Origin of the sequence: Brevundimonas vesicularis (genome assembly GCF_027105095.1) — a bacterium.
Classification (GTDB): Bacteria; Pseudomonadota; Alphaproteobacteria; order Caulobacterales; family Caulobacteraceae; genus Brevundimonas; species Brevundimonas vesicularis_E.
Genome location: NZ_CP114278.1, coordinates 2,874,208 through 2,929,040, shown reverse-complemented (window position 1 = coordinate 2,929,040; position 54,833 = coordinate 2,874,208). Strand labels below are relative to the sequence as shown.

The following is a 54,833-nucleotide window of genomic DNA, read 5'->3' as shown; positions in this document are numbered from 1 at the left end:
GCATGGCATTTCCGCGACGGGGTGCTGACGCGGCTGACGGAAGATCACACGCGGGCCCAGCAGGGGCTGAGCCATGTGCTGTACCGCGCCGTCGGCATCGAGGCGGATGTGAAGCTGGACGTCCGGCAAGTGCGGCTGGAGCCGCACGACCGTCTGCTGCTGACCACAGACGGGGTGCATGGGGTGCTGGCCGATGCGGCGATCGCGAGCCTGTTGGGCCGACGCAGTTCGCCCGACGCGGACGCCAAGGCGATCCTGGCCGAGGTCGAGGCGGTGGGTCCGCGCGACAACGCCACCGCCATCGTCATCGACGTGGTCCGCACCGGCGCGCCTGACTGGGAGGCGATCACGGCCGAGGCGGAAGGCCTCGCCATCCTGCCGCCGCCGGCCGTCGGCGACAACGTCGACGGGTTCGCGCTTCAGCGGGTCGTGGCGGACGGGCGCTATACGACTCTGTTCCTGGCGAAAGATACGCTCGGGGACGCGGGCATGGTGGTGCTGAAGTTTCCCAAGCCCGCCGTGGTGTCCGAACGCGGCGCCCGCACCGCCTTTCTCCGCGAAGCCTTCATCGGGCGGCGCATCGACAGCCCCTTCGTCGGCAAGGTGCTGAGCCTGGACACCGGTCGCCAGAGCCGCCTCTATATCGCCCAGCCCTTCCATGCCGGACAGACCCTGCATGCGCGGTTGGCGCAGGAGGGGCCGTTCGAGATCGCCGAAGGGATCGGCGTCGCGCTGCGGCTGTCGCGCGCGGTTTCGGCCTTGCACCGGGCGGGGGTGACGCACCGCGACATCAAGCCGGACAATGTGATCCTGGAGCCACAGGGCGGGCTGAAACTGGTCGATCTGGGCGTCGCACGTCTGCGGCTGGCCGAGGAGTTCGCCGAGGCCGAGGCACCCGGCACCGCAGGCTATAAGGCGCCGGAAATGTATGCGGGCGAGAGCGGCGACGCCGCCACGGATCAGTTCGCCCTGGGGGTGACCCTGTATCGCCTGTTCACCCGAACCTATCCGTGGGGAGAGGTGGATCCGGCCGATGCGCCGCGCTTCGACCGGGCGCCCGCACCGCCGACGCGACACAGGCCGGATATGCCCGCCTGGCTGGAGGCGGCCATCATGCGCGCCGTCGCCGTCGATCCGAACGAGCGGTTCGAGGATGTGGAGGAACTGATCCATGTGCTGGAGACCGGCAGCGCCGTCGCCGCGCCGCCGCCGCGTCAGCTGTCCTTGATCGAGCGCGATCCGGTGCGGTTCTGGCAGGGGGTCAGCCTGATTTTGTTGATCGCGTTTCTGGTGTCCATGGCGACGCGTTAGCTCCCCCTACGCACAACCTAAGCTATTGGATGTGCGACATTTAGCGATGGGTCGGCCAAGGAACCTGTGGCCGCTCTCGGCTTTTGTGACGGCGAGCGGGGATGTCGCGCCCGCATTTTCGGCACGAAAGCCTCCCCAAATGATCAAGACCCTCGCCTCCAGCGCCCTGGCCCTGGCCATGGTTTCCACCCCCGCCCTGGCCCAGTCCGTCGCTCCCGACTGGTCCGGCCCCTACGTCGGCATCTTCGGCGGCTATAACCAGGCGAACGACGACGAGAACGAGAACCTCGGCTTCGACCGCAATCTGGACGGCCGTTACGGCGATCAGGTCTCGACGGGAACCGGCGCCAACGCCTTCAGCCCCGGCTTCTGCGGCGGCATGGCGACCAGCACCGCCCCCGGCACAGGCTGCCGTGACGATAACGACGGCGTCGAAGCCGGCGTCCGCGCCGGTTACGACATGCAGTTCGGCAACTTCGTCGTCGGCGCCCTGGCGGAATACAGCGTCAACAATGTCCAGGATTCGGTGACCGGCTTTTCGACCACCCCTGCCTTTTACACCTTCACGCGCGAGCTGGAGAGTACGGCGGCGGCTCGTCTGAAGTTGGGCTATGCCTATGGCCCGGCGCTGATCTACGGCACCGGCGGTTACGCCTATGGCAAGTTCGAGAACAAGTTCCGCACGTCGAACCAAGCCAACAGCTTCACCGAAACCAGCGAAGGCGATGACGGCGACGGCTGGCAGGCCGGCGGTGGCGTGGAATACGCCCTGGGTCGCGGCCTGACGGTCAGCGGCGAATATCTCTACACCTCGCTGGACGTCGACAGCCCGGTGATCCGCGTTGGCAACACCGGCACGACCCCGGCGACGAACCCCTTCATCTCGGCCCCGAACACCACCGGCACCGACATGATCCGCAGCAACGGTCGCTTCGGAACCCACATGGTCCGCATCGGTATGAACTACCGCTTCTAAGCCTCAAGATGGGCGGTCTGGGCCTCAGGCCCGGCCGCCCTGGCTCGACAGCATGGCCGCGTCCACGCCCAACTGGGCGAGGGCGCGCGTCCATTTCGACGTGTGTTCGCCGTCGAAAATCAGGTCCAGATCGGCGTCGGCGGTCAGCCAGACGTTGTCGGCCAGCTCCTCCTCCAACTGCCCCTCGCCCCAGCCGGCGTAGCCCAGCAGAAGGGCCGAGCGGCTCGGACCGGCGACTTCGTCGGTCATGGCGGCCAGCGCCTCGCGCGTGCCGGTCATCGCCAGACCGTCGCCGAAGGCCAGGGTGTCGTCGCCGACCGTCCAGTCGTCGGTGTGCAGCACAAAGCCGCGTTCGCGCTCGACCGGCCCGCCCATCAGGACCGCGCGGCCGATGGATTGATCGGGCGCCGGCGCGTCCAGCTTGTCCAGAACCGTCTTGAGATCCACCCCCGGCGCCGGTCGATCCAGCCGCAGGCCCATGGCGTGATCCGGCCCGTGGGCGCAGATCAGGATGACGGCGTGTTCGAACCGGGCGTCGTCGATCCCGGGCATGGCGACCAGCAGTCGGCCGGTCAGGGTGGAGGCTTGGCTCATGATCCTGGCATCATCCGTCCGGAAAGCGGCGCAAGCAAGCCGAACCGGCGCTTGCGGTGTCGCCCGTGGTGTCTATGTGTCGCACACGGCCGTTCAAACGCGCCGGCCTTAAACCTCAGCGAGACAGACATGACCATTCAGATCGGCGATCGCATCCCGAACGCAACCCTCGCCCAAGCGACCGCCGAGGGCCCCAAGCCCGTCAGCACCGACGACATCTTCGCCGGCAAGACCGTGGCCCTGTTCGCCGTGCCCGGCGCCTTCACCCCCACCTGCTCGGCGCGCCACTTGCCGGGCTTCAAGGATCACCTGGCCGACATCCAGGGCAAGGGCGTCGATACGGTTGCCTGCATCTCGGTCAACGACGCCTTCGTCATGAAGGCCTGGGCTGAAAGCCAGGGCATCACCGACGACAGCATCGTCATGCTGGCCGACGGCAACGGCGAACTGACCCGCGCCTTGGGTCTGGTGCTGGACGGTTCGGGCTTCGGTCTGGGAGAGCGTTCGCAGCGCTATTCGATGCTGGTCAAGGACGGCGTGGTCGAGCAGCTGAACATCGAGCAGGGCGGCGAGTTCAAAGTGTCGTCCGCCGAGCATCTGCTGGCGCAGCTTTAATCTGGTTTGAAGTCCGTCGATCCAGGCTCAAGTAGCGAAGCGATAGCCTGGGTCGACAAATGATGACGGATGTGTTCAGCCCCGAGAAGCGCAGCGCCGTGATGCGTCGCGTGAAGGGGCGGGATACGTCGCCGGAACTGGCCGTGCGCAGGATCCTGCGTGCGGCCGGGATCGGCTATCGGCTGGGCGGCATGGGTCTGTCGGGCCGCCCGGATGTGGTGATGAAGGGCCGCAAGGTCGCCCTGTTCGTCCACGGCTGCTTCTGGCACGGCCATGATTGCCCGCGCGGCGCGCGTCAGCCCAAGACCAACGCCGATTACTGGATCGCCAAGATCGAGCGAAACCGCGCGCGCGACGCCGCAGCCGTGCAGGCGCTGGAGGCGTCAGCCTGGCGCGTGGTCGTGGTCTGGGAATGCGAGATGCGACAGGCCGATTTCGCCGCGGGCCTGATCGCGACGGTCCTGGGTCAGGCGGCCTCGGTCGCGGCCTGAGCGGCGGTGTCGTCCAGCACGTGCTGCAGGGCGCCGATCAGGGCGGGCGGCGTCAGGGGCTTGGAGACGAAATAAGCCATGCCGGCCGCCTGGCAGGCCGCGACGTCTTCGGGCGCGGTGTCGGCGGTGACGGCGACGACCGGGGTGGCGGCGTTGGGTCCGCCGCCGGCGCGCAGGCGACGCGTCGTCTCGCGCCCGTCCAGCTCGGGCATCCGCACATCCATGAAGATGACGTCGAACACCGCCTCCTGACAGCGTTCCAGCGCGATCATGCCGTCGGCGGCGGTCGTGATCTCGCAGCCCAGCGGCTGAAGGATCAGCTGCACCGCGCGGCGGTTGATGTCGTGATCGTCCACGACCAGCAGGCGCAGCGGCTGGTCTTCAGCATCCTCGGCGACCGCAGGCGTCGCGACGACCGGTTCGGCCTCAGGCGCTGCGGCGACGGGCGAGGGCTGGGGCGTGGGCGCGACGGAGGGCGCCAGCGAGCGGGCGATGTCCAGACGGCTTTCATCCACAGCATCGACGATCTGAACCGCCTCGTCTCCGCGTGGCAGGATCAGGGAGACGGTGAAGCGCGAGCCCTGTCCCGGCGTGCTGCGGACCGTCAGCCGGCCCCCCATCAGGTCGATCAGATTGCGGCTGATCGCTAGGCCCAGGCCCGAGCCGCCATAGCGGGCCGTGACGCCTTCGGCGGTCTGGTCGAAGGGCGTGAACAAGCGCGCCAACTGATCCGCGGTCATGCCCGAACCGGTGTCGGCGATCTCGAACAGCAGGGCGTAGCCTGACGGCTCTTCGGGCCACGCCTGGACGCGCAGGGTGATCTGGCCTTCTTCCGTGAATTTCATCGCGTTGGACATCAGGTTGTTCAGCACCTGACGGATGCGCATCACGTCGCCCTTGACGTGGCGCGGCATGGCCGACGCGCCTTCGACACGCAGCTTCAGCCCCTTGGCGTCGGCGACGCCGCGCCACAGCATCAGCGTCTGTGCCAACATTTGCCGCAGGTCGAAATCCTTGGCCTCGACCGTCATCCGTCCGGCGCCGATCCGGGTGTGGTCCAGCAGGTCGTCCAGCAGAGCCTTCATCATCAGGCCGGCGTCAGTGATCAGATTGGCGCTGGCGCGCGACTGGGCGTCGGGCGCGCGCAGTTCGGCGGCGCCGGCCAGGATCGCGCCGATGGGCGTGCGCAGGTCATGGCCGATGGCGGCCAGGAAGGTCGTGTGGTCGGCCAGGTTGCGCTCGGCCCGGAGGCGGGAGTCCTCGGCCAAAGCATGGGCGCGAACCACGGTGACGCTGGTCTCGATCATGCGCTGGCCGGTGATGGCGACGTAGAAGGTGAACAGCACCACGGCCGCGGCGGCGGACATGACCAGCGGACCCGATGCCCCGAGGGCATAGACGAAGAACGGGGTCGCCAGAAGGAAGCCGACCTGGGGCACAAGGCCGGCAATCATCACGGACTGGCACCGGGTGGCGTTCACGATCGCCGTCAGCATGACCGAAGTCAGCAACAGGACTGCACAGACGCCGCCGAATGCGCCGCCGATCCACCACAGGAGCAAGGAAAGGGAGGAGAAGACGGCCGAATTGACGGCGACGACGGCAAGTGTCGCAAGCTTGCGACCGGCTGAAAGCTCATAGGGGCCTTTCAGGATCGGACGATAGACGACCATCTCCATGGCCTGAACCGCCAGATACAGCACGATCCAGCCGACGGTCAGGCGCACCCCGATCATCGGAATCACGATCAAGGCGACAGCCGCCGACGCCACGAGCCGTTGCACCGCCGCGCTCGAGCGTTGGCGAACGGCGGCGGTCCAGCTGCTTTCAGCGGTATCGACGGCGGTCGATTTCATTCAGGCCCTCGAATGACGAACGCAGGTCGCTCGTATCGTTCATCCTAGGCCGATCGACACTAACGCTCCGTCAACGGCCGGTCCCGATCGCCTCCGCCACTGTGGAAAAGCCGTCAGCGCGCAGGCGGGCGGCCAGGTCACGCTTGATGCGGGCGACCAGGCCGGGCCCTTCATAGATCAGGGCGGAATAGATTTGGACCGCCGATGAGCCCAGGCGGATGCGGGCATAGGCCTCGGCGCCGCTGTCGATGCCGCCGACAGCGATCAGGGGCAGGCGGCCGGCCGCCGCCTCGGCCGCCGCGCGCAGGGCCTTTTCCGCGAAGGGACGGATGGGTGCGCCGGAGAGGCCGCCGGTCTCGTGGGCGTCCGGCGAGCGCAGGGTCTCGGGACGTTCCAGCGTGGTGTTGGACACGATCAGCCCGTCGATCCGGTGGGCCAGAGACGCCTCGACGATCATGCCGATCTCGTCGTCGATCAGATCGGGTGCGATCTTCAAAAAGACCGGCACGCGGTCAGGCGCGACAGCCGGACGGGCGGCGTCGATACGGCCCAAAAGGTCATCCAACTGCTCGCGGCCCTGAAGCGCGCGCAGGCCCGGGGTATTGGGCGAAGAGATGTTGACCGTGAAATAAGAGGCGCGGCCGGCAAGGCGTTGCAGGCCGGCGACATAGTCCGCCGCCTTGTCCTCGGTGTCCTTATTGGCCCCCAGATTGGCGCCGACGACGACGCCCGTCGGGCGCTGGTTCAGCCGCTCGGCGAAGGCGTCGAGCCCGGCGTTGTTGAACCCCATCCGGTTGATGATGGCCCGGTCCTCGCTGAGACGGAACAGGCGGGGCATGGGATTGCCGGGCTGGGGCCGGGGTGTGACCGAGCCGCATTCGACGAAGCCGAAGCCGAGGCGCGACAGGCCGCGCAGGGCCTCGCCGTTCTTGTCCAGACCCGCCGCCAGACCGACCGGATTGGACAGGTCCAGCCCGGCCAGCTGTGTTCTCAGGATCGGATCGTCCGCAGGCGGCGTCGGCAACGGGGCTAGCGCCAGACCCTTGATCGCCAGCTGGTGCGCCTGCTCCGGATCGAGCCGACGCAGCAGGGCGGCGCCCACATCAGCCAGGCTCATCGGCTGTCCTCGAACGCCATCTCGCCATCGGCCGTGACGGAAAAGGCGCGCGAGGCCGTGATAGCAGCGACGGACAGGGGGGCGTAGAGATGCGGGAACAGATCGCCGCCGCGCGACGGCTCCCAGATCAGGTCGTCGCCAAACCCGCTGAGATCGACGGTCAGCAGCAACAGATCACTGCGCCCGGCGAAGTGCCGTCGCGCGGTCTCGGCCAGTTGCGCCTGGGTGGACATGTGGATGTAGCCGTCGGCCAGATCGACCGGCGCGCCATCATAGTGACCCTCGGCGATGGCGGCTCGCCATTCGGCGGCGTCGACGATCTTGTAGGCGACGTCTGTCATGCCGAGGGTGCGTCCAGCGACCGCGGCGTCAGGAAGCCTTCGTAGGTGCAGCGCCCCGCGACATCGACGCTGAACAGGGCGGCGGCGCCGGTCGGGAAGCCGGCCGACAGCTTGTCCACCACCGCCGGCGAGGCGGCGCTTTCGATCAGATATTCGGCGGCCAGCACGTGAACGCCCGGATTGTGGGCCAGGATCAGCAGGCAGCCCGCCTCGTCCTCGCTGGCCTCGACGAAGCGGCGGATCGTGTCGGCGGGGGCGTTGTAGAGGGCGTCCTCGTCGCGGACTTCCACATCGCCGAAGGCATCGTGCATCTGGTCCCAGGTCTGGCGGGTGCGCACGGCGGTGGACACCAGGGCCAGGTCCGGCTTAAGGCCCCGCTCGGCCAGGGCGCGCCCCATTAGCAGGGCCTCGGCGCGGCCGGCGACGGACAGGGGTCGGGCTTCGTCGCCGCTGGAGGGGGCGGAGGCTTCGGCCTGGGCGTGCCGCATCAGGATCAGTCGGTGCATGGCCTTCGCCATAAGGCGGTTTCGCCCGCCCCGCCAGATGGGGCGACGGTCAACTCGCCGTCAGTCGCGATGTTCGCCTCGCGAAGAGACCGAGGCGGCGGGTTGCGGCGCCAGGACGGGGGCGGCGACGCGCTGCGCATGGCCGCTGGGGCGGATGCGGGCGTAGCTGTGGCGCGAGGCCTCCAGCAGGATCAGCCCGGCGGTTCCGGGAAAGACCCGCCGCCCGACCTGTTCGAACCCTTCGGCCAACGGCAGCATCGGCCCCCAGGGCGGGACATACAGGGTCTGGGACCAGGCCATCGGCTCCAGCCCGACGTCGCGCACCAGCCGTTCCAACTGGCGCCGGGTGAAGGGTCGGCCGTGACCAAAGGGGGTGTTGTCCGCCCGCGCCCACAGGCCGCCGCGCGCCGCCGCCGCCAGGATGATCCGCCCTGTGGGCGACAGCGCGCGCACCGCTTCCAGCAGCAGGGCGGCGGGGTCGTCGGCCTCTTCCAGAGCATGGACCAGCAGGATGCGATCGAACGATCCGGCGGGGAAGGGCAGGCGGCGATCATCCACCAGCAGGGTGCGGTTGCGCCCGACGGTCGGCCAATGCTCGACGCCTTGCCCGTCCGGCATGGCCGCGACGACGCGCCGGGCGCCGACGAAGGCGTCCAACCACGGCGTGGCGTAACCGACGCCCAGCACGTCGCAATCGGCCGCCTCGCCCCAGGCGTCGTCCAGCCGTCGCGCCACCAGCCGTCGCGCCAGCGCCCCGGTCGGCTCGCCGTAGAAGGTTCGAAGCTCGTCGATGCTGCGCCGCATGGCCCCACTATAGGCCTGTCGGCGGCCCTGCTGCTAGGATGGGCGCATGACCCTGGATGTGCATCTGTTTCCCTGCCGCAGCGACAACTACGGCTTTCTGATCCGCGATGCGGCGACGGGCGTGGTCGCGGCGGTCGATACCCCGGATGCGGCGCGCATTCTGGAGGAGCTGGAAGGCTTGGGCTGGGGCCGGCTGGACCTAATCCTGAACACCCACTGGCACCCGGATCACACCGAGGGCAATGCGAGACTGAAGGCCGAGTGGGCTTGCGAGATCATCGGGCCGGAAGAGGTGCGCAAGGTCGCGCCGCTGGACCGCGTGGTCGCTGACGGCGATGTGGTGATGGTGGGCGAGACGCGGTTCGAGGTTACTGAAACGCCCGGCCATACGCTGGGCCATGTGGTGTTTCATGCGCCGGCGGACGGTCTGGCCTTTACCGGCGACACCCTGTTCGCCCTGGGCTGCGGCCGGTCGTTCGAGGGCGCGCCGGAGCAGATGTTCGAGAGCCTGCAGCGGCTGAAGGCCTGGCCCGACCAGACCGTGATCTGGTGCGCGCACGAATATACGGCCTCGAACGCGCGCTTCGCCCTGAGCCTGGATAACCGGCCCGAGACCGCCGCCCATGCCGAGGCGATCTTCGCGGCGCGCGCGCGGGGCGAACCGACCGTGCCGACGACGCTGGGGGTGGAGAGGCGGTTCAATCCGTTCCTGACCGCGACGGATGCGGATCAGTTCGCCGCGCGCCGGGCGGCCAAGGACAGTTTCTAAGGGACGCGCAGTCTGCTTGAGCATGGTCAGGCGACGGAGATTGCCACCTAGGTTCCGGGTTCCTCGCTGCGCTCGGCCCCGGAATGACGATCAGGCGTACCGCCCTAGCGGTTCAGGGCGTCCCCGCCCACGACCCGCACGATCCGGGCCGACGACGGGCGGCCGGCGATGCCGGCGTCGGCGTCAATGACGATCCGCAGCGTGCCCTGGACCAGGCTGACGCCCGGACGCCCCTGATCGGACACGACGACGCGGCGCACCCGCTCGACCTGAGCGCGCAGGTTGGAGGACCGCGCCATGCGCACGATGGCGTCGCTGGCGGCCGAGACGGTGTCGGCGGCGACCTGTTCAGAGCCGGGCTGAATGTCCACGTCGATGACGATGAGCCGGCCCATCGCCTGGCTGGCGCGGTAGCTCTGGCGCATGAAATAGTCGACCAGCTGCGCGCCGGTCATGGCTGCGCTGGCCAGGCCCTGCGCCTCACCGACGCGCGAAGCCGGCGAGCCTTGGGGGGTCGCGGTGGTATAGAGGGTCACGGCGCCGTCGGGCGTGACGCGCAGCACCTGATCGCCATTGTCGTTGCGATAGATGATGTCGCCGCGCGGCGCCGGCGTCGGCCGCAAGACCCAGACCTCGGTCGACCGCTCCAGCCGCATCAGCGGCCGCGATCCGGACGTGTCCAGGATGAAGCCCTGGCCGCTGCTGCTGACATAGCGGGCGGTCGGCGGCACAGTGCGGCGGGACTGGGCCTGACTTTCGGACGGGAGGACCACAGGCGCGACGACGCCCACGCCGATGACCGCGATGGCGGCGACCGCCATCGCGGTCACGCGTGGCGACTTTTTCGCCCTGACCGATCCCAACAACTTCATGACAGACTTGATGAAACCCGCGCGCGGCGGATTTTGGGCGAAGCCCGCGTCAACCCACCAGGTACTGACCGCCGTTCAGCGACAGTGTGCAGCCTGTGACATATCCGGCACGCTCGCCCACCAGCCAGGACACCATGTCGGCGATCTCCTCGCCCTTGCCCAAGCGGCCGACGGGGATGTGGCTGATGATGCCTTCCAGCACCTTGGGGTCCATGGCGCCGACCATTTCGGTGTCGATATAGCCGGGCGCGATGCAGTTCACGGTCACGCCCTTGCGCGCATTTTCCAGCGCCAGCGCCTTGGTGAAGCCGATCATCCCGGCCTTGGCGGCGGAATAGTTGGTCTGGCCGATCTGACCCTTCTGACCATTGATAGAGGAAATATTGACGATGCGCCCGTGGCCCCGGTCGCGCATGCCGTTGATGACCTGGCGCGTCATGTTGAAGACGCTGTCCATATTGACACGGATCACGTCAGACCACTGGTCGTGGCTCATCTTGTGGAAGAAGCCGTCGCGGGTGATGCCGGCGTTGTTGACCAAGATGTCGATGGGGCCGAGCTGATCCTCGACCTCCTTCACCGCGCGGGCGCAGTCGTCGAAGCTGCCGACATTGCCCTTGACCACCATAACGTCCAAGGCGTCGGCGATGGCCCGGGCCGCCTCGTCGTTGCCGGAATAGCCGGCGGCGACCTTGAAGCCGTCCTCATGCAGCCGCTGAACGATCGCCTTGCCGATGCCCCGGGTCCCGCCCGTCACGAAAGCTACGCGCGCCATATCGTCTCCTGTCCCTGTGCAGACCCTTCAGAAGGCCTTGTCGCGGTTCAGGATTAACGTGCGAGCGCTAGCGCGCAAGGCGAGAATCTGACGCGACGGAAGTTTCATGCTTCCGTCGCGTTTGGATGATGTTTGCTCCGGCGATCAGGCGGCCAGCTTTTCCATATCGATGACGAAGCGATAGCGGACGTCGGATTTCAGCATCCGCTCGTAGGCGTCGTTGATCTGATCCGGAGCGATCGTCTCGATATCGCAGGCGATGCCGTGCTCGGCGCAGAAGTCCAGCATCTCCTGGGTTTCGCGAATGCCGCCGATCAGCGAGCCGGCGATGCGGCGACGACGCCACAGCAGGGGCAGGGCGAAGACCGGCAGGCCCTCAGTCGTCAGGCCCAGCATGATCATGGTGCCGTCGCGGGCGAGCAACTGGATATGGCTGGCGATCTCGTGCGTGGCCGAGACGGTATTGATAATCAGGTCGAACTTCTCGGCCGCCGCCTTCATCGCGTCCTTGTCGGAGTTGATCAGGAAATGTTTGGCGCCCATCCGCTCGGCGTCGGCCTTCTTGCGGTCCGAGGTGGACAGGACGGTGACTTCCGCCCCCATGGCCGCCGCCAGTTTGACGGCCATGTGGCCAAGGCCGCCCAGGCCGATGACCGCGACCTTGGAGCCGGGTCCCACGCCCCATTCCTTCAGCGGCGAATAGGTGGTGATGCCGGCGCACAGCAGGGGGGCGGCGACGTCCAGCGCCAGGCTGTCGGGGATGGACAGGACGAAATGCTGATCGACGGTGATGAGGTCGGAATAGCCGCCTTGGGTGATGGTTTCCGACGCGCCGCCCTTCTTGTCCTTGCCGCCATAGGTGCCGGTGAATCCGGGGATGCAATATTGTTCGACGCCTTCCTGGCAGGAGGCGCATTCGCGGCAGCTGTCGACCATGCAGCCGACGCCGACGCGGTCGCCTTCCTTGAAGCGGGTGACATTCGATCCAACTGCCTTGACCACGCCCGCGATCTCATGACCCGGCACCAGCGGATAGGTCGAACGGCCGCTTTCGCTGCGCGCGGCGTGTAGGTCCGAGTGGCAGACGCCGCAGTATTTAATGTCGATCAGCACGTCGTCGGGGCCGGGATCGCGGCGGTCGAAGCTGTAGGGCGTCAGCGGCTTGTCGGCGGCGGTCGCGGCGAAAGCGCGTGTGGCGATCGGCATGGGGTAGTCCTTCAGGCTTTGCGATGAGCCGGCTTTAGATAAGGCGGCGGCACGGGTCCGCGAGACGGCGGACCGCTATTTCAGCTTTGCGATCAGCGCCTGAGCCGCCGCCGGGTTCCGAACCTTCGCGCCCGAGATGAAATAGGCGAAGACCTCGCCGCGTTTGGCCCAGGTTTTCGCTTGATCCGCCACGGCATCCAGCTCGGTCGCCGTCATGCCGGTCGCCTCATCCTCGCGGCTGGACATCAGCCGGGCGTAGCCGAAGTCGGCGGTCGCCTCGTCGATCTGGGGCCAGGTCGGCTCCTCGTCATCGACCGCATAGACGATGGCCGCGCCGTATTTGCGGGCCAGGTCATAGAACTGGTCGGTGGCGAAGGTCGGGTTGCGAACCTCTAGCGCGTGCCGCAGCCGCATCCCGTCCTTCTCCTTGGGCAACAGCTTCAGGAAGCCCTCGAAGTCCTCGGCATCGAACTTCTTCGTACCCATGAACTGCCAGTTGATCGGGCCCAGCTTTTCGCCCAGTTCGGTCAGCCCCTGGCTCAGGAACTTGTCGAAGCTTTCGGCGCCTTCGGACAACACCTTGCGATTGGTGCAATAGCGGCTGGCCTTGACCGAAAAGACGAACCCGTCCGGCGTCTCGTCGCGCCATTTCTTCCAGCTGTCGGGCTTGAAGGTCGAATAATAGGTGCCGTTGATCTCGATCGAGGTCAGTTTCGACGCCGCATATTCAAGCTCGCGCTTCTGAACCCATCCTTCCGGATAGAAGACGCCGCGCCACGGTTCGAACGTCCAGCCGCCGATGCCGACATAGATGGGGTGGGTCATGGTTTATCCTTGTCCAAGTCACCACCGAGTGGATCTGACTGCCAATCTTCGTGCCCGTGACGAAACCGAAGCACCAACACCCCACCTTCTTCTATCACGTAGATAATGACGTGAGCTTTGTAGGTTCGCACGCGGACCGGCAGATCGAGCTCGGTCCTGAGGCGAGACGAAAGAGGGTAGTCGCTGATCATTCGGACGGTGGCGCCGAGACCTGTTGTGTAGGCTGCAGCTTGCCGCGATCCAAACTTCGCCGCACCATCAAGATAGATGGCAATCAGATCGCGTTTCGCAGCATTGGAATATCTGGCGCTCACGTAGCCACTACGCTGCGCGAGAAGCCCGAGCCTGCGCTTCCGCGCGGGCCTCACCGATAATCTCCTCGAACGTCATTTCGCTGATCCCGGAGGCGTAGGCCTCTTCGATCAGAGTGTTCCAGTGGGCGATCTTCTCGGCCTTGACCTGCTCGCGGCGGATCAGATCGCGCACCACGTCGGACGTGTTGGCGTAGCGCCCGGATTTCGCCTGTTCCTCGACCCAGGCCTTCATCGGATCGGGCAGGGAGATGTTCATCGTCGCCATGGTCGGCCTCCTTTCAACGAGAATGGTCGCTTGGCAAACTTTGTCAACGTCGGATCAGGACGCGGTCGCCGCCTGGATGCCGGCCAGCAGGCTGGCGGCGGTGATGGGTTTGGGGACGTGCAGGTCGGCGCCGGCGTCGCGCGCCTGGTCGCGGTGCTCGCTCATGGCGTTGGCGCTGAGCATGATGATCGGCGTGCGGGCCTGAGCGGCGCGCGCGGCCTCGACATGGCGAATGGCGCGGGTGGCGGTCAGGCCGTCCATGCCCGGCATCTGCATGTCCATCAGGATCAGGTCGAAGGTTTCGGACTGGAAGGCGGCCAGGGCCTGTTCGCCGTCGGCGACGGTGACGACCTGCATGGCGTGGGCCGCCAGGATCAACTGAACGACGCGCTGATTGACCGGGTGATCCTCGGCCAGCAGCACGCGCAGGGGCGCCAGGGCGCGGTCGGCCTCGGCCGCGCGCGCGCGCCGTTGGGCATCGTGTTCGGTCAGGGATGCGGCGCGCGTCAGGGGGATCTCGACGGTGAACCGGCTGCCGACGCCCGGCGTGGAGGCGGCGGAAATCCGCCCGCCCATCAGCTCGACCAGCGAACGACAGATCGACAGGCCCAGGCCCGTGCCGCCGAAACGGCGCGTGATGGTGCTGTCCGCTTGGCTGAACCGGTCGAACAGACGGGCCGCGTGGTCGGAAGAGAAGCCGACGCCGGTGTCTTCGATCCGCAGCGTCAGCTGGGTCAGGCCGTCGGAGTCCTCGTCCACCGCAATGGCGACGGCGACCGCGCCCTGATGGGTGAACTTGATGGCGTTGGATAGGAGGTTGTCGAGCACCTGACGGATGCGGGTGCTGTCGCCGACGAACATGCCGCGCGCATCGGCGTCGCGGCGGATGTCGAAAGTCAGTCCCTTGGCCTCGGCCTTCAAACGCATGACGTCCAGCGGGGCGGAGACGGCCTCGTCGAGATCGAAGGGTCGGCTTTCCAGATTGAGATGCCCCGCCTCGATCTTGGATACGTCCAGAATGTCGGACACCAGTCGCTCCAGTGTCACGCCGGAGCTTGCGATCAGGGCGACCATCTCGGCCTGCTCGGGCGTCGGGTCGGTGCGCGACAGGGCGTCGACGATCCCGATCACGCCGTTCAAGGGCGTGCGGATCTCGTGGCTCATATTGGCCAGGAATTCGGACTTCGCGGCATTGGCGGCCTCGGCGGCGGCGGTGGCCTCACGCAGCGCCCGTTCGGCCGCAACCTTTTCAGTCACGTCGCGCGCAATGCCATAGATGCGGTTGCCCTGGCGATGGGCGCGCCATTCGACGGCGACGTAATGACCGGCCTTGTGGCGATAGCGATTGATCTGGCCCAGAACCGGATCGCCGGGCCGTCGGTTTTCGACCTCGACGATGCTCCGGCGGGTGGCGGCGTGGTCGTCCGGGTGGATCAGGCGCAGCAGGCCCTGACCCTCGATCTCGTCGGGCCGATAGCCCAGCATGGTGAACCAGGACGCGCTGGCCTTGACCACGCGTCCATCCAGTTCGCGCACCACCAGCAGATCCAGCGACACATCGAAGAAGGTGTCCAGATCGACATCGGCTGTTGGGAAGGCGAGGGTCGCAACGGACGAACAGGTCATGGGCACTCTCTCGAACTGAGACCCATGTTACGGCGCATCCGTTAAGCTCGCCTTTGCAAAGGATCGAAAAGAGCCGATGGCGTCGTGCGCCGTGTCGGTTAGGAACAACTCATGATCTTGCTTCTCGCCGCGATCGCCATGCTCCAGTCCCCGCTATCAGGGGACGGAATCGAACCCCTGACCCTGGCCAAGGATCGGGCCTGCACGGACGATGGGACTCAGTGCGTCGGTCTGACGCAGCAGACGCGTGACGGCGAGCCGGTCTTCACCCCGGTTGTTCGTGCGCCCGACGCCCTGCCGGCCGCGCCGCAAGGGGCGTCGGGCGAGGTGGAAATTTACAAGCCATGGAATGGCCTGATCAGGCTGTCGGACGGTGGGTTTCTGGCCGGGGTCGAGATGGAGAGCCGCAGCATGTATTCCGGCGGCGGCGGACAGGCGACGGAGTTGCGGCTCTATCGGCTGGATGCGGACGGCGACACCGGCGCCGCACCGGTGCTGACCGTGCCGATCCAGGGTTCGCTGATGATCCGCGCCTGTTTCAGCGAGGAGGACATGACCCAGCGCGCCGGCGCATGCCACGACGAATACAGTTTCGCTGCGACCCTGACCGCGAGCGACGCGGCGGATGCAATGCCGGTCCTGACCTATGAGACGACGGCGACGGCCTATCCGCGCGGCGCCTCGCGATCCGAAGACTCGCTGGAGAAGCCGCCGCTGAAGCCCGTCGACCTGATCGCCGCGCGCGATCCGAAATGCAGCTTCAGCCGCCGGTTCGCCTTCGACGCCAAGACGGGTGAATACCAGCCGGACAGCCCTCTGCCGGACTGCTCGGACTACACCGTCCCCTAGTAGGCGAAGTCGGCGTAGATGCGCTTCACGTCGCCCTGCCAGGCGCCGTGATACAGGTCCAACAGGCGCTCAGCCGGCGTGATCCCGCTGTCGGCGATGTCTTCCAGTTCCGACAGATAGCCGCGCTCGTCCACCATGCCGCCCGAGAATTTGGCGCGGTTCTTCAGCCCCTGTTTGGCGATGTTCACCAGATCGACGGCGATGTCGCGCACCGATCGGCCCGCCACCTCGGCCTTGAGGCCCAGGCGCGTCACGTCGCGGCGCAGGCGTTCGTGGTCGGCGATGTCCCAGTCCTTGACCAGGTCCCAGGCGGCGGCCAGCGACGGCGCGTCGTACAGAACCCCGGCCCACAGGGCGGGCAGGGCGCAGATCCGGCTCCACGGCCCGCCGTCGGCGCCGCGCATTTCCAGATAGGCCTTCAGCCGAACCTCGGGGAAGAGGGTGGTCAGGTGGTCGTTCCAGTCCTTCAGGGTCGGATATTGGCCGGGCAGGGCGGGCATTTTGCCGGCCTGGAAATCCCGGAACGACTGGCCCGAGGCGTCGACATAACGGCCGTCGCGCTTGGCGAAATACATCGGCGTGTCCAGCGCATAGTCGGCGTACCGCTCGAAGCCGAAACCCTCCTCGAACACGAAACCCAGCATGCCGGTGCGGTCGGCGTCGGTGTCGGTCCAGACGTTGGCCCGCGCCGACAGGAAGCCGTTCGGCCGGCCCTCGGTGAAGGGTGAGCAAGCGAACAGGGCGGTGGCGATGGGTTGCAGCGCCAGCGAGGTGCGGAACTTCATCACCATGTCGGCTTCTGAATCGAAGTCCAGGTTCGCCTGAATGGTGCAGGTGCGCAGCATCATGTCCAGGCCCAGGGTGCCGACCTTGGGCATATAGGCGCGCATGATGTCATAGCGGCCCTTGGGCATGACCGGCACCTGTTCGCGCGTCCACAGCGGGTCGAAGCCGGCGCCCAGGAAGCCGACGCCGATCTGGTCGGCGACCTGCTTGACCTCCATCAGATGCTGGCCGGTCTCGTTGCAGATGTCGTGGATGGTCAGAAGCGGCGCGCCCGACAGTTCGAACTGACCGCCCGGCTCCAGGCTGACGGAGGCGACGAAGCCTTCGCTGTTCCTGCGCTCCAGTCCGATCAGAAAGCCGTTTTCCTCGACGGGCGACCAGCCGAAGCGTTGCAGCCCCTCCAGCATGGCCTTGATGCTGTTCGGACCGTCATAGGCGGGGCGCGCCAGTGTGGTCTTGTCGAAGCCGAACTTCTCGTGCTCGGCGCCGATGCGCCACTGGTCCTTGGGCTTGATCCCCTTGGACATGGCCTCAATGAGGTCGGTCCGGGTCAGCGGCGCGTTGTCGGTCATGCGTCAGTCCCCTGCGGGCGCATCGTAAGCGACCGTGTGTCGCGGCTAGATGGGCAAGATTGCGGCAAGGCTCAAGAGGGCTTTCGTGTTTCCCTGACGCTCGTCGCGCGTCGGCTCGCTGCCTGAGGGGCGGACTTATCGTTCCCAATCACCGACGGCCGCCTGCCACAGGGTCATGGCGGCGATGGCGGCGGTGTCGGCGCGCAGGATGCGCGGGCCCAGCGACACGGCGGTGGTGAAGGGCAGGGACCGCAGCCGCTCGCCCTCTTCCGGCGAGAATCCGCCCTCCGGCCCGATCAGGATGGACCAGGGGCCTTCGCCTGCGTCACGCAGGGCCGAGACGGCGGGCGCCCCGCCCGTCTCGTCGCAGAACATCAGCCGGCGCCCGGTCTCCCAGCTGTCCAGCAGGGCGTCCAGCTTGATCGGATCATCGACGGCGGGCACGTCCATCCGCCCGGTCTGTTCGGCGGCTTCCTCGGCGATCGCGTCCAGCCGGTCCAGGCGGATGCGGTCGGCGTTGGTGCGTTTCGTCAGGACCAGCCGGACCCGGCGCGCGCCCAGCTCGGCGGCCTTCTCCACAATGGTCTCGACCCGCGCCTTCTTCACCACCGCCACGATCAGTTCCAGGTCGGGACCGAAGGTCTGGGGTCGCACCTGTTCCTCGGCGCGCAGGATCACGCCCTTCTTCAGGACTTCCGCGACCGTACAGCGCCACTCCCCATCGCGCCCGTTGAACACCAGCAGATCGTCCCCGGCCTTCAGCCGCATGACCTGGGTCAGATAGCGGGACTGGTCCAGCGTGGGCGCGACGGGCGCGGCGGCGGCGAGCGGCGATGTAACGTGAAGGCGGATCATCGGTCGTAGTGATAGCGGCATTGGGCGATCAAAAGCGCATCGTCGGTCACGCGATAGACGAGCCGATGTTCCTGGTCGATGCGCCGCGACCACCATCCCGAAAAATCGCCCTTCAACGGTTCAGGTTTTCCAGTCCCGGAAAAAGGCGTCCGCTGGCATTCCATGATCAGCCGATTGAGCTTTCGCAGCATCTTTCGATCATGGTCTTGCCAGTGAAGGTAATCCTCCCACCCGTAGGTCTGGAAGGTCAGCTTCATTCTTCGATCAGTTCGCGAACCTGGCCGCCGCCCGCATCGAGTTCGGAGATCGCCTCACGCAACCTCGCAGCGTTCGCCGGGCTGCGCAGTAGATACTCCGTCTCCTGCCAGGAGGCGAAGTCCTCCAACGACATCAGCACCGCCGCCGGCTTACCGCCCTCGCGCGTGATGATCGTGTAGTCATGATCCGCCGTCACCCGGTCGATGGCCGCGGCGAGGTTCTTGCGGAGTTCGGTGACGGACATCGCGTTCATGGTGTAAACGTACGACATTGCGTACACTTCAACAATGGACCTCCATGCGTGACGCATCGCAATCGCTTGTCATCCCGGCCGTAGCGAAGCGAAGAGCCGGGACGGGACGAAGCCAAACCTTCACGCCAGCCCGGTCGGCGCAGCCGAACCGGGCTCAGCGCTGGCCCGCACTTCACCATAAAGATCCAGCCATCGCGGATTGTCCTTCTCGACCAAAGCGAACTTCCATTCCCTAAGCCAACGCTTGATCCGCTTTTCGCGCAGGATCGCCTGGTCGATGTATTGATGGGTTTCGAACCAGACCAGTTGATCGATGCCGCGTTCCGCGGTGTAGCCCGGAACCATCCCAGACTTATGCTCGGCGACGCGGCGCACGATGTCGTTTGTCACGCCGACATAAAGATAGCCGCAGGGGCCGCTGGCGAGCAGATAGACATAGAAGGTCTTGGCCATGACGTCGTCTCCCGGCGCAACCCTTGCGGGTTGTCCGGGAGCGGTCAAGGCGAATGGCTTACCGTCCCCGATCTTCGCTGCGCTTCGTCGGGGATGACAAGAAGAAGGCTTACAGCGTCCGCGCGATCAGCAGCTTCATAATCTCGTTGGTGCCGCCGTAGATGCGCTGGACGCGGGCGTCCTTGTACAGCTGGGCGATCGGATATTCGTTCATATAGCCATAGCCGCCGTGGAGCTGGAGCATCTCGTCGATGGTCTCGCCCTGGATGTCGGTGACCCAGTATTTGGCCATGGAGGCGGTGGCGGCGTCGAGCTTGCCTTGCAGATGCAGGCCGATGCAGTGGTCGGTGAAGACCTTGGCGACGGTCAGCTTGGTCTTGACCTCGGCGAGCTTGAACTGGGTATTCTGGAAGTCGATGACGCGTTTGCCGAACGCCTTACGCTCCTTGACGTAGGCCAGAGTGGCTTCAAGGCCGCGCTCGGCTGCGGCGACGCCCTGGACGGCGATGTTCAGCCGCTCCTGGGGCAGTTGCTGCATCAGTTGGACGAAGCCCTGGCCTTCGGTCCCGCCGATGATGTTGTCGCCCGGCACCTTCACGTCGTTGAAGAACAGTTCGGAGGTGTCGTTGGCCTCCATGCCGATCTTGTGCAGGTTGCGACCACGTTCGAATCCTTCCGCGCCATCGGTCTCGACCACGATCAGCGAGGTGCCCTTGGCGCCCTCGGCCGGATCGGTCTTGGCGACCACGATCAGGAAGTTGGCCAGCTGGCCGTTGGTGATGAAGGTCTTGGAGCCGTTGACGACATAGCCGTTGCCCGACTTGACCGCCGTGGTCTTGACGCCTTGCAGGTCCGAGCCCGCGCCCGGTTCGGTCATGGCGATGGCGCCGACCAGTTCGCCCGATTGCAGGCGCGGCAGCCAGCGCTGCTTCTGCTGCTCGGTGCCGTAATGCCAGATGTAGGGCATGACGATCGCATTGTGCAGCGAAATGCCGAAGTGGTCCGCGCCCTTCCAGCCCAGCTGACGCATCAAGACAACCTCGTGACGATAGTCGCCGCCGAAACCGCCGTCCTCTTCCGGCAGCGACAGGCCCAAGAGACCCGCCTCGCCCGCGTCGTTCCACAGCTGGCGCGGCACAGAGGAGTCGGCGATCCATTGCTGGACCTTCTCAAGCGGCGCGTGCTCGTCGATCCATTTGCCGACGCTGTCGGAGAAGAGGGTGATCTCTTCTTCACGCATGAAATCGGGATCGGGGCTGCCCAGCACGTTCATCGGTTTCGTCCCTGAGGTTCGCGGGCTTTTGCCCGTCTGGTCGGTAAGAAAAACGGGCCAGCGAGATCGCCGACCCGTTTCGTCGTCAGTCTGAGATCAGAACGCCTCGGCCGGCATGGCCATCAGCACGTCGGCGCCGGTCTTCATCTTCTTCAGATGGGCTTCCGCGTCGGGCAGGATGCGCTCGACGAAGTAGCGGCCGGTCTGAAGCTTGTTGGCGTAATAGGGGTCGGTCGAACCGGCCTCGACCTGCGCTTGAGCGACCTTGGCCATCTGGGCCCACATATAGGCCAGCGCCGTCAGGCCGAAGACGTTCAGATAGTCGGTCGATGCGGCGCCGGCGTTGTCCGGATTGGCCATGCCGTTCTGCATCAGCCACATGGTGCCGTCCTGCAGCTTGGCCTTCACGTCCGCCAGGCCGTCGACGAAGGGCTTGATCGCTTCATTGCCGCTGTTCTCGGCGACGAAGGCGTCGATCTCGCCGAACCAGGTCATGATGGCGCGACCGCCGTTGGCGGGCAGCTTGCGGCCCACCAGATCCAGCGCCTGGATGCCGTTGGTGCCCTCGTAGATCATGGTGATGCGGGCGTCGCGCAGATACTGCGAGGCGGTGAAGTGTTCGGTGTAGCCCGAACCGCCGTGCACCTGCATGCCCAGCGAGGCGACGTGGAAGCCCTTGTCGGTCAGATAGGCTTTCAGCACCGGCGTCAGCAGGCCCATGTAATCCTTGGCCTTCTGGGCCACGGCGGCGTCCTCGGACTTCTCCAGGTCGGCGTGAAGCGCGGTCCACAGGATGAAGGCCTGGCCGCCCTCGACGAAGGCCTTGGATTCCAGCAGCATGCGGCGCACGTCGGGGTGGACCATGATGCTGTCCGCCGGGCCGTCCGGGTTCTTCGGTCCGGTCAGCGAACGGCCTTGCAGGCGGTCCTTGGCGAACTCGACGGCGGCCTGATAGGCGGCGGTGCCGATGGCCAGACCTTGCAGGCCGGTGCCAAGGCGGGCTTCGTTCATCACGACGAACATATTGTTCATGCCGCGGCCTTCTTCGCCGATCAGCCAGCCCTTGGCGCCGTCGTACTGCATGACGGCGGTGGCGTTGCCGTGGATGCCCATCTTGTGCTCGAGCCCGGCGCATTCCAGGCTGTTGCGTTCGCCCAGCGAGCCGTCCTCATTGACCAGGAACTTGGGCACGACGAACAGCGACAGGCCCTTGATGCCCGGAACCGCGCCTTCGACGCGGGCCAGCACCGTGTGGATGATGTTGTCGGCGAAGTCGTGCTCGCCCGCCGAGATCCAGATCTTCTGGCCGGTGATCGAATAGGAGCCGTCGCCGTTCGGCACGGCCTTGGTGCGCACCATGCCCAGGTCCGTGCCGCACTGCGGCTCGGTCAGGTTCATCGTGCCCGACCATTCGCCGGTCGCCATCTTGGGCAGGTATTTCTGCTTCAGCTCTTCGGACGCGTTGGCGTGGATGCCGGCATAGGCGCCGGCCGTCAGGCCCGGATACATCGAAAAGGCGGCCGAGGCGCCGGCCGTCATCTGGCCGAAGGCCGAGGCCACCACGCTGGGCATGCCCTGACCGCCGTATGCCGGGTCGGCGGCCAGCGCCATCCAGCCGGCTTCCGACATGGCCTTGTAGGCTTCCTTCCAGCCCTTGGGTCCCGTCACCACGCCGCCTTCGGCCCAGTGGCAGCCCTCCTTGTCGCCCGGATTGTTGATCGGGGCGATGACCTCGTCGGCGAACTTGGCGCCTTCTTCCAGGATCTGGCTGACCAGATCCGAAGAGACGTCCTGGAAGCCCGGCTGGTTGGTGTAGCGGTCGATCTCCAGCACTTCATTCAGGATGAAGGTGAAGTCGCGGACAGGCGCCTTGTAGGCCATGGATTACGCTCTTGCTTTGAAGGGGTGGTGGTGGTCGTGGTTGAGACGCGCGCGCAGCAGCTTCTCGTAGTCTTCGGCGCCCGGCAGCAGGTCGGGGCGGTGTTCGGACAGCTTGGATTCCATCCAGGCGCAGGCGGTCTCCGCCGTCTCGATGGCGCCTTCGATGTCTTCCAGCTGCTGTTTCAGCGCCGCGATCTGGGCGCGGTGCCGCACCAGGGCCACAGCCATCTGATGGACGTTGTGATCCTTTTGATCATAGAGATCCATCATGTCCTGGATCTCCTGAAGGGTGAAGCCGATGCGGCGGCCCCTCAGGATCAGTTTCAGCCGGGCGCGGTCGCGCGCGTCATAGACGCGGGTCTGGCCCTTGCGCGCGGGCGTCAGCAGGCCCTTGTCCTCGTAGAATCGAAGGGCGCGCGCCGTGGCGCCGAACTCGCGGCACAGCTGGCGAATGGAATAGGTGCGGTGGTCGTCGGCGGTGGCCATACGCCTTCATAACTTGACGTGCGCGTAAAGGGAAGAGGCTTACGCGCACGTAAGGGTAAGCTTTTCCCCCTTACCGACGTTCAGGCATGAAAAAGCCCGGAGCCTGGGGGGAAGCTCCGGGCGCAAACGCCGGACTGGAGGGGGGAGAGGGGTCCGGCGTTCGATCTTTTTCAGCTTCAGACCTTGCGGCGGCCCAGCAGCACCGGGACGGTGATGGCCAGCAGGACGGCGTTGACCGCCGCCAGGCCGAAGTCCTGGCTCAGCGCGTGGATCATCATCATGGTCGCTTCCATGACGATCAGGCCGACCGCCGCCGTCAGCAGCAGGGGGCGACCCACCCGCCACGAAATCACCGGACTCAACACGCCCATGGCCAGAACGATCTCGACTACGCCCAGGCCGCGCACCATGTTCTCGGGCGCGACGGCGGGCCAGCCCATCAGATTGATCAGGTTGGTCATCGGCTCGGTCAGCTTGGCGTAGCCGGCGGCGATGAAGAACATCGCGATCCAGCCCTGCAGCGTCCAAAGGGCGATGTTGGCGTAGGCGGCGCGGTTGCGCGACGGCGCGGTGGTGAAGGTCGAGGTGGTCATCGGGGAGGACGCCTGAAGGTCATGAACGGCTGCGATCCGACCTCAGGAGCCGTTCGCTGAAGCTTATATAGCGGCGCTTCAGAGCGTTGTCATCATGCGATGACATCAACTGATGACATCAGTTGATGACTTTCTGTTACGAGCCGGGGGCATTGGGCCGATTCCCAATGCCCCACAAAGCTTTGCAGCGCGATTTCAGTCTTCGGGCTGCGGCCCCGGCGTCTGGACGATCAGGTCGCCGGGCTGGCAGTCCAGTTCGCGGCACAGGGCGTCCAGGGTGGAGAAGCGCACCGCGCGGGCCTTGCCGGTCTTCAGGATCGACAGATTGGCCAGGGTGACGCCGACGCGATCGGACAGTTCGGTCAGGGACATGCGGCGGTCGAGCAGCAGCCGGTCCAGTTGGATCATGATCATGGCGCGCGCTCCTCAGACCGTGGTCAGCTGTTCGTCGCGCATGGCCGACCCCTGCCGGAACACCTCCGCCAGGATGAAGACCACCAGAATGCCCAGCCAGGAGCCCAGGTCGAAGTCGTAGTCGGACGGCGACTGGCCGATGCTCTGCGGGGCGACGAAGACCAGCAGCAGCGCCGTCAGCTGAATGCCGATCAGGCCCAGACCCACGCCCTGCAGCCGTTTGACGTTGGCGAACTCGAAGGCGTCGCCCTGATTTACCGACAGCAGGATCCGCCGCAGTCGATTGATGATCCACCAGGTGAAGCCGCAGGCCATCGCCGCGCCGAGCAGGGTCAGACGTCCGGTCAATTGCAGGTTGCTGTGCGGCTCGACGCTGACGCCCTTCAGTCCGTCGATCAGGCCGGCGCCGAAGCTCGGCACGATCAGGGTGAACAGGAAGACCAGGATGGTGGCGATGGCGCCGATCATCACGAACACATTGACGAAGCCCAGCAGCCAGCGCAGGGCGCTGGCGACGGAATATTTGCCGATCATCTTCATCTCGAAAGCCCTTCCATTCAGGTCGCCCTCCGCGACCGCCTTGGTGACTATCGATATGGATTTATCGATAAACGGGCAAGAAAATTATCGATAAACGAGGTGAAGCTTTCGTAAGGTTCGGCCTCAGGCGGTGAACCCCCAGGCAACACGCGCCGCCTCCAGTCGATCCAGCTTGTCCTGGAAGGGCGCCCAGTCGTCGGCGTCCGCGATGGCGGCCCAGATCGCCTCGACCTCGCCGATCAACATCTCCTCCGGTTCGCGCGCGGCGAACATCGGATGTTCCAGCCGTTCGATCCGATCCGGTTCGTGTTCCATCAGCGCAAAGCGGAAAGCGTCGAAGGCCTCGCCCTGGTACCATTTCGCACGCGGTCCCGACAGGGCGCGGGCCGAGGAGGCGAAGCCGCCGAACCAGTCGAAGAACAGCGGCTCCCACCGCAGGGCCGCGCCGCCCTCTCTCAGCAGGGTCAGGGTCGTATCCACCAGCCGCTGATCCGCCGCCTCGCCCAGGCTGTGGACGCCCAACCGCATCAAGAACGCGGCCCTCAGTTCGCGAATATAGGCGGGACCGAAGCCGTTCAGCGCATCCGTCAGCGGCTCGACCTCGGCGACCAGTTTCAGGCACCCGGCCAGCTGCGTCAGGTTCCAGAACACCGCCTCCGGCTGACGTGCGAAGGCGTAGAGGCCTGTCTGATCGAAATAGGCGGCGGTGAAGGCCGGGTCGTATTCGGGCAGGAACCGCCAGGGGCCGTAGTCGAAGCTCTCGCCCGTGACGTTCAGATTGTCGGTGTTCAGCACCCCGTGCACGAAGCCGGCCGCGATCCACCGCGCCGTCAGTTTCGCCGAGGCCTCGACGACAGCCCGCAGCAGGCCGGGTGCATCGCCGGCGGCGACGCCCGGATGATACAGGGTGCGCACATGTTCGATCAGCGCCTCGATCTGGTCCTTGCGCCCCAGATAGGCCGCGCGTTGGAATGTGCCGAACCGCACATGGCTGTGCGACAGCCGCACCAGAATGGCCGACCGCGTCGGAGAAGGCTCGTCACCGCGCTCCAGCGCCTCGCCGGTCTCGATCAGCGAAAAGGCGCGGCTGGTCGGGACGCCTAGCGCCTCCAGCATCGTCGCCGCCAGCACCTCGCGCACCCCGCCCTTCAACGTCAGCCGCCCATCGCCCCCACGCGACCAGGGCGTCTGGCCGGAGCCTTTGGTGCCCAAATCCAATAGCCGGTCCGATGCGTCGCGCATCTGCGCCGCCAGGAACCCGCGCCCGTCGCCCAGATCGGGATTGTAGTGCCGGAATTGATGCCCGTGATAGCGCATGGCGACCGGACCGGGCTGCCCCGGCAGAGGCTCGAACCGTCCGAAGGCGGCGATCCATTCCGCCTCGCTCAGCCCCTCCAGCCCGACTTCGGCGGCCGCGCGGTCGTTGCGAAACCGCATGATCGTCTTCGGAAAGTCCGTGGCCAGAACCGCATCGGCATAGTCCGCGCCCAAGTCAAAGAAGCGCGGTTCGGGGCGGTAGGCGGGGGAGACGGGCATAGGGGTTAGGTGCAGCGGTCGCGCCGGTTTCGCAAGTCGCCTTACGGCCACGGTTGGGGTTGAACCTTCTTCCGGGTTCCGTATTCTTGTGCCCAGAGATCAGGTCGCGCCTCGCGGCCAGGCCGGCGTCGTCCTTTACGGGGCGCTACGAATCCGGTCCGACGCCCGTCGATAACCTGGCGTCACGACGAAACTTCCGTTCGCTAGGAGGCCGCCGTGGCGCGCAAATTGACACTCGATTTCCTCAAGACCGAGGCCGCATCCGGCTCGGCCCTGGCCCTGGCGGCCATCGCCGCCGTCTTGGTCGCCAACTCGCCCTGGTCGGCCGACTATTTCGCCTGGCTGAAGAGCTATCATGTGCTTCAGATCGGCCCGATCCGGCTGGAGGAGACCATCTCCGACTTGATCAAGGAAGGTCTGATGGCGATCTTCTTCCTCGTCGTGGGGCTGGAGATCAAATACGAGATCGTGCGCGGCGAACTGAGCGACCCGCGCAAACTGGCCACGCCGGTGCTGGCGGCGCTCGGAGGCATGGCGGGGCCGGCGGCGATCTATCTGCTGCTGTCCGGCGCCATCGGGGCGCCGCACGCCGGCTGGCCCATCCCGCTGGCGACCGACATCGCCTTTGCGCTGGCCATCTTCGGCTTCGTCGGCAAGGGCTTGCCGTCGTCGTTGCGGGTCTTTCTGCTGACGCTCGCCATCGTCGACGACCTGGGCGCCATCGCCCTGATCGCCGTGCTGTTCAGCGAGGGCGCGAACTGGACGCCGCTGTTCTGGGCGCTGGGCGCGCTGGCCGTCGGCGCGGTCGCGGCGCACCGCATCCGCATCCCTGCGCCCTTCTGGGTGCTGGGGTTCGCCCTGGTCTGGTATCTGACGGTGCTGTCGGGGCTCAGCACCTCGCTCACCGCCGTGGCCTTCGCCATGATCGTGCCGATCAAGGGCCGGGCCGAAGACGGTCAGAGCCCGCTGAAGGAGGCGATGCACGATCTGCACCCTTGGAACGCCTTTTTGGTCCTGCCGCTGTTCGCCTTCGCCAAGGCGGGCGTCTCCTTCGCCGGTCTGTCGATGGAGCAGGCGTTCGCGCCCCTGGTCATCGCCATCGCCCTGGGCCTGTTCGTCGGCAAGCAGATCGGCGTCCTGGGCGCCGCCTGGCTGGCTTCGGCGCTGAAGATCGGCGCGCGGCCGACGGGCGCCAGCTGGCTGCAAGTCTATGGCGTCTCCCTGCTGTGCGGGGTCGGCTTCACCATGAGCCTGTTCATCGGCGTTCTGGCCTTCCCCGGCGCGGTCGATTCGCCCGAACAGGTCGAGGTCAAGCTGGGCGTCATCGGCGGCTCGATCCTGTCGGCGATCGCGGCGGCCCTGGTGCTGGGTTTCGCCGGTCGGGCCCGCCAGGTGGATCCCGCCGCCCTGCACCCTGAGGTCGAGCCTCTGGGACCGAAAGACGGGCAAAAACTGACCTAGCGTCAGCGTTTTCTGTCGCTTCCTCGACACACAAAGGCGAATCCACGGCGAAAAATGGTCGCGGGTAACAACGCTCGCTTGTCGGTCGGCCCGAACCGCGCTTAGCCTGTCCCCAACGAATGATCCCCCACGTAGGGGACGTCGAGGGAACAGGAAACGCTGCGATCGCCAATGGCGTCGCAACTTCAGCCGGGAGGACGCCGATGCGCCGCAATCTTCAACTCAGGACAACCGTGTCCGCCGCCGTCATCGGCGCCGCCGTCATGGGCTTCGCCGGCGTCGCCGCCGCGCAGGAAGCGCCCGCCAGCGTCGACGACATCATCGTCACCGCCCAGAAGCGCGAACAGAGCCTGCAGGACGTGCCGATCGTGGTCACGACCCTGTCGCAGGAAATCCTGGACGGCGCGGGCGTGCAGGACATCAAGGATCTGCAGATCCTGACGCCAGGCATGACCGTCACCTCGACCCAGTCCGAAGCCTCGACTACCGTGCGGATCCGCGGCGCCGGCACCGTCGGCGACAACCCCGGCCTGGAAAGCTCGGTCGGCGTGGTGATCGACGGCGTCTATCGCTCGCGCAACTCGGTCGGCTTCGGCGACCTGGGCGAACTGAGCCGCATCGAGGTGCTGAAGGGCCCGCAGGGCACCCTGTTCGGCAAGAACACCTCGGCCGGCGTCATCAACATCATCACCGAGCGTCCGTCGTTCGATCCGTCGATCTCGGGCGAACTGACCGGGGGCAACTTCGGCGCCATCGGCGGTTCGGTTTCCGTCACCGGCGGCCTGACCGACCAGATCGCGGGTCGCCTGTTCGTCGCGCACCGCGAGCGTGACGGCTTCTACGACGTCAACAACGGCGACGGCCCCAACACCCGCAAGGACGACCAGACCCAGGACTACTGGACGACGCGCGGCCAGCTGCTGATCCTGCCCAGCGACGATGTCTCGGTGCGCCTGATCGCCGACTACACCAAGCGTGAGGAATACTGCTGCGTCGCCGTGCAGACGCGCGTCGGCCCGTCGCAGGCCTTCATCGCAGCCCTGACCGCGCCGAACGGTCCGGGCCAGCGTCCGCCGGTCGCCGGCTTCGGCACGGTGCCCTTCTCGCGTCTGGCCTATTCCAACCGCGAGACGCCGCAGGAAATCGAGGACATGGGTCTGTCGGCGGAAGCGACCATCGACTTCCCCAGCATTAACGCCACCCTGACGTCGCAGACCTCATGGCGCGACTGGTCTTTCCAGCAAGGGATGGACCTCGACTACACCGGCGCGGACATTCTGTACCGCGCCAACGACGGCTCCAACGGCTACGGCGTCGACAACCTGACCCAAGAGTTCCGCCTGGCCGGCGCGACGGACAAGTTCGACTGGCTGGTCGGCCTGTTCGCCACCAAAGAAGGCGTCTATCGCGACGACAGCTATGTCTATGGCTCGGACTACAACGCCTTTGCGTCCCTGCTGCTGACGGCCAGCGTGCCGGCGGCCTTCGGCGGCCCCAGCCCGGCGCGCACCGGCTGCTTCACCAACCCACAGGGCTTCGCCGTCGGGACCAGCGGCCCTCTGCTGGGGCAACCCCTGTGCGTGCTCGGCCTGGTTCCGCCCAGCCCGACCGCCCCGGTATTCAGCGCCGGCAAGGCGTATGAGGACCACTATTCCCAGCGTTCGGAATCGGTCGCCGTCTTCACCAACAACACCTACCGGGTGACCGAGGCCTTCGATATCAACCTGGGCCTGCGCTACACCTATGACAGCAAGCGTCTCTTGGGCGTTCAGGACAATCTGGGAACCAACGGCGCGGCTTGCGGCGGCGCCCTGGCGAACCAGAACCCGGCCAACCGTCTGCCCGGCACCGTCGGAACGCCGACCGCCGCGCTCGGCCTGCTGTGCCTGCCTTGGTCCAACCCTCAATATGACGGCCGTAGGATTCAAGAGAAGTTCAGCGACACCGACCTGTCGGGCACCATCAAGGCGTCCTACCGCTTCAATCCGTCGATCATGGTCTATGGCTCTTATGCGCGCGGCTACAAGGGCGCGGGCTACAATATGGACCGGGTGCAGACGGGCGTGACGCCGGACGCCTCGCTGTTCTTCGAGGCCGAGACCGTCGACAGCTATGAAGCGGGGATCAAGACGACCCTGTTCGACCGCACCATGCTGCTGAACGTCACCTACTTCGACCAGAAGTTTGAGAACTTCCAGCTGAACACCTTCCTGGGCACCGCCTTCGTGGTGGAATCCATCCCCGAGCTGAAATCGCGCGGCGTCGACGCCGACATGGTCTGGTTCACCCCGGTCGAGGGCCTGAGCTTCCAGGGCGGCGTGACCTACACCGACGCCAAATACGGCGTGTTCGGCCCCGGCGACCTGTCCAGCCCCGGCCGCTTCCCGCAGTTGTCGCTGCTGCCGGGCGCGCGTGCTTCGTTCGCTCCGGAATGGTCGCTGACCGGCGCACTGGCGTTCGATCGCGAACTGGGCGGCGGCCTGCGTGGCGGCTTCAACCTGTCGGCCAAATATTCGACCGAATACAACACCGGCTCGGACCTGCTGCCGTACAAGAACCAGGACGCCTTCACCGTCGTCAACGGCCGGGTCTCGATCGGTTCGGCCGACGAGCGCTGGACGCTGGAGGTCTGGGGCCAGAACCTGCTGGAAGAAGAATACACCCAGGTCGGCTTCGCCGCCCCGCTGCAGGGCACGGCCTTCGCCAACACCACGACGCCTCAGGCGGACGGCACCTACTACAATATGGCCACCGACACGGCGACCTATAACGCCTACCTCGGCGCCCCACGCACCTACGGCGTGACGCTGAAGGTCAAATACTGATCGCCAGCCTTCAAGGCTGAACGACCAAGGGCCGACCGGGAAACCGGCCGGCCCTTTCTCATAGGTGCTAAAGTCAAGGGTCGTGGCCGTCTGGTGTCGAAGGCGGCCCGACATGCGTCCTCAACTCGCCGCAGCTTGAGCAGGGAGTCTTCTCGCCTTCGTGATGATAGGACGCCAAACGCAAACAGGGGGCCCGGAGGGCCCCCTGTCGCGGTTTCTCAGGTCGTTCTGAAGATCAGAAGGCTTGGATATTGACGGACAGCTGGCCTTCATAGGCGCCGGCGAGCAGCGACTTGGACGGAACGGGGATGTTCACGTTCAGGGCCATGGCCGACTTCCAGGCGCCGTGGCTGGCGCTGGTGGAGTTGGCGTTGGCGGCCAGGTTGATGTAGTTGCCGTTGGTCGCGGCGGCCGTGGAGCCGACGGCGCCGGCGGTGTAGGTGCCGGTGACCGAGTAAGGCAGGTTGGCCTGGAAGACGTTGGAGTCGTAACCGGCGCCCGAGTTGTTCACCAGGCCGCGGATGTCGTTCTTGGACACGGTGACGGTGTTGGACGTGTTGCAGCCGGCCAGGTTGGTGTCGATGGTGACGTTGGCCGGAGCGGTCATGTCAAAGGCGTTGGCCGGGCCGGTGTCGTCCGAGGCGTAGATGCCGATGGTGCCGAAGTCGATCGTGGTCGAGGCGTTGCCGGTGTAATAGGCGCAGTCCGTCGACACAGCGCCCTTCAGGGTGAAGGTCGCGCCGTCATTGTTCGACGCCGTGCCGTTGTTGTTGGCCGAGCTGCCGGTCGCGGTGAAGACCGAGATGCCGCTGTCTTGACCGCCAAGGCCATTGGTCTTGACGAAGTCGATGAAGCCCATATCGGTCGTGCCGTTGGCCGACGTGTAAGCGCCGTACATGCCCTTCGAGAAGCCGCCGACAGCAGCGCCTTGGTTGACAGTTCCGGCCATGGCCGGAGCGGCGACGAGCGCCAGCGCCGCAGCGCCAGCCATAAGGGAAGCGAGTTTCATGAGTATTCTCTCCAAGCGATGATTTTCGCCGTTGTGTGTTCAGCGGTCGCTTGGCCTCCAAGCTCCCCCCAGCATTGACCAGAACGGTTTTTTCCACCCGTCCTGCCAACCTTCGCTGTCCAAGATGCGTGCCGTCCCAGAGCGGGACGAATCAACGATTTGGCTAACGCCGATTAACCATTCGGCTGTAGGCCGCGAACGGCATTCGTGCAACATCGGTCCGGACTCTTGGAAGCTTGGCGGGTGCCAAAATGGCACATAACGGATCGCTGCAGCCGGACCCGATTTCCGGGACGGCAACGAGAAACACCTCGTGTGAACGCGACCAGTTCTAAGCCGTCCAAAGAAAGGCCCGGTCGGATCGCACCGCCGGGCCTTGGTCGTTCAAGCGTCGTGGGCGGATCAGGCCGGGCGATCCTCCATCGCCGCCGGCTCCTCATGCCCGTGCTGGCCGTGGAACATCTTGTCCATTCGGCCTTCCAGGCGGCGCTTGACCCCGTCTATCAGGCTGAACACCACCGGCACGAACAGCAGCGACAGCGCGGTGGATGTGATCAGTCCCCCGATGACCGCGATGGCCATGGGCGAGCGGAAGGCGGTGCCTTCGCCGAACGCCGCCGCGATGGGCAGCATCCCCAGGCCCATCGCCATGGTCGTCATGATGATCGGCCGCGCCCGCTTGTGGGCGGCGTCCATCAGGGCGTCGTGGCGGTTCATCCCCTTGTCGATCGCCATGATGGCGTAGTCGACCAGTAGGATGGAGTTCTTCGCCGCGATCCCGGTCAGCATGATGATGCCGATCAGGGCCGGCATGGACAGCGACTTGCCCGTCACCAGCAGCAGGAAGAAGGCGCCGCCGAACGACACGGGAAGCGCCGCCAGGATGGTGATCGGGTGGAAGAAGCTTTTGAACAGCAGGACCAGCACGACATACATCAACAGAATGCCGGTGATGATGGCGAAGGCGAAGCCCATGCCCAGCTCCTGGAAGCTTTCGGCGTCGCCCGACGGCTTCTGGCTGACCCCCTGCGGCAGGGACTTGATCGCCGGCAGATCGTTCACCGCCTGCGTCCCCTGGCTCAGGGTCAGGCCGGTCAGTTCGGCGGTGATGTTGGCGACCCGCAGTCGGTCCAGACGATTGATCTGGTTGGGGCCGGCCCCGAAGCTTATGTCCGCCACCGCCGACAGGGGCACCGTCGCGCCCGACGCCGTCGGCACCTGAAGGTTCTCCAGCACGCCCAGATCCGAACGCGCCTGTTCCGTCAGCATGACCCGGATCGGCACCTGGCGGTCGCCCAGATTGAACTTGGGCAACAGCTGATCGGCGTCGCCCAGGGTGGCGACGCGCGCCACCTGGCTGATGTCCTGGGTCGACACCCCTTGCAAGGCGGCGACATCGGCGCGCGGTGTGACCAGGATTTCCGGCCGCACGAGCGAGGCCGAGGACACCACATTGGACAGGCCCGGAATGCTGCGCATCTCGCGTTCGACCTTGGCGGCCGCGGGCTCAAGCACATTGGGGTCGTCGCCGACCAGGGCGATGGTCAGAAGGCTGGACCCGCCGCCTCCGCCCGCGGCGCCGAACTGGATTCGCGCGCCGGGAATCTGGCGCAGCACCGGTCCCATGTCGCGCTCGAACTCCTGCTGGCTCAGCTTGCGATCCCAGCGCCCGACCAGATTGACGGTCAGGTTGGCGCTGCGCACCTCGCCGGCCGATCCGCCGCCGCCGGGGCCGAAGCTGGTCGTCGCCGAACCGACGGACGAATAGACCGACGCGACCTCGGGCCGTTTCATCAGTTCGCGGTTGATGCGCTGCACGGCGGAATCCGTCTCGGCCAAGGTCGCGCCCGGCGGCAACTGCACCGTCACGGTGGAGCGCGAGATGTCCTCGACCGGAATGAACTCGCCCGGCAGCTTGGTCGCCAGAATGATCGACAGGATGAAGAACAGCACGCCCATCCCCAGCACCCACAGCCGGTGATCGAACATCCGGTCCGCGACCTTGCGGCGGAACCAGCTTGCGCGCGGGTGGTGGTCGGCCCTGCGCTTGCGCCAGTCATCGCCCAGCGCCCAGTTCAGGGCCTTCAGATAGGGCCCCATCCAGAAGGGCTCCTTGTGCTCCTTGCCCTGGTCGCGCTTCAGCAGATAGGCGCCCATCAGGGGCGTCAGGGTTCGCGCCACGAGCAGGGAGAACAGAACGCTGACGCAGGTGGCGATGGCGAAGCTCTTGAAGAACTGGCCCACGACGCCGGGCATGAATCCGGTGGGGGCGAACACCGCAATCAGGGTCGCCGTCGTCGCCATGACCGCCAGGCCGATCTCGTCGGCCGCCTCGATGGCCGCGGGGTAGGGGGCCTTGCCGTCGCGGATGTGACGGACGATGTTCTCGATCTCCACGATGGCGTCATCCACCAGGATGCCGATGGTCAGCGACAGGGCCAGCAGCGTCACGACGTTCAGCGACTGGTTCGTCAGGTCCATCACCCAGAAGGTCGGGATCAGCGACAGCGGCATGGCCACCGCCGCGATCAGGGTCGCGCGCCAGTCCCGCAGGAAGATGAAGACCACCGCGATCGCCAGAAGGGCGCCCAGCACCAGGGTCTCGACCGAGGCGTGGAAGTTGTTGACGACGTCTTCGGTGGTGTTGGCCACCTCCTCGATGGTGACGTCGCCGCGCTCCTGGTCCAGCTTCTCGATCTCGGCCTTGACGCGGTCATAGACGTCCACCTCGGACGAGCCGATGGCGCGCGAGACGCCGAAGCCGACGACTTCCTGACCGTTGAAGCGGGCGCGGCCGCGCGGCTCGGACCATTCGTCGGTGATCTGGCCCAGGTCGCCCAGCCGCACGCTGCGGCTGCCGATGGGGATCAGGGTCTCGCGCAGCTGTTCGACCGACTTGGCCGAACCGACGGTGCGGATGGCCTGCTCCTCGCCCGCGATCTCGCCGCGGCCGCCCGGCAGGTTGATGTTGGAGGCGCGCAGCTGGTTCGACACCTGGGCCGCCGTCACGCCCGAGGCGGCGAGCCGCGCGGGGTCCAGCTTGATGCGGATTTCACGACTGACGCCGCCGTCACGGCTGATCTGGCTGACGCCGCGCACCGACAACAGGCGTTTGGCCACGGTATTGTCGACGAACCAGCTCAGCTCCTCGGGGCTCATGCCCGGCGCCCGCACCACGAAGTTGGCGAAGGGAATGGCGGTGAATTCGATGCGCTGGACGATCGGTTCCTGCACGTCGGCGGGCAGGTTCTGGCGGATACCGCTGACGGCGTTGCGCACGTCGTTGGTGACCTTCTCCAGGTTCACGCCCAGCTGGAACTCGATGGAGGTGGTCGACACCCCCTCGTTGACGACCGAGGTGATGTGCTTGACCGATCCCAGGCCCGCCACCGCATCCTCGACCAGGCGCGTGACCTGGGTCTCCATCTCGGTCGGGGCGGCGCCGGCCTGGACCACCGTCACGGCGACGACCGGCAGATCCACGTCGGGGAAGTTGTTCGTCCTGAGTTTGAAATAGCTCATCGTCCCCGCGATCGTCAGGACGACGAACAGCAGGACGATGGGGATCGGGTTCCTGATCGACCAGGACGAGATGTTCTGAAAGCCCATCGGTCCGATCCTAGCGCGCGGCTGCAGCGGCGGGGGCAGGGGCGGCGGGCGTCGCCGGCTGGGGCGCCGCGGTCGCCGGGGCCACCGTCACATGGTCGCCTTCGCCCAGGAAGCCTGCGCCCTGCACGACGACGCGCTGACCGGCCTGGACGCCCGTGACCGCGACGCGGTCGCCGCTGCGAACCCCGGTCGTGACCGGGACGAAGCGGACGACATCGCCCTGGCCCACGACATAGACCCCGGCCTTGGCCTCGCGATAGACGACCGCCGAGGCGGGCACGACCAGGGCGGGCTGATCGCCGACGGCGATCTCGGCGCGGGCGAACATGCCGGGCCGCAGCTGGGCGCCGGGCGCCAGGGAAATGCGGGCCAGGCCCAGGCGGGTCTGCGCATTCACCTCGGGCGTGACGATGCGGACCGAGCCGGTGGTCTGGCCGGCCTCGCTGGAGGTCACGATCGCCGACTGACCGGCGCGGACCAGCGACAGTTCGGTTTCCGGCACCTGGGCGTCCAGCTCCAGCCGGCCGTCGCGCACCATGCGGAACAGTTCGGTCCCGGCGGCGATGATCTGGCCCTTGGTGACGCTGCGGCTGATGATCATCCCGCCGACGGGCGCGCGGATGGTCGCCTGCGACAACTGGGTCTGGGTCTGGCTGAGGGCCGCGCGGGCGGCGGCCAGATTGGCGTTCGAGCTGCGCTGGTTGGCCAAGGCCGTGTCCAGCGACGCCTGGCTGAGGAAGCCGCGTTCCTTCAGCTGCTGCGCGCGATCGAGCGCGGCGTTGTCGCGCGCCACATTGGCCTCGGCCAGCTGCACCTGGGCCTGCTGCTGCCGCAGCTGGGCGCGCAGCAGGACGTCGTTCATCTGCACCAGCGGCTGGCCCTGACGCACGTAGGAGCCTTCGTCCACATAGACGGCGACGGCGGTCAGGCCGCCGGTCTCGGCCGCCACCGGCACCTCTTCCCAGGCGGAGACGGAGCCCGAGGCGTTGACCGTGCGGGCCAGGTTGATCTGGGTCACGGTCGCGGCGGTCACGGTCTGGCGCGCGCCGGCCGCCTCCTTGCCGTCGGCCTTCTTGTCGTCTCCGCCGCCGCAGCCGGCCAGCAGCAGGACGGCCAGAACGGCCGCACCGGCCAGAAGTGTGGGTCGGGTCGTCTGGAGCACGGAAAAACGTCCTTGAAGAGCGATCAGGCGATGGCCGTTTCCCTTACAGCGTCCCAGGGCCGCGCTCAAAGACAAACGCCATCATTGCCAAGCTGTAATACGCGGCCGTGCTGGCTGCGGATCGTGCCGCGTCTGGTCCCCGGCGCCCGCGCGTGATAGGGGCGCGCGGATGACGACTCCCCCGATCTCGAACATTCGCAACTTCAGCGTGGTCGCGCACATCGACCATGGCAAGTCGACCCTGTCCGACCGCCTGATCCAGCACACCGGCGGCCTGACCGCGCGCGAGATGTCCGAGCAGGTGCTCGACAATATGGAGATCGAGAAGGAACGGGGCATCACCATCAAGGCCCAGACCGTTCGTCTGACCTATCGGGCCAAGGACGGGCAGGACTATATCCTGAACCTGATGGACACGCCGGGCCACGTGGACTTCGCCTATGAGGTCAGCCGGTCCCTGGCCGCCTGCGAAGGCTCGCTGCTGGTCGTGGACGCCTCGCAAGGGGTCGAGGCTCAGACCCTGGCCAATGTCTATCAGGCCATCGACAACAACCACGAGATCGTGCCGGTCCTGAACAAGGTCGATCTGCCGGCCGCCGAGCCGGACCGCGTGCGCGCCCAGATCGAGGACGTGATCGGCATCGACGCCTCCGAAGCGGTCCTGGCCAGCGCCAAGTCCGGCATCGGCATCGAGGAGGTGCTGGAGGCCATCGTCACCAAGCTGCCGGCGCCCAAGGGGGATGTGAACGCTCCGCTGAAGGCCATGCTGGTCGACGCCTGGTACGACCCCTACCTCGGCGTCGTCGTGCTGGTGCGGGTCTTCGACGGCGTGCTGAAGACCGGCATGCGGGTCAAGATGATGCGCAACGGCTCGACCCACCTGATCGACCGGGTCGGCGTCTTCCTGCCCAAGAACACCCCGGTCGAGCAGCTGGGCCCCGGCGAGGTCGGCTTCATCACCGCCCAGATCAAGGAAGTCGCCCATGCCGCCGTCGGCGACACCATTACCGACGAGAAGAAGCCGACCGCCGAGCCGCTGAAGGGGTTCAAGGAAGTCCAGTCGGTCGTCTTCTGCGGTCTGTTCCCGGTGGACGCCGCAGACTTCGAGGACCTGCGCGCCGCGATCGGCAAGCTGCGCCTGAACGACGCCTCCTTCACCTATGAGATGGAAAGCTCGGCGGCGCTGGGCTTCGGCTTCCGGTGCGGCTTCCTGGGCTTGCTGCACCTTGAGATCATCCAGGAGCGCCTGAGCCGCGAGTTCAACCTCGACCTGATCGCCACGGCGCCGTCCGTCGTCTACAAGATCGGCCTGCGCGACGGCTCCGAAATCGACCTGCACAACCCGGCCGACCTGCCCGACGTGATGCAGATCGAGACGATCGCCGAGCCCTGGATCAAGGCCACCATCCTGACGCCGGACGAATACCTCGGCGGCGTCATCAAGCTGTGTCAGGACCGTCGCGGCCAGCAGATCGAACTGTCCTACGTCGGCAACCGCGCCATGGTGGTCTATGAGCTGCCGCTGAACGAGGTGGTGTTCGACTTCTACGACCGGCTGAAGTCGATCTCGAAGGGCTATGCCTCGTTCGACTACGAGATCACAGAATACAAGGTCGGCGACCTGGTGAAGATGTCCATCCTGGTTAACGCCGAGCCGGTCGACGCCCTGTCCATGCTGGTCCACCGCGCCCGCGCCGAGACGCGCGGCCGGGGCATGGTCGAGAAGATGAAGGAACTGATCCCGCCCCACCTGTTCCAGATCCCGATCCAGGCGGCCATCGGCGGCAAGATCATCGCCCGCGAGACCGTCCGCGCCCTGCGCAAGGACGTGACCTCCAAATGCTACGGCGGCGACGCCACCCGCAAGAAGAAGCTGCTGGAAAAGCAGAAGGCCGGCAAGAAGCGCATGCGCCAGTTCGGCAAGGTCGAAATCCCGCAGGAAGCCTTCATCGCCGCCCTGAAGATGGACGAGGATTGATCGGCGCTGCTGGTCTGAGGTGAGGCCTCAGGCCCAGGCCATCCAGCCCATCCACGCCGCCATCAGGACCATCATCACGTTCTCGGTCAGGGACAGGAAACCGAGCGGCACATTGCTGTCGCCGCCGACGCAGGCGCATTTGAGTTCGCGTTTCTGGATGTAGACGGCCTTGAACACCGACCAGCCGCCGATCAGACCCACGAAGGCGGCCGCCGGCGCCGACAGCCACGTCAGCACGTTCGCGATCATCAGGACGCCGGCCCCAAGCTCGACGAACGGATATATGTAGGCGTACGGCACCCAGCGTCGCGCCAGCAAGTCGTATCCCAGGAACATGGTGGCGAATCCGTCCAGATCCCGCAGCTTCAGCATCGCCAGGGCGCACATGGAAAAGGCGATGAACCACTCGGGCGTCCGCTTCGTCAGCAACGTCCCGGCGGCGTAACTGGCGGCGATCGCCATCAGGGCGGTGACGGCGAAGACGACAAGCACCGGGGTATAGGTCTTGCGGTTCGGATCCTTGACCGGCTTGCCCAGGAAACGCCTGAGATCGTCGTAGCCGCCGATCCTTTGTCCGTTGATAAAGGTCTGCGGCGTCGTCTTGACGCCATGCTCGGCCTTGAAGGCGTCGGTCTGTTCGCGCGTGGTCAGCCAGCGGTCGTCGACGACGAAGCCCTGGCTCTTCAGCAGATGTTTGGCGCGCAGACCCCAAGGGCAAACGTGCTTTTCCATAACCATTCGGTAGAGGACAGCGGTCTTTTCGGCGGCCATCAAACGCGCTCCTTCAGCTTTGCATGTAACGCATAAAGGGCCATCGGGGTGCGCTGCTTGATGGCATCACCGGGTTGCAAAGCCGCCTTCGGTCGCTGGATCGGCGGCTTGTCCCGCCGACCCTGACCGCTTTTGACCGGGAATGATCCCGTCTAGTGCGCGCCGTTCAACTGCGCGAACACCGCCTCATAGCCGTTTGCCTCAGCGAACCGCAGCGGCTTGACCCGTTCGACCAGGATTTCGCCGCGCGGGGTCTCGCCGCGTTCGATCAGGCCGATCACCTCGGCCGTATAGTCGGCCAGCGGCATGGAGGCGGGGTTTTCCGCATGGCCCGGCATCAGGTCGGTGGCCACGCCGGGCGGGGCCAACTCCAGCACCTCGACCCCGGTGTCCGCCAGTTGATGCCGCAGGGACTGGCTCCACGAATGCATCGCCGCCTTGGTCGCATTGTAGGTCGGCGTCGCCGTCAGCGGGACGAAGGCCAGGCCCGAGGTCACCGTCATCACCGTCGCCTTCGGTTGGGCCGTCAGATGCGGCAGCAGGGCGGCTGTCAGGCGGATCGGCCCCAATAGATTGGTGGCGATGATCGCCTCCACGACGGCCAGGTCGAACGGCTGGGCCTTCAGGTCCTCTGTCTTCATGATGCCGGCGTTCAGAATGACGGCGTTCAGGGCGGAGTGGTCCTTGACGACCTGGGCGCCGAAGGCGGCGACGGCCGCAGCGTCCTCCATGTCCAGCGTCGCCCAGGCCATGCCGGGATTGGCGGCCGCCGTCTCTCTCAGCACGCTTTCGCGGCGGCCGGTGATGATGATCTGATTACCGCGCGCGTGCAGCGCCTCGGCGAGGGCGCGGCCGATGCCCGTGCCGCCGCCGGTGATCAGTATGGTGTTGCCGGTGATGTTCATGATCGTCTCCTCGGGATGCGTCAGCGATGAAAGCGAGGTATGACGTTCACTCTCCAACCGAAAGTAGGCACTTGAAACCGCCCTACTTACCGTCCGGAAAGAAATGGCTATGACGGCGCTTCCGCCTGCAAGAATTGCTCACCCCGAGACCGGAGAGGTCGCCGATCCGCGCGTGGAGGCCTTGGTCAACGACGTCATCGGCCGCGTCGCCGACAAATGGACTATGCTGATCCTGGAGGTCTTGGCCGAACACGGCGAGACGCGTTTCACCCGCGTCGGCGACCTGGTCGGGGGCATCAGTCAGAAGATGCTGACCCAGACCCTGCGCCAGATGGAGCGCGACGGCCTGGTGATCCGCACCGTCCACCCCGTCATCCCGCCCAAGGTCGAATACCGCCTGACCGACCTGGGCTTCACCCTGGCTGAAGCGTTCTGCGGCGTCTGGACCTGGGCCGAAAAAAACATCGACCGCATCGAGGCGGCGCGCGCGGCGTTTGATGGGCGAGATAAATAATCCCGCTCAAGTCAGAGCGCAGAGAATCAAGCCTGCACCGTCTCCGTGATGAAGTGCCGCCCCTGCTTGTCCTCGATCTCGACCACCCACAGGTCCGGGTCGTACCCCCTCTGTCGGGCGATATAGGCGTCCAGTTCGCTTTCGCTGTCGGAGGTGACGGGCTGGATCCAAAGGCGGTCGCCGTCGGTTCCGAAGGCTTCGGTGAACAGGCGGGCGGTGCGGGTGGAGGTGTCGTAGGCCTTGACGATGACCGAGCCGGCGCGGGCGTCGCCCTTCTTGACCACGGTGGCATAGGCGCCCTCGATCTGGGCGCGGCGGATCAGGGCGCTGACCCACAGGTCGCTGGAAAGAAGCAATTCGCTAACCTTGCTCGAACACGGAACCCCAACTCTGGCGCGCTAGGGTCGGGGCATGAGGATAGGCCTTTCCCCCCGGCAAGCCAGAGGTTTCCTGTCGGCCGTGCTGATCGCCGCGACGCCCGTCGCAGCCTTCGCCGCGCCGCAGGACCGATTCTATGAGCGCAGCTTCGTGCTGGCCGCCAACGACCGCTGCGGCCTGTTCGAGCCGCAGTTGACCGCCGCCCTGACGGCCGCCGCCTATCAGGCGCGGGGCGCGGCCCTGCGCGCCGGATCCAACGACCGGCAGCTGGCCGAGACGGCCCAGCGGGCGCGGGCGCGGGCGAACACGACGCCGTGCGGCTCCACCGATCTGAAGACGGTTCAGGGCCGGGTCCAGACCGCCTTTTCCGGCTGGTCGCGCGCGACGCGGATGGAGTTTCCCGGCGATCGCCGAAAGTGGAGCGCGGACCGCGCGGCCTATGCGCGCCCGACCTGGCGGCTGATGCAGGCGACCGTGACCGGCGCCTCGCCCGTGCGGTTCGGCGTGGTGGGCGGCATGGACCGGCCCGATCAACTGGCCGCCGTGGTGTCCTGGCAGGGCCGCTCGCGACCGACCGGGGTGCGGGTGGTGATGCGTGACCACACGGTGGCGCCGCGTCCGTGGCTGTCGCACGACCTGCCGCCCGCCGCGCAACGCCGCGCCTTCTGGGCCGCCGGCGTGACCAGCGCCGATGCGATGCTGCTGCCCGAAGGTCGCCCGACCGGTCAGGCCTGGCTGTTCCCCGCCGCCGCCGCCGACGCCCTGTCGGCCCTGGACCCGCGCGAGGTCTTCACCGTCGAATTCCTGTTCCGCGACGGCAGCATCGCCCGCTCCACCTTCGAAGCCGGCGATTTCGCGGCGGGCCGCGCCTTCCTGGCGATGGGGCAGGTTTAAGCGGGCTTTCCGCCAACGCCTCCTTGCTTCATTCTAGTTGGGCACTACGCAAATGGATGGCCTAAGCGAGTGCGCCTATCAATCAGTGATATATGTCTGATAAGTTCGCTATCGTCGAAAGGGATGGCGTGAAATGGCTGGCAGCTTCAGTTTCTGGGATGACATCAAAAAGCATCCCGACCGCTTCTATATAATCCATTATTCATCCCAATCCCTTTTTGACGCAGAAGCGATGGGTGGCGCCGGTGCGCTATCTCCTCGCATCACGTCGGTTGTCGCTCGTCATTTCGAGAGTGGGCAGACTGTCAGTTTTTCAACGCACACTGTGGCGGAATATCTAGGCATCTCATGGGACGACGTCGAAGCCCGTTACGACGATATTGAAAGAGAACTTCTCACACAATTTTACGACTGGGCTCGAGATCGGCGAGAACGATACTGGGTTCATTGGAACATGCGCAATGTCACGTTCGGTTTCGAGCATTTGGAGCATCGATATCGCGTTCTCGTAAAAAAAGAGCCTCCAAGCATTCCAGTCGAAGTGCGGATAAACCTAAACGACGCACTGAAATACAGGTATGGAAATGACTACGCTGCGGACCCAAGAATGCTTTCGCTAATGAATTTGAATGGTCCCCGATTGCAGGGATTTCTTACAGGTGCGGAAGAGGCGGAGGCCTTTAAAGCCAAAGACTTTATAAGAATGAATGCATCCACAATAGCAAAGGTAGGATTTTTTAGTTTTGTGATTTCCTCTTCGTTGAAGGGGAAACTAAAAACAGCAGGCCGAGGATTCGTTAATTTCGTAGACCGAATACTGGAAAGCCGAAAAAATCGGGTAACGGCGGCGGTGGCGGCGGTAGTTGGTTTAGCGGTAGCTGTGGTTCAGCTGGTTATTTGGATCAAGCCTGATTGATTTCGTCCGGGAGCGAGATCAAGGCGTGATGTCTTGACGAAAGTCTGGAGGCTAAACCTCTTCGCGCTCTGGCTCTAGAAGTGTCTCATCAGCCACGGTCTCCCGCGCCACCATCACCGGCAACCGGATCATCACCGCTGCGCCTTCGCCCAGGGTGCTGTCGATGGTCATGCGGCCGCCGTGCAGTTCGGTCAGGCTGCGGACCAAAGATAGGCCCAGGCCGGTGCCTTGCGCCTTCTGGTCGGCGCCGCCGGCCTGTTCGAAGGGGCGGCCCAGGCGTTGCAGGTCCTGCGGCGCGATGCCGACGCCGGTGTCGGACACGGCCAGATCCAGGTCCGGTCCGTCGGCGTCCAGGGTGATGGTGACCGAGCCGCCCGCCGGGGTGAACTTGACCGCATTGGACAGCAGGTTCAGCGCCATCTGCTTCAGGGCGCGGGCGTCGGCGCGAACCTTGATCGGCTCGGACGGCAGGACGGCGGCCAGCTCCACCCCCTTGTCGTCGGCCTGGAGCCGGACCAGGGCGACGGCGGCGGACACGGCGTCGCGGGCGTCGAACGTCTCCATCGCCAGCTGGTAGCGTTCGGCCTCGATCTTGGACAGGTCCAGCACGTCGTTGATCAGGTCCAGCAGATGGCCGCCCGCCTGGTGGATGGCGTCGGCGTATCCGGCGTAGCGTTCGGGCAGGGGACCGAACAGCTTCTGGCGCATGATGTCGGCGAAGCCGAGCACGGCGTTCAGGGGCGTGCGCAGCTCGTGGCTCATATTGGCCAGGAAGCGGGTCTTGCCGGCCGACTGGGCCTCGGCCTCGACGCGGGCGGTCTCCAGCCCCAGCTCGCGGGCGAACTGGGCCGTGCCGTCGAACGCCTGGGCGATCAGGCGCGGGCGGTCCGTCTCGTGCTGGAACGGGCCCAGGATCATGACGACGCGGCGGTCCAGGGCGATGCGCGGCGTGAACTGGACCTCGACCGACTGGCCCGACAGGGCGCGGGCCAGGGCCGCAGAGACGGCCGGGCGGTCGGGCGCATGGACGGTCGAGATCAGGCCCTGTTCGGTCAGGGCCAGCACAGACAGGGCGGGCGGCGGCGTGCCCCAGATGGCGACGGCGCGGCCCGACGGATCGAGCAGCAGGGTCAGGGCCGGCTGATCCTCCAGCAGGGCGGCGATCCGGGCCGCCTGTTCTTCCGCTTCGGCCAGACGACGCTCGCGCGCGCTCCAGGTCAGGCGCATGGCGGCGATGATCGCGCCCATGGCCAGCAGGCCCGAGACGGCGGCCAGCAGGGGGCCTTGCGCCTCCGCCCCGTTCAGCCAGGTCGAGATCAGCCCCGCCAGCAGCGGCAGGGCCACCGCAAAGGCGCCCATCCGGGTCAGGCGGTCGGCGCCGATGCGGGCATGATGCACGCCGTGATCCAGGGCGATCCCCGCCGCCAGCGGCGTCAGGATCAGGCCGGGCAGGGCGCCGGTCACGCCGCCGGTTAGGCCGGCCGAAGCGGTGGCGGCCAAAATCCACCCGCCCATGACGGCCAGCCTCAGCCCGACGCTGTCGCGCACCATCAGCACGACGCCGAACACGCCGGGGAAGGCCATCAGCAGCAGGGCGGCCAGCGGCGCGTCCTTCAGCCCGTCCATCATCTGGGCAGCCAGCGCCGTCAGGGCGACCGCCACCGCCCAGATCGCGTGCCACAAGGCGACCAGCGGAGCGCCCAACGCCGCGTCGTGCGTCGGGTCGTCCTCGAATCTGGCGTGGGCGTCGGGTTTCAAGAAGGGCGGGCCATGGGTTTCGTCTGCGCCCAGACTAGGGCTGCGGCTGAGTCGGTGCGAGGCCGCTCCCCCCTGAGGCGAACCCCATTGCGGCGTTCACCATGAATATCGGGGGACAAAACGGCCGGTTGTCGTTAACGGCCGCGCGGCCTATCTGGCGGCGCATGACCGACCCCACGCCCCCGACCGACACCCTGGACCAGACCCTGGCCGAACTGGCCGAGGATTTCGACCTCTTGGGCGATTGGGAGCAGCGGATCGAATACGTCATCGAACTGGGCAAGGGGCTGGCCCCGCTGGACGAGGCCGACCGGATCGAGGCCAACAAGGTGCCGGGCTGTGCGGCCCAGGTCTGGCTGGCGACGACGCACGACGACGGGCGGCTGTGGTTCGCCGCCGACAGCGACAGCGCCCTGTCCAAGGGCAATATCGCCCTGCTGCTGAAACTCTATTCCGGCCGCACGGCGGCGGAGATCGTCGCCTTCGACGCCCGCGCGGCGCTGGATCGGCTGGGCCTGCCCTCGGCCCTGACGCGCCAGCGCGCCAACGGCCTGAACAGCATGGTCGGCCGCATCCGCGAGGCGGCGCTGGGAGCGGGATGACCGTCGTAAAACAGGTGCAGTCTGTGTACCTCTCTAAAGTCACACCTTTGCGCGTTTGAAGGTCTCGTCGTTGAAGATAAGCGTATCTGGCGACGGGAACAGGATTTCCTGACCCTGGAATGGGACCAGTTCGACCCTGACGCCAGTGGCGTCGGTCAGCGGGTCGGCGACGGCGGACAAGACGCCGATGGCGGCCGTCAGCCGATCCTGGTCCACTTTGATCCGCATGGTCCCAAGCGCCTCGTTTTCGTAGGTTCCGGCGTAGGCGTGAGGCGGTTGCGGTAGAGACCAGGGGCGTGCGGCGCGCTCTGTCCGGCTGCGCGCGACAGCCTGGCGTCGGCCATCGCGACGGGCGACAAGCGTGTCCAGTTCGGCGGCATAGGCCGTTTCCAGATCAGAGCGAGCTTTCAGCCGATCGTAGGCATAGTTGGCGATCAGATCGGCCATGTCGCCGCCGAACAGATCTTCATTGATCAGCACCGCTACGCCGATGCGCCGATCGGGCATGAAGGAGACGTGGGCGCGCGATCCGGCGAAGTTGCCGAAATGGTGGATCAGCCGGTCGTCGCCATACCATCCCGTCTGCCATCCGAGCCCGTAGCCGTCCCGGCGATAGGGCCCGAAGGTCGTCTCCTGCGCGACCTGCGGCCGATGGGTCGAGGCGACCAGCGGCCCAGCCTCGATCTGTATCGCCAGCCACCGAGCCATGTCGTTGGCGGTGGACATCAACCCGCCCGCCGACTGCATGGTGTCATCGACCTTTTGAAGAGGACTGACGACCGGGTCGCCCGCCCGATCTGCGAAATGCCCGACCGCCGTCACGCCCCGACGGCGCGCGTCCGATACCCAGGCGGTGGTCTGCATCATGCCCGCCGGGATCAGAACCTCGTCTCGCACCCTCAGCCGCCAGTCGCGGCCGAAGCGTCGCTCCAGCAAGGTCGTCGCCAGATTGTAGCCGGCGTTGGCGTAGCGGAAAACACCGTGCGGCGCGTCCGGCCTTTTGGTGGTGCGCGCCAGAAGGGCTTGCATCATCGCTGGGGTGTGGTCGCCGGAATAGGCGGCGCGAAACGCGATGGGGCCATTGTCCACGCCCGAACGGTGGCTGAGCAGGTCGGTCAGGGTCACGGTCGCCGCGATGTCGGCGGGAAGCGGGGTGTCGCCAATCCAGTCCGCCAGCGGCGCATCCAGATCGACCTCGTCTCGCGAGGCCATCGCCGCGAGGCCGAGCGCGGTGAAGGATTTGGTCGCCGAGGCAATATAGAAGGCGGTGTCGGCGTTCACGCGGCGACCCGATCGAATGTCGGCTACGCCGTGGCCGAATACAAGAACCGGCCCATCCTCATTCACCACTGCCAGCGCCAAGCCGGGCGCGGTCCCGAGACGTCGCATCGCCTTTCGGACGAAGCTCTGACTGTCATCGGCCGCCGCCTGACGGGTTGCGATGGGGCGGGCCAAAGCTTGACCGGCGTGCAGCGCCGGGGCGCAGAGGCCTGCGATCAGTAGGTTGCGGCGGTTTACGGTCATGGTGCGGGTTCCCTTTCCCGCCTAGAGGCCGTCGGTCGCCGGATTGGATGCGTCGGGACAAAAACAGGGTGCAATCTGTGCACTTCACCCGATCCCATAGTGATCCGCCAGGGCCTGAAGCGCCTGTTTCAGCACCGTCTTGCCCTGGCGGCGGCGTAGGCCGAGGCCGGTTTCGGCCAGTTGCAGGCTGTCGCCGTGGATACAGATGCGGGTCAGGATGGGGCGAAGGCGCGGGCCGACGGCGGTCAGGGCCTGTTCGACGCGGCGGGCGGCCGACAGGGCGCGGTCGGTCGGCTCCATCCGCGCGGCGGTTCCCGAGCCGGAGGTCGGCAGGGCGTCCCAGCGCATGGTGACCGAGGCGCTCTTCGTCGCCTGTTCCGCCTCGCGCCGCAGCCGTTCGCCGGCGGCGGTCTCGGTCGGGGTCAGCCAGGGGCGGCCGGACGCATCCCTGCGCCGCGCCAGCCAGGCGATGGGGCTTTCGCCCAGATTGGCCCGCGCCCGGACCATGCGGCCGTCCGGCTGCATGAGGTCGCGCTGGCCCGCCACGAAGCCGGGACGGCCGGGAGCGGGGGGCGGCGTCGGGTCCGGCTGAGCGCGTCCCGACCAGCCGCCGCCCGGCCGGACGCGCAGGCCGGGCTGGTCGATCAGGGCGCGAAACTCGGTCTCGGTCAGGGTCAGGCTGATGCGGCTGCGGCGATCCGGCGACAGGCGCAAGGCATAGGCCCCGCCCTCGGCCGACAGCCAGGCGCCGGGCTTGGCCATCAGGTCGCGCGCGCGTTCCAGAAGACGGCTCATTGCGGCAGCTCCAGGCGGGGCGACTGATACAGGCCCTGGATGCAGCCTTCGAGGTCGTTCATCAGGTCGTCGATGCTGCGCCGTTCGCGCTCGTCCTCGACCCAGCGGCAGGCGGCGCCGACGCTGGCGCGATTGACGCCGAAGACGTGGCCGACCCGCTCCAACGTCCAGCCATAGGCGACATGAGACAGATACATGGCCAGCCAGCGCGGGCGGGCCGCGCGCGGGTTCATCCGGCCCCGGCCGGTCATCTGCGACGGATGGGCGCCCGTGCGCGCCGCGATCAGATGAATGGCCAGCCCGGCCTTGACCTGATCCTCCTCGGTGACCGGCACCCTGTAGTCCTCCAGCACGAAACGTCTCCCTCTCACGAACTCTCGACGCTGGCATCATAGGCGGCCGCGACGTCGCGATAGGAATATCGTCCTACTGTGCGCCAAAAATCGGTCGTGGCGGCTTAACCGCCTTGCGGTTGCGGTTGGGACGTTGTGCGTGCTGAGTGGCGAGTGGCGAGTAGGCGTACGAACTTGGGAGCGATCCAGCGTCATGTCCCGAGCGGCGGATGTTCTGATGGCCAACGGTCTGAGGCCTCGCCACTCATCACTCGTCACTCACCCCTACCAACATGGTTAATAAATTTCGAATCGTTGACTCCAGCCTCTCGACGCCGATTCGCAAATCAGCCTAGATTCGCCTCAATTGGATGGCGTTAACCCTTCTTAAGGTTTTCACGTCTTAACTTGCGAACAAGGTTACCCGGCCGTGCGTCAGGGTGGTTACCGCAAAGCTTTTGCCTGGAGTGGCACGTATGCGCGTCCTGTTGATTGAAGACGATCACGCAACCGCCCAAAGCATCGAACTGATGCTGAAGTCGGAAGGCTTCAACGTCTATACGACGGACCTGGGCGAGGAAGGCATCGATCTGGGCAAGATCTATGACTACGACCTCATTCTTCTTGACCTGAACCTGCCGGACATGAGCGGCCTGGAAGTCCTGCGCCAGCTGCGCGTCGGCAAGGTCAACACCCCGGTCATGATCCTGTCGGGCAGCCACGAGATCGAAACCAAGGTCAAGACCTTCGGGGGCGGCGCCGACGACTACATGACCAAGCCCTTCCACAAGGACGAGCTGATCGCGCGCACCCACGCCGTGGTCCGTCGCTCCAAGGGTCATGCCCAGGCGATCATCCACACCGGCGAGATCGCCGTGAACCTGGACGCCAAGACGGTCGAGGTGAACGGTCACCGCGTCCACCTGACGGGCAAGGAATACCAGATGCTGGAGCTGCTTTCGCTCCGCAAGGGCACGACCCTGACCAAGGAAATGTTCCTGAACCACCTGTACGGCGGCATGGACGAGCCCGAGCTGAAGATCATCGACGTCTTCATCTGCAAGCTGCGCAAGAAGCTGGCCACCGCCGCCGACGGCAAACACTATATCGAAACCGTCTGGGGCCGCGGTTATGTCCTGCGCGACCCGGCCGAGGGCGTCGTCACCGTCGCCGCCTGATCGACCTTCGATCCACGATTTCGAAACGCCCGCCGGAACGGCGGGCGTTTTGCGTTGAGACCCTACTGACGCTTGGCCGGCATGTCGCGGCCGCCCTGGTGCAGGACCAGGCCTTCGATGGCGCCGTCTGCGTTGCGGGTGAAGGTGATCTGGGCGTCGACGGCGGTCAGGTAGAAGGCGTCCTCCGCCTCCGCCGTCAGTTCGAAGGCGGGCTGGCCGGTGGCCTGGGCCATCAGCTTGCCGTCCACGACCGAGATCGTCAGGGCGAAGGTCGGGGACAGATTGTAGACGCCCTCATAAGCCTTCAGCACCTCGGACGAGACGGCGACGGCACGGCGTTCGCTGGGCAAAGTCACGGTTCCGCCGCGCGCCAGGGTGACCAGGGCCGCGCCCAGCTTGTCCGGCGCCTCGCCGTTCAGATTGCCCAGGACGATGACGGCCGTCCGGTCGCCCGGGTCATAGGCCATATAGGTGTTGAAGCCCTCGATGCCGCCGTTGTGCCAGATCAGACGCTTGCCGTCGGCCTCGGCAACCACCAGCCCCATGGCGTAGCCGTTGTGCACCGGCGTCGTCAGGGCGGTCATGGATTGGGCGTTCAGCAGCCGCCCGCCGAACAGGCCCTGTTCCCACTTCAGCAGGTCGTGGGTGGTCGAATACAGGGCGCCGGCCCCGGTCGGGATGGTCATGTCCACATAGTCGGCGTTGACGACGCCGTCGGCGCCCGGCGCATAGCCCGAGGCGCGGCGGGGCAGGATCACGTCGTGGCGGTCATAGCCGCTATCGCCCATGCCTAGCGGCTGGAACAGATTGGCGGTGACGAAGTCGGCGTAGGTCTGGCCGCTGGCCGCCTCGATGATGGCGCTGAGCAGCACATAGCCCGAGTTGGAATAGGCGAACCGGGAGCCAGGCGCGAAATCCAGCGGCCGGTCGCGGAACCTGGCGATCAGCTGCGGCAGCGTCGCGGGCCGGGTTTTCTGGGCCTCGAAGTCGGAAAAGGCGGTGAAGTTGGGCACGCCGGCCGTGTGGCTGAGCAGGTGGCGCGGGGTGATCGCGTCCCAGGCGGCCGGGGCGTCGGGCAGCCAGGTCTTGATCGGCGCATCCAGATCCAGCTTGCCCTGCTGGTTCAGCAGCATGACCGCGACGGCGGTGAACTGTTTCGACAGGGAGCCCAGGCGGAACTTCACATCCCCATCGTTGGGGATGTTCCACTCGCGATTGGCCAGGCCGTAGCCCTGATCCAGAAGGATGCGGCCGTCGCGGGCGACCAGGACGGCGCCGGAAAAGGCGTCGGCCTCGCTGGAGGCGCGGATCACCTGATCCATGCGCGCCGCGTCCTGGGCGATGGCCGGTAGCGGGCTGAGCGTGAGGGCCAGGGCGCTGGCGGCCAGCAGCAGGATAGCCGGACGGCGGCGGGCGAGGAACGAATGAGGCAAGGGCGGTCTCCTGAACGCGTCACGCTAACGCTTTCAGAGAGAGGCGGCGAGCGCGGCGTTCGGATGCAGGCGCCGCGACCTTTTCGTCAGGGCTGCGGAAAGGTCAGGGTCGCCTCCAGCCCGCCGCCGTCGGCGTTGGCGAGCGTCAGATGGGCGCCGGCGCGTTCGGCCATGCGGCGCGCGATAGTCAGGCCCAGGCCGGAGCCGCCGCTGTCGCGCGAGCGGGACGGATCGAGGCGGTAGAAGGGCTCGAACAGGCGCTCCAACTGATCCTCGGCCACGCCGGGCCCGTGGTCGCGTACGATCAGGCGCACGGCATGCTCGTCGCGCACGGCGCTGACGGCCGCGTCGCCGCCATGGCGGACGGCGTTGTCGATCAGATTGGTCAGGCAGCGGCGCAGGGCCTGGGGCCGGGTCGGCACGACGGCGTTGCAGCCTTGGGTGAAGACAACCGGCTGGCCCGCCTCGGCCGCGTCCTCGCAGATGGCCGATAGAAGCGCGTCCAGGTCGACGGGGGTCGCGGCCTCGACCGTGGTTTCGATCCGGGCCAGGTCCAGCCCTTCCCGAACCAGATGCTGCATCCCGGCCAGATCGCTGACGAACTGCGCGCGCAGGGTCTCGTCCTCGATCTTTTCGACGCGCAGCCGCATCCGGGTCAGGGGCGTCTGCAGGTCGTGGGCGACGGCGGCCAGCACGCGGGTGCGATCCTCGATCAGGGCCTTCAGTCGGGTCTGCATGGCGTTCAGGGCGGCGGCGGCCTCGCGCACCTCGCGCGCGCCCTCCTCGACCAGGGGCGGGCGGTCCAGATCGTGACTGAGGGCGACGGCGCCCTGGGACAGACGGTTCAGCGGACCGGCGGCCAGCCGCGACGCCATCCAGCCGGTCAGCAGCACGGCGGCCAGACCCGCAAACAGCAGGGCGGCGGCCTCGCGGCTGAGCGTCCACGGGCGAGGGGCGGGCGGCAGGCTGATCGCCACCGGAACGGGCGCGCCATTGACCGGCCGCAGCACCAGGATGCGGCACCGCAGGCGATCGGTCGCCGCGCCACACGCCCCGGCCGAAGCCTCGAACGCCTTGACCGAGACCCCGTCCACGCCCCGCCGCTTCAGCGCCTCGGCGACCGCGTGGGTCAGGGACGGGTCGGGCGCGCCCAGCCGCTGACCGGCCGCGTCCGGCAGGCCGTCGGTCAGGCCGGCGGCGGGATCGTCGCTGGAGCCGGCCAGGTCCACGATCCGTTCGGCGGTGGTGAAGTCATGGGCCTGGGACAGACGATGGCGATGGTTCAGGCCCAGGGCGGCGAAGGTCACGCCCGCCGCCAGCAGGGCGCCGACCAGCAGCAGCAGGAACAGCCGCGTGGTCTCGGCCTCGGCCCGGCCGTGTCGGGTGCTCACGCGCGCCATGTCACAGGCCCCGCCAGCATATAGCCTAGGCTGCGCACCGTGCGGATCAGGGCCGGGGCCTTGGCGTCGTCGCCCAGCTTCTGGCGCAGGCGGCTGACCCTCAGGTCGATGGCGCGGTCGTCGGCGTCGGCGACGGTCGACAGGGCGCGGATCCGCTCGCGCGACAGGGGCTTGCCGCCGTTCCTGACCAGGGCGTGCAGCAGGTCGAAGTCGGCGCCCGACAGCGGGGCCAGCCGCCCATCCGGCGCCGTCAGGGCCCGCGAGGCGATGTCCAGCGACCAGCCCGAAAAGTCGGCGTGTCGGCCCTCGATCGCCGTCGCCTCGCCGCCCGTGCGCCGCAGGACGGTGCGGATGCGGGCCACCAGTTCGCGCGGCTCGAACGGCTTGGCCATATAGTCGTCGGCGCCCATCTCCAGCCCGACGATCCGGTCGATGGGATCGCCGCGCGCCGTCAGGATGATGACGGGAGTCTTGGACGCCGCCCGTATGCCGCGACACAGCGACAGGCCGTCCTCGTCCGGCAGGTTCAGGTCCAGCACCACCAGATCGACCGGCCCGGCCTCCAGCGCCGCCTTCATGGCCCGGCCGTCGGCGGCCTTCACCGTGCGAAACCCGTGCTGCTCCAGATGGTCGGACAACAGGTTTCGGATCTCGCGGTCGTCGTCGACGACCAGAAGGACAGGGGCGGCGGAGGTCTGGGACATTGGCGTTCGGCGAGCGGGAAGACGTGCGATCTGTCGTCCTGTCTCATGGCCAAAGCGCGGCGGATACAGTCGGACACAATTCTCTTCGCCGACGATACGCGGCGACATCGACCGGCCCCGAACCGGCCGGACGCGGGTCCGAAACAGTGACTGTCCGACACGAGGCCGGACGCCAAACACACAGAAAGACCCGCCATGAAGTCCTTCCGTTCCACCGCCGCTTTCGGGGCCGCCGCCCTGGTGATCCTGACCAGCGGCGCAGCCTTCGCCGGCACGCCTTCGGCCCCGTCGTCGGGCGCTCACGCCCGCCCCGCCGCCTCCGCCCGTGCGCATCATCGGGTCAGCCACGCCCGCACCCACCGCGCCGTGACGCCCGCCAAGAAGAAGTAAGGCCCGACGCCTTGCTGGTCCTGCCGGCGTCCCCGGCCGGCAGCATCCCCGACACTCCTGAGACTTCGACCTTCAAAAGAAGGACATCGACATGAAATCCTTCCGCACCGCCGCCGCCGTTTCCGCCGTCGCCTTCGTCGCCCTGACCAGCGGCGCCGCCTTCGCCGGCACGACCCCGGCGCCCTCTACCGCCATGACCGCTCGTCCGGCTGCGACCGCTCCGGCGACGACCCCTGCGCCGTCGGCCCGCGCCCCGCGTGCCCACCGCCGGGGCCATCAAGCCCAGGCCCAGACTTCGGTCCAGGCGCCGGCGACCGTGACCGCCAAGAAGAAGTAAACCGGCCGCCCCCTCCGGTTCGGACAGGAACGCCCGGCTGTCGCAAGACGGCCGGGCGTTTCCGTAGTCAGAGGCCTGTCGTCAGGCGGCGGTCTTGAAGCCTGCCGCCATGGCGGCCGCCATCGGATTGGGACGGCCAAAGCTGTCGAAGGGCAGGGGCTTGTCCCGGCCGTCGTCCTTATCGCCCTGGCGATACCAGCTGTCGGTGTCGCGCAGGCCCCAGACGGTGAAGGCGAATTGCTGAGCCTTGGGCAGGGCCGCAAAGGCCGAGGCCAGTTCGGTCACGCGCGCGCCCTGCGCCACGATCCGGTCGGCTTGGCTGCGGAGGTCCAACCGGTTTTCGGTGCGCAGGGTGCAGTCCAGCTCCGACACATGGATCGGCAGGCCGAACTGGCTGATCTCGCGCATATAGGCGGCGACGACGCCCTCGGGGATGTCGATCCACAGGTGGGATTGCAGGCCCAGGCCCTGCAACGGACAGCCGGCCTTCAGCAGCCGCTCGACCAGTTTCAGGAACTGCGCGCCCTTGGCCGGAATGCTTTCCTGATTGTATTCGTTTAGAAACAGGACGGCGTCAGGATCCGCCATCCGGGCCTTTTCGAAGGCGCGCAGGATATAGCCGTCCTGCCCGTATCGCGCCGACCAGTGGCAGTCGCGCATGCCCGAGCCGTCGTCCAGGATCGGCTCGTTGACCACATCCCAGCTGCGGACCTTGCCGCGATAGCGGCCTGCGACGGTGGCGATATAGCTATCGAAAGCGCGGTCGAAGGCGGCGCCCGACAGGCCGGCGAAGGCCTCCTTCCCTTGCGCATACCAGATCAGGGTGTGGCCGTGCATCGCCATGCCCTCAGCCCGGGCGAAGGCGGCGATACGGTCCGAGCGGTCGAAGTTGGGCCGGTCCAGGCCGTTCGCCAGAATGTACTCCATCTTCATCTCCCACTCCGGCGTCAGCTGGGAGACGTTGGCGCGGGCCAGCGCGACCCAGTCCGGGTCGTCGATCTGGCTGGCCTTGATCGCCGTGCCGAAGGGGGCGGGGGCGATGGACTTCAGCGGTGGGACGTTGGGCAACGACGGCTCCGCCGAGGCGAAGCGGTCGCAGGCGGCGAGCGCGAGCGGGGCGGCGAGGATGGCGCGGCGGCTGAAATCCTCCCCCGAGGAGCGCAGCGGAACGGGGGAGGGGGACCGCGAAGCGGTGGAGGGGGCGACCTCAGACTCGATCTGAACAGGGCGAGCAAGAACCGACGACGACGGTCCGTGCGACGTCCGCCCCCTCCACCACGCTACGCGCGGTCCCCCTCCCCCGCGATGCGAGGGAGGATCGTTGGAGTCAGACCGCACGCTTCCGCAGGCCCAGCGCGTCGAAGGCGGCGGTTTCGCGCTTGGCGAGGGCGACCAGCTGGTTCAGGCGAGTGGTCTCGGCGACGTGCTCGAACTTCTTCAGCTCTTCGAAAGCGCCGGTCAGGGCGTCGCGGGCGCCGGCTTCCTCGGCGTCCAGCACCGACAGGTCGCCTTCGGCGGCGGCCTTCCTGGATTTCCAGCCGTTCAGATAGGCGCCCAGCATCATGCCGGCCTCGGCGTCCATGCGGGCGCGGTTGCGTTCGCCCTCGGCCTCGGCGTCAAGCACGGCGATGCGGAGTTCGGCGCCGGCGCGGCGTTCGGCGATCTCGGCCAGACGCTTCTGCAGCGTCTCGACCTCATAGTTGGAGATGCGGATCAGGGATTGGGCCCAAGCGGTCATCTAAATCATCACTCCCTGATCATGCCTTGGTTCAGGATTGCTTCCAGCCGGGTAAAGGAATCGGAAAGACGCGTCGCATCGTCCTTGTCCTGACCCAGAAAATCTTCGAGCGCGGGGTTCAGGGCGATGGCCCGGTCCACGATCGGGTCGGCGCCGGTGCGGTAGGCGCCGATCTTGATCAGCTCTTCCATATTGGCGTAGGCGCTCA

Annotated in this window: 57 protein-coding genes (2 of these 57 only partly in view); 16 read left to right on the top strand and 41 right to left on the bottom strand. The window is 66.6% G+C overall.

Going from position 1 to position 54,833, the window contains the following annotated elements; translation table 11 throughout:
• Positions 1-1,311, top strand: the 3' portion of a protein-coding gene (locus O2K97_RS14535) for a bifunctional protein-serine/threonine kinase/phosphatase (RefSeq protein ID WP_269219817.1). 390 nt of this gene lie to the left of the window's left edge; only the last 1,311 of its 1,701 coding nucleotides appear in the window; its start codon lies beyond the left edge, outside the window; its stop codon occupies positions 1,309-1,311.
• A gap of 139 nt (positions 1,312-1,450) precedes the next feature.
• Positions 1,451-2,287: an outer membrane protein gene (locus O2K97_RS14530; RefSeq protein ID WP_269219816.1), complete on the top strand. Its 837-nt coding sequence runs from the start codon at positions 1,451-1,453 to the stop codon at positions 2,285-2,287.
• Between the two features lie 24 nt (positions 2,288-2,311).
• Here the strand turns inward: O2K97_RS14530 and O2K97_RS14525 are convergent, their stop codons facing one another.
• Positions 2,312-2,881 carry a YqgE/AlgH family protein gene (locus tag O2K97_RS14525; protein ID WP_269219815.1) on the bottom strand — a complete coding sequence of 190 codons (570 nt, stop codon included), beginning with the start codon at positions 2,879-2,881 and terminating at the stop codon, positions 2,312-2,314.
• 129 nt (positions 2,882-3,010) lie between these two features.
• On the opposite strand from O2K97_RS14525, the gene O2K97_RS14520 reads away from it, so the two are divergent.
• Both O2K97_RS14520 and O2K97_RS14515 read left to right on the top strand, forming a co-directional pair.
• Positions 3,011-3,496, top strand: coding sequence for a peroxiredoxin (locus tag O2K97_RS14520; RefSeq protein ID WP_269219814.1), 486 nt, complete (start codon positions 3,011-3,013; stop codon positions 3,494-3,496).
• 62 nt (positions 3,497-3,558) lie between these two features.
• Positions 3,559-3,987: a very short patch repair endonuclease gene (locus O2K97_RS14515; RefSeq protein ID WP_269221145.1), complete on the top strand. Its 429-nt coding sequence runs from the start codon at positions 3,559-3,561 to the stop codon at positions 3,985-3,987.
• Here O2K97_RS14515 and O2K97_RS14510 read toward each other — a convergent pair.
• The 5 genes from O2K97_RS14510 to O2K97_RS14490 form a co-directional block, all read right to left on the bottom strand.
• Positions 3,963-5,843 carry an ATP-binding protein gene (locus tag O2K97_RS14510; RefSeq protein ID WP_269219813.1) on the bottom strand — a complete coding sequence of 627 codons (1,881 nt, stop codon included), beginning with the start codon at positions 5,841-5,843 and terminating at the stop codon, positions 3,963-3,965. The two genes, O2K97_RS14515 and O2K97_RS14510, sit on opposite strands and share 25 nt — an antisense overlap.
• A 70-nt stretch (positions 5,844-5,913) precedes the next feature.
• The gene (locus O2K97_RS14505; protein ID WP_269219812.1) at positions 5,914-6,960 is read right to left on the bottom strand and encodes a quinone-dependent dihydroorotate dehydrogenase; all 1,047 of its coding nucleotides are present in this window, start codon (positions 6,958-6,960) and stop codon (positions 5,914-5,916) included.
• On the bottom strand, positions 6,957-7,301 hold the full coding sequence (locus O2K97_RS14500; RefSeq protein ID WP_269219811.1) for a DUF952 domain-containing protein: 345 nt from the start codon (positions 7,299-7,301) through the stop codon (positions 6,957-6,959). Before O2K97_RS14500 ends, O2K97_RS14505 begins: the two co-directional genes overlap by 4 nt.
• Positions 7,298-7,807: a SixA phosphatase family protein gene (locus O2K97_RS14495; protein ID WP_269219810.1), complete on the bottom strand. Its 510-nt coding sequence runs from the start codon at positions 7,805-7,807 to the stop codon at positions 7,298-7,300. Before O2K97_RS14495 ends, O2K97_RS14500 begins: the two co-directional genes overlap by 4 nt.
• 60 nt (positions 7,808-7,867) lie before the next feature.
• Positions 7,868-8,611, bottom strand: a complete 744-nt coding sequence (locus tag O2K97_RS14490) for a methyltransferase domain-containing protein (protein WP_269219809.1) — start codon at positions 8,609-8,611, stop codon at positions 7,868-7,870.
• Between the two features lie 46 nt (positions 8,612-8,657).
• Between O2K97_RS14490 and gloB the strand changes: the two genes are divergently transcribed.
• Positions 8,658-9,380 (top strand): hydroxyacylglutathione hydrolase, encoded by a 723-nt coding sequence (gloB, locus tag O2K97_RS14485; protein ID WP_269219808.1) that lies wholly within the window; start codon positions 8,658-8,660, stop codon positions 9,378-9,380.
• Positions 9,381-9,484: 104 nt separating this feature from the next.
• On the opposite strand, the gene O2K97_RS14480 is transcribed toward gloB, so the two are convergent.
• From O2K97_RS14480 to O2K97_RS14450, 7 genes are all read right to left on the bottom strand, one after another.
• Positions 9,485-10,201, bottom strand: coding sequence for a DUF4908 domain-containing protein (locus O2K97_RS14480; protein ID WP_269221144.1), 717 nt, complete (start codon positions 10,199-10,201; stop codon positions 9,485-9,487).
• Between the two features lie 100 nt (positions 10,202-10,301).
• Positions 10,302-11,027 carry an acetoacetyl-CoA reductase gene (gene phbB, locus O2K97_RS14475; RefSeq protein WP_066549787.1) on the bottom strand — a complete coding sequence of 242 codons (726 nt, stop codon included), beginning with the start codon at positions 11,025-11,027 and terminating at the stop codon, positions 10,302-10,304.
• A gap of 144 nt (positions 11,028-11,171) precedes the next feature.
• The gene (locus tag O2K97_RS14470; RefSeq protein ID WP_269219807.1) at positions 11,172-12,233 is read right to left on the bottom strand and encodes an NAD(P)-dependent alcohol dehydrogenase; all 1,062 of its coding nucleotides are present in this window, start codon (positions 12,231-12,233) and stop codon (positions 11,172-11,174) included.
• A 75-nt stretch (positions 12,234-12,308) separates the two neighbouring features.
• Entirely contained in the window at positions 12,309-13,058 is a 750-nt protein-coding gene (locus O2K97_RS14465) for a DUF72 domain-containing protein (RefSeq protein WP_269219806.1), read from the bottom strand.
• Positions 13,055-13,372, bottom strand: a complete 318-nt coding sequence (locus tag O2K97_RS14460) for a type II toxin-antitoxin system RelE/ParE family toxin (RefSeq protein WP_269219805.1) — start codon at positions 13,370-13,372, stop codon at positions 13,055-13,057. The genes O2K97_RS14465 and O2K97_RS14460 overlap by 4 nt, the downstream gene beginning before the upstream one ends.
• A gap of 7 nt (positions 13,373-13,379) precedes the next feature.
• Positions 13,380-13,637 carry a type II toxin-antitoxin system ParD family antitoxin gene (locus O2K97_RS14455; RefSeq protein WP_269219804.1) on the bottom strand — a complete coding sequence of 86 codons (258 nt, stop codon included), beginning with the start codon at positions 13,635-13,637 and terminating at the stop codon, positions 13,380-13,382.
• 54 nt (positions 13,638-13,691) lie between these two features.
• Positions 13,692-15,263: an ATP-binding protein gene (locus tag O2K97_RS14450; RefSeq protein WP_269219803.1), complete on the bottom strand. Its 1,572-nt coding sequence runs from the start codon at positions 15,261-15,263 to the stop codon at positions 13,692-13,694.
• A 111-nt stretch (positions 15,264-15,374) separates the two neighbouring features.
• On the opposite strand from O2K97_RS14450, the gene O2K97_RS14445 reads away from it, so the two are divergent.
• On the top strand, positions 15,375-16,112 hold the full coding sequence (locus O2K97_RS14445; RefSeq protein WP_269219802.1) for a hypothetical protein: 738 nt from the start codon (positions 15,375-15,377) through the stop codon (positions 16,110-16,112).
• Here the strand turns inward: O2K97_RS14445 and O2K97_RS14440 are convergent.
• The 12 genes from O2K97_RS14440 to O2K97_RS14385 all read right to left on the bottom strand — a co-directional run bounded on the left by O2K97_RS14440 (position 16,109) and on the right by O2K97_RS14385 (position 26,012).
• Complete coding sequence (locus tag O2K97_RS14440; protein WP_269219801.1) at positions 16,109-17,470, bottom strand: glutamate--cysteine ligase; 1,362 nt, start codon at positions 17,468-17,470, stop codon at positions 16,109-16,111. The two genes, O2K97_RS14445 and O2K97_RS14440, sit on opposite strands and share 4 nt — an antisense overlap.
• A 135-nt stretch (positions 17,471-17,605) precedes the next feature.
• Positions 17,606-18,325, bottom strand: coding sequence for a 16S rRNA (uracil(1498)-N(3))-methyltransferase (locus O2K97_RS14435; RefSeq protein WP_269219800.1), 720 nt, complete (start codon positions 18,323-18,325; stop codon positions 17,606-17,608).
• Positions 18,322-18,582, bottom strand: coding sequence for a Txe/YoeB family addiction module toxin (locus O2K97_RS14430; protein WP_269219799.1), 261 nt, complete (start codon positions 18,580-18,582; stop codon positions 18,322-18,324). The genes O2K97_RS14435 and O2K97_RS14430 overlap by 4 nt, the downstream gene beginning before the upstream one ends.
• A complete protein-coding gene (locus tag O2K97_RS14425) occupies positions 18,579-18,836 on the bottom strand; it encodes a type II toxin-antitoxin system Phd/YefM family antitoxin (RefSeq protein ID WP_039244788.1) in 258 nt (85 codons plus the stop codon). Before O2K97_RS14425 ends, O2K97_RS14430 begins: the two co-directional genes overlap by 4 nt.
• 120 nt (positions 18,837-18,956) lie before the next feature.
• On the bottom strand, positions 18,957-19,289 hold the full coding sequence (locus O2K97_RS14420) for a GIY-YIG nuclease family protein (RefSeq protein ID WP_269219798.1): 333 nt from the start codon (positions 19,287-19,289) through the stop codon (positions 18,957-18,959).
• A 109-nt stretch (positions 19,290-19,398) separates the two neighbouring features.
• Positions 19,399-20,562, bottom strand: a complete 1,164-nt coding sequence (locus O2K97_RS14415) for an acyl-CoA dehydrogenase family protein (protein WP_269219797.1) — start codon at positions 20,560-20,562, stop codon at positions 19,399-19,401.
• Between the two features lie 96 nt (positions 20,563-20,658).
• Positions 20,659-22,443 (bottom strand): acyl-CoA dehydrogenase C-terminal domain-containing protein, encoded by a 1,785-nt coding sequence (locus O2K97_RS14410; protein WP_045809789.1) that lies wholly within the window; start codon positions 22,441-22,443, stop codon positions 20,659-20,661.
• Positions 22,444-22,446: 3 nt separating this feature from the next.
• On the bottom strand, positions 22,447-22,929 hold the full coding sequence (locus O2K97_RS14405; protein WP_017505872.1) for a MerR family transcriptional regulator: 483 nt from the start codon (positions 22,927-22,929) through the stop codon (positions 22,447-22,449).
• Between the two features lie 176 nt (positions 22,930-23,105).
• Positions 23,106-23,522, bottom strand: coding sequence for a DoxX family protein (locus O2K97_RS14400; protein ID WP_269219796.1), 417 nt, complete (start codon positions 23,520-23,522; stop codon positions 23,106-23,108).
• Between the two features lie 195 nt (positions 23,523-23,717).
• A complete protein-coding gene (locus tag O2K97_RS14395) occupies positions 23,718-23,936 on the bottom strand; it encodes a helix-turn-helix domain-containing protein (protein ID WP_269219795.1) in 219 nt (72 codons plus the stop codon).
• Between the two features lie 12 nt (positions 23,937-23,948).
• Positions 23,949-24,470 (bottom strand): DUF2975 domain-containing protein, encoded by a 522-nt coding sequence (locus O2K97_RS14390; RefSeq protein WP_269219794.1) that lies wholly within the window; start codon positions 24,468-24,470, stop codon positions 23,949-23,951.
• A 129-nt stretch (positions 24,471-24,599) separates the two neighbouring features.
• A complete protein-coding gene (locus O2K97_RS14385) occupies positions 24,600-26,012 on the bottom strand; it encodes a protein adenylyltransferase SelO (protein ID WP_269219793.1) in 1,413 nt (470 codons plus the stop codon).
• Between the two features lie 216 nt (positions 26,013-26,228).
• Between O2K97_RS14385 and nhaA the strand changes: the two genes are divergently transcribed.
• Together nhaA and O2K97_RS14375 are read left to right on the top strand one after the other, a co-directional pair.
• Positions 26,229-27,473 carry a Na+/H+ antiporter NhaA gene (gene nhaA / locus O2K97_RS14380; RefSeq protein WP_269219792.1) on the top strand — a complete coding sequence of 415 codons (1,245 nt, stop codon included), beginning with the start codon at positions 26,229-26,231 and terminating at the stop codon, positions 27,471-27,473.
• A gap of 203 nt (positions 27,474-27,676) precedes the next feature.
• Positions 27,677-30,298 (top strand): TonB-dependent receptor, encoded by a 2,622-nt coding sequence (locus O2K97_RS14375; protein ID WP_269219791.1) that lies wholly within the window; start codon positions 27,677-27,679, stop codon positions 30,296-30,298.
• 235 nt (positions 30,299-30,533) lie between these two features.
• On the opposite strand, the gene O2K97_RS14370 is transcribed toward O2K97_RS14375, so the two are convergent.
• From O2K97_RS14370 to O2K97_RS14360, 3 genes are all read right to left on the bottom strand, one after another.
• Positions 30,534-31,307 (bottom strand): hypothetical protein, encoded by a 774-nt coding sequence (locus O2K97_RS14370; protein ID WP_269219790.1) that lies wholly within the window; start codon positions 31,305-31,307, stop codon positions 30,534-30,536.
• 402 nt (positions 31,308-31,709) lie between these two features.
• Entirely contained in the window at positions 31,710-34,916 is a 3,207-nt protein-coding gene (locus O2K97_RS14365; protein WP_269219789.1) for an efflux RND transporter permease subunit, read from the bottom strand.
• Between the two features lie 10 nt (positions 34,917-34,926).
• Complete coding sequence (locus O2K97_RS14360) at positions 34,927-36,078, bottom strand: efflux RND transporter periplasmic adaptor subunit (RefSeq protein WP_269219788.1); 1,152 nt, start codon at positions 36,076-36,078, stop codon at positions 34,927-34,929.
• 169 nt (positions 36,079-36,247) lie between these two features.
• Here O2K97_RS14360 and lepA point away from each other — a divergent pair, with 169 nt between their 5' ends.
• Entirely contained in the window at positions 36,248-38,056 is a 1,809-nt protein-coding gene (gene lepA, locus O2K97_RS14355) for a translation elongation factor 4 (protein ID WP_269219787.1), read from the top strand.
• A gap of 27 nt (positions 38,057-38,083) precedes the next feature.
• Here lepA and O2K97_RS14350 read toward each other — a convergent pair whose 3' ends face one another.
• Positions 38,084-38,827: a glutaredoxin gene (locus O2K97_RS14350; protein ID WP_269219786.1), complete on the bottom strand. Its 744-nt coding sequence runs from the start codon at positions 38,825-38,827 to the stop codon at positions 38,084-38,086.
• Between the two features lie 152 nt (positions 38,828-38,979).
• Entirely contained in the window at positions 38,980-39,732 is a 753-nt protein-coding gene (locus O2K97_RS14345) for an SDR family oxidoreductase (RefSeq protein WP_269219785.1), read from the bottom strand.
• Between the two features lie 109 nt (positions 39,733-39,841).
• Here O2K97_RS14345 and O2K97_RS14340 point away from each other — a divergent pair, with 109 nt between their 5' ends.
• Complete coding sequence (locus O2K97_RS14340; RefSeq protein WP_269219784.1) at positions 39,842-40,246, top strand: winged helix-turn-helix transcriptional regulator; 405 nt, start codon at positions 39,842-39,844, stop codon at positions 40,244-40,246.
• A gap of 26 nt (positions 40,247-40,272) precedes the next feature.
• Here the strand turns inward: O2K97_RS14340 and O2K97_RS14335 are convergent, their stop codons facing one another.
• Positions 40,273-40,602, bottom strand: coding sequence for a DUF1491 family protein (locus O2K97_RS14335; protein WP_269219783.1), 330 nt, complete (start codon positions 40,600-40,602; stop codon positions 40,273-40,275).
• A gap of 55 nt (positions 40,603-40,657) precedes the next feature.
• Between O2K97_RS14335 and O2K97_RS14330 the strand changes: the two genes are divergently transcribed.
• Together O2K97_RS14330 and O2K97_RS14325 are read left to right on the top strand one after the other, a co-directional pair.
• Positions 40,658-41,518, top strand: coding sequence for a hypothetical protein (locus O2K97_RS14330; protein WP_269219782.1), 861 nt, complete (start codon positions 40,658-40,660; stop codon positions 41,516-41,518).
• 133 nt (positions 41,519-41,651) lie between these two features.
• The gene (locus O2K97_RS14325) at positions 41,652-42,434 is read left to right on the top strand and encodes a hypothetical protein (protein ID WP_269219781.1); all 783 of its coding nucleotides are present in this window, start codon (positions 41,652-41,654) and stop codon (positions 42,432-42,434) included.
• Between the two features lie 51 nt (positions 42,435-42,485).
• Here the strand turns inward: O2K97_RS14325 and O2K97_RS14320 are convergent, their stop codons facing one another.
• The gene (locus O2K97_RS14320; RefSeq protein ID WP_269219780.1) at positions 42,486-44,192 is read right to left on the bottom strand and encodes a sensor histidine kinase; all 1,707 of its coding nucleotides are present in this window, start codon (positions 44,190-44,192) and stop codon (positions 42,486-42,488) included.
• A gap of 164 nt (positions 44,193-44,356) precedes the next feature.
• On the opposite strand from O2K97_RS14320, the gene O2K97_RS14315 reads away from it, so the two are divergent.
• Complete coding sequence (locus tag O2K97_RS14315) at positions 44,357-44,794, top strand: SufE family protein (RefSeq protein WP_269219779.1); 438 nt, start codon at positions 44,357-44,359, stop codon at positions 44,792-44,794.
• 39 nt (positions 44,795-44,833) lie between these two features.
• Here the strand turns inward: O2K97_RS14315 and O2K97_RS14310 are convergent, their stop codons facing one another.
• From O2K97_RS14310 to O2K97_RS14300, 3 genes are all read right to left on the bottom strand, one after another.
• Positions 44,834-46,318, bottom strand: a complete 1,485-nt coding sequence (locus O2K97_RS14310) for a serine hydrolase (RefSeq protein WP_269219778.1) — start codon at positions 46,316-46,318, stop codon at positions 44,834-44,836.
• Between the two features lie 84 nt (positions 46,319-46,402).
• Entirely contained in the window at positions 46,403-47,113 is a 711-nt protein-coding gene (locus O2K97_RS14305; protein ID WP_269219777.1) for a DUF6456 domain-containing protein, read from the bottom strand.
• Positions 47,110-47,484, bottom strand: coding sequence for a chromosomal replication initiator DnaA (locus O2K97_RS14300; RefSeq protein ID WP_265149636.1), 375 nt, complete (start codon positions 47,482-47,484; stop codon positions 47,110-47,112). Before O2K97_RS14300 ends, O2K97_RS14305 begins: the two co-directional genes overlap by 4 nt.
• Positions 47,485-47,921: 437 nt before the next feature.
• Between O2K97_RS14300 and ctrA the strand changes: the two genes are divergently transcribed.
• Positions 47,922-48,623 carry a response regulator transcription factor CtrA gene (gene ctrA, locus O2K97_RS14295; RefSeq protein ID WP_017505852.1) on the top strand — a complete coding sequence of 234 codons (702 nt, stop codon included), beginning with the start codon at positions 47,922-47,924 and terminating at the stop codon, positions 48,621-48,623.
• Between the two features lie 62 nt (positions 48,624-48,685).
• Here the strand turns inward: ctrA and O2K97_RS14290 are convergent, their stop codons facing one another.
• The 3 genes from O2K97_RS14290 to O2K97_RS14280 form a co-directional block, all read right to left on the bottom strand.
• Positions 48,686-50,056 (bottom strand): serine hydrolase, encoded by a 1,371-nt coding sequence (locus O2K97_RS14290; RefSeq protein WP_269219776.1) that lies wholly within the window; start codon positions 50,054-50,056, stop codon positions 48,686-48,688.
• A gap of 86 nt (positions 50,057-50,142) precedes the next feature.
• Entirely contained in the window at positions 50,143-51,456 is a 1,314-nt protein-coding gene (locus tag O2K97_RS14285; RefSeq protein ID WP_269219775.1) for a sensor histidine kinase, read from the bottom strand.
• The gene (locus tag O2K97_RS14280; RefSeq protein ID WP_269219774.1) at positions 51,444-52,160 is read right to left on the bottom strand and encodes a response regulator; all 717 of its coding nucleotides are present in this window, start codon (positions 52,158-52,160) and stop codon (positions 51,444-51,446) included. The genes O2K97_RS14285 and O2K97_RS14280 overlap by 13 nt, the downstream gene beginning before the upstream one ends.
• A gap of 195 nt (positions 52,161-52,355) precedes the next feature.
• On the opposite strand from O2K97_RS14280, the gene O2K97_RS14275 reads away from it, so the two are divergent.
• Together O2K97_RS14275 and O2K97_RS14270 are read left to right on the top strand one after the other, a co-directional pair.
• Positions 52,356-52,550 carry a hypothetical protein gene (locus O2K97_RS14275; RefSeq protein ID WP_017505846.1) on the top strand — a complete coding sequence of 65 codons (195 nt, stop codon included), beginning with the start codon at positions 52,356-52,358 and terminating at the stop codon, positions 52,548-52,550.
• A 91-nt stretch (positions 52,551-52,641) separates the two neighbouring features.
• Positions 52,642-52,887 (top strand): hypothetical protein, encoded by a 246-nt coding sequence (locus O2K97_RS14270; protein WP_269219773.1) that lies wholly within the window; start codon positions 52,642-52,644, stop codon positions 52,885-52,887.
• Positions 52,888-52,968: 81 nt separating this feature from the next.
• Here O2K97_RS14270 and O2K97_RS14265 read toward each other — a convergent pair whose 3' ends face one another.
• The 3 genes from O2K97_RS14265 to fliI form a co-directional block, all read right to left on the bottom strand.
• A complete protein-coding gene (locus O2K97_RS14265) occupies positions 52,969-53,955 on the bottom strand; it encodes an endo-1,4-beta-xylanase (RefSeq protein WP_269219772.1) in 987 nt (328 codons plus the stop codon).
• A 259-nt stretch (positions 53,956-54,214) separates the two neighbouring features.
• Positions 54,215-54,625 (bottom strand): flagellar export protein FliJ, encoded by a 411-nt coding sequence (locus tag O2K97_RS14260; RefSeq protein WP_269219771.1) that lies wholly within the window; start codon positions 54,623-54,625, stop codon positions 54,215-54,217.
• Between the two features lie 8 nt (positions 54,626-54,633).
• Positions 54,634-54,833, bottom strand: the 3' portion of a protein-coding gene (gene fliI / locus O2K97_RS14255; protein WP_066552424.1) for a flagellar protein export ATPase FliI. Its footprint extends 1,144 nt past the window's final position; 200 of the gene's 1,344 nt are visible here — the last part of the coding sequence; its start codon lies off the right edge, out of view — the gene reads right to left on this strand; the stop codon is at positions 54,634-54,636.

Excerpts from the sequence above, each read along its gene's own strand:
- O2K97_RS14365 (WP_269219789.1), bottom strand. The coding sequence starts at position 34,916 with ATGGGCTTTCAGAACATCTCGTCCTGGTCGATCAGGAACCCGATCCCC.
- O2K97_RS14505 (WP_269219812.1), bottom strand. The coding sequence starts at position 6,960 with ATGAGCCTGGCTGATGTGGGCGCCGCCCTGCTGCGTCGGCTCGATCCG.
- O2K97_RS14340 (WP_269219784.1), top strand. The coding sequence starts at position 39,842 with ATGACGGCGCTTCCGCCTGCAAGAATTGCTCACCCCGAGACCGGAGAG.
- O2K97_RS14415 (WP_269219797.1), bottom strand. The coding sequence starts at position 20,562 with ATGAACGTGCTGGGCAGCCCCGATCCCGATTTCATGCGTGAAGAAGAG.
- O2K97_RS14450 (WP_269219803.1), bottom strand. The coding sequence starts at position 15,263 with ATGACCTGTTCGTCCGTTGCGACCCTCGCCTTCCCAACAGCCGATGTC.
- O2K97_RS14490 (WP_269219809.1), bottom strand. The coding sequence starts at position 8,611 with ATGCGGCGCAGCATCGACGAGCTTCGAACCTTCTACGGCGAGCCGACC.
- phbB (WP_066549787.1), bottom strand. The coding sequence starts at position 11,027 with ATGGCGCGCGTAGCTTTCGTGACGGGCGGGACCCGGGGCATCGGCAAG.
- O2K97_RS14395 (WP_269219795.1), bottom strand. The coding sequence starts at position 23,936 with ATGATCATGATCCAACTGGACCGGCTGCTGCTCGACCGCCGCATGTCC.
- O2K97_RS14305 (WP_269219777.1), bottom strand. The coding sequence starts at position 47,113 with ATGAGCCGTCTTCTGGAACGCGCGCGCGACCTGATGGCCAAGCCCGGC.
- O2K97_RS14260 (WP_269219771.1), bottom strand. The coding sequence starts at position 54,625 with ATGACCGCTTGGGCCCAATCCCTGATCCGCATCTCCAACTATGAGGTC.
- O2K97_RS14385 (WP_269219793.1), bottom strand. The coding sequence starts at position 26,012 with ATGCCCGTCTCCCCCGCCTACCGCCCCGAACCGCGCTTCTTTGACTTG.
- O2K97_RS14470 (WP_269219807.1), bottom strand. The coding sequence starts at position 12,233 with ATGCCGATCGCCACACGCGCTTTCGCCGCGACCGCCGCCGACAAGCCG.
- O2K97_RS14270 (WP_269219773.1), top strand. The coding sequence starts at position 52,642 with ATGAAATCCTTCCGCACCGCCGCCGCCGTTTCCGCCGTCGCCTTCGTC.
- O2K97_RS14405 (WP_017505872.1), bottom strand. The coding sequence starts at position 22,929 with ATGGCCACCGCCGACGACCACCGCACCTATTCCATTCGCCAGCTGTGC.
- O2K97_RS14400 (WP_269219796.1), bottom strand. The coding sequence starts at position 23,522 with ATGACCACCTCGACCTTCACCACCGCGCCGTCGCGCAACCGCGCCGCC.
- O2K97_RS14435 (WP_269219800.1), bottom strand. The coding sequence starts at position 18,325 with ATGATCCGCCTTCACGTTACATCGCCGCTCGCCGCCGCCGCGCCCGTC.
- O2K97_RS14350 (WP_269219786.1), bottom strand. The coding sequence starts at position 38,827 with ATGGCCGCCGAAAAGACCGCTGTCCTCTACCGAATGGTTATGGAAAAG.
- O2K97_RS14465 (WP_269219806.1), bottom strand. The coding sequence starts at position 13,058 with ATGACCCACCCCATCTATGTCGGCATCGGCGGCTGGACGTTCGAACCG.
- O2K97_RS14330 (WP_269219782.1), top strand. The coding sequence starts at position 40,658 with ATGAGGATAGGCCTTTCCCCCCGGCAAGCCAGAGGTTTCCTGTCGGCC.
- O2K97_RS14510 (WP_269219813.1), bottom strand. The coding sequence starts at position 5,843 with ATGAAATCGACCGCCGTCGATACCGCTGAAAGCAGCTGGACCGCCGCC.
- O2K97_RS14445 (WP_269219802.1), top strand. The coding sequence starts at position 15,375 with ATGATCTTGCTTCTCGCCGCGATCGCCATGCTCCAGTCCCCGCTATCA.
- O2K97_RS14430 (WP_269219799.1), bottom strand. The coding sequence starts at position 18,582 with ATGAAGCTGACCTTCCAGACCTACGGGTGGGAGGATTACCTTCACTGG.
- O2K97_RS14275 (WP_017505846.1), top strand. The coding sequence starts at position 52,356 with ATGAAGTCCTTCCGTTCCACCGCCGCTTTCGGGGCCGCCGCCCTGGTG.
- O2K97_RS14500 (WP_269219811.1), bottom strand. The coding sequence starts at position 7,301 with ATGACAGACGTCGCCTACAAGATCGTCGACGCCGCCGAATGGCGAGCC.
- O2K97_RS14525 (WP_269219815.1), bottom strand. The coding sequence starts at position 2,881 with ATGAGCCAAGCCTCCACCCTGACCGGCCGACTGCTGGTCGCCATGCCC.
- O2K97_RS14515 (WP_269221145.1), top strand. The coding sequence starts at position 3,559 with ATGACGGATGTGTTCAGCCCCGAGAAGCGCAGCGCCGTGATGCGTCGC.
- O2K97_RS14310 (WP_269219778.1), bottom strand. The coding sequence starts at position 46,318 with ATGACCGTAAACCGCCGCAACCTACTGATCGCAGGCCTCTGCGCCCCG.
- O2K97_RS14285 (WP_269219775.1), bottom strand. The coding sequence starts at position 51,456 with ATGGCGCGCGTGAGCACCCGACACGGCCGGGCCGAGGCCGAGACCACG.
- O2K97_RS14370 (WP_269219790.1), bottom strand. The coding sequence starts at position 31,307 with ATGAAACTCGCTTCCCTTATGGCTGGCGCTGCGGCGCTGGCGCTCGTC.
- O2K97_RS14530 (WP_269219816.1), top strand. The coding sequence starts at position 1,451 with ATGATCAAGACCCTCGCCTCCAGCGCCCTGGCCCTGGCCATGGTTTCC.
- O2K97_RS14390 (WP_269219794.1), bottom strand. The coding sequence starts at position 24,470 with ATGATCGGCAAATATTCCGTCGCCAGCGCCCTGCGCTGGCTGCTGGGC.
- ctrA (WP_017505852.1), top strand. The coding sequence starts at position 47,922 with ATGCGCGTCCTGTTGATTGAAGACGATCACGCAACCGCCCAAAGCATC.
- O2K97_RS14345 (WP_269219785.1), bottom strand. The coding sequence starts at position 39,732 with ATGAACATCACCGGCAACACCATACTGATCACCGGCGGCGGCACGGGC.
- O2K97_RS14420 (WP_269219798.1), bottom strand. The coding sequence starts at position 19,289 with ATGGCCAAGACCTTCTATGTCTATCTGCTCGCCAGCGGCCCCTGCGGC.
- O2K97_RS14315 (WP_269219779.1), top strand. The coding sequence starts at position 44,357 with ATGACCGACCCCACGCCCCCGACCGACACCCTGGACCAGACCCTGGCC.
- O2K97_RS14375 (WP_269219791.1), top strand. The coding sequence starts at position 27,677 with ATGCGCCGCAATCTTCAACTCAGGACAACCGTGTCCGCCGCCGTCATC.
- O2K97_RS14480 (WP_269221144.1), bottom strand. The coding sequence starts at position 10,201 with ATGGCGGTCGCCGCCATCGCGGTCATCGGCGTGGGCGTCGTCGCGCCT.
- O2K97_RS14325 (WP_269219781.1), top strand. The coding sequence starts at position 41,652 with ATGGCTGGCAGCTTCAGTTTCTGGGATGACATCAAAAAGCATCCCGAC.
- O2K97_RS14280 (WP_269219774.1), bottom strand. The coding sequence starts at position 52,160 with ATGTCCCAGACCTCCGCCGCCCCTGTCCTTCTGGTCGTCGACGACGAC.
- lepA (WP_269219787.1), top strand. The coding sequence starts at position 36,248 with ATGACGACTCCCCCGATCTCGAACATTCGCAACTTCAGCGTGGTCGCG.
- O2K97_RS14410 (WP_045809789.1), bottom strand. The coding sequence starts at position 22,443 with ATGGCCTACAAGGCGCCTGTCCGCGACTTCACCTTCATCCTGAATGAA.
- O2K97_RS14495 (WP_269219810.1), bottom strand. The coding sequence starts at position 7,807 with ATGCACCGACTGATCCTGATGCGGCACGCCCAGGCCGAAGCCTCCGCC.
- O2K97_RS14440 (WP_269219801.1), bottom strand. The coding sequence starts at position 17,470 with ATGACCGACAACGCGCCGCTGACCCGGACCGACCTCATTGAGGCCATG.
- O2K97_RS14455 (WP_269219804.1), bottom strand. The coding sequence starts at position 13,637 with ATGGCGACGATGAACATCTCCCTGCCCGATCCGATGAAGGCCTGGGTC.
- gloB (WP_269219808.1), top strand. The coding sequence starts at position 8,658 with ATGACCCTGGATGTGCATCTGTTTCCCTGCCGCAGCGACAACTACGGC.
- O2K97_RS14425 (WP_039244788.1), bottom strand. The coding sequence starts at position 18,836 with ATGAACGCGATGTCCGTCACCGAACTCCGCAAGAACCTCGCCGCGGCC.
- O2K97_RS14520 (WP_269219814.1), top strand. The coding sequence starts at position 3,011 with ATGACCATTCAGATCGGCGATCGCATCCCGAACGCAACCCTCGCCCAA.